The organism is Vreelandella alkaliphila, assembly GCF_016107625.1.
GTDB lineage: Bacteria > Pseudomonadota > Gammaproteobacteria > Pseudomonadales > Halomonadaceae > Vreelandella > Vreelandella alkaliphila.
Window position 1 is genome coordinate 1 of the sequence record NZ_JABASV010000018.1, and the last position, 45,640, is coordinate 45,640.

At 51.3% G+C, this 45,640-nt stretch carries 44 protein-coding genes; 37 read left to right on the forward strand and 7 right to left on the reverse strand.

The genetic code is table 11. The features are described 5' to 3' along the window. The first annotated feature begins 308 nt into the window (after positions 1–308). From rnr to JFC11_RS17865, 9 genes are all read left to right on the forward strand, one after another. Entirely contained in the window at positions 309–2,711 is a 2,403-nt protein-coding gene (rnr, locus tag JFC11_RS17825; protein ID WP_198350189.1) for a ribonuclease R, read from the forward strand. 2 nt (positions 2,712–2,713) lie between these two features. Beyond that, on the forward strand, positions 2,714–3,508 hold the full coding sequence (gene rlmB / locus JFC11_RS17830) for a 23S rRNA (guanosine(2251)-2'-O)-methyltransferase RlmB (RefSeq protein WP_038476977.1): 795 nt from the start codon (positions 2,714–2,716) through the stop codon (positions 3,506–3,508). Between the two features lie 212 nt (positions 3,509–3,720). Next, positions 3,721–4,104 carry a 30S ribosomal protein S6 gene (rpsF, locus tag JFC11_RS17835; RefSeq protein WP_009721681.1) on the forward strand — a complete coding sequence of 128 codons (384 nt, stop codon included), beginning with the start codon at positions 3,721–3,723 and terminating at the stop codon, positions 4,102–4,104. Positions 4,105–4,137: 33 nt separating this feature from the next. Then, entirely contained in the window at positions 4,138–4,365 is a 228-nt protein-coding gene (gene rpsR / locus JFC11_RS17840) for a 30S ribosomal protein S18 (protein ID WP_009097135.1), read from the forward strand. Between the two features lie 12 nt (positions 4,366–4,377). Beyond that, entirely contained in the window at positions 4,378–5,229 is an 852-nt protein-coding gene (locus JFC11_RS17845) for a hypothetical protein (protein ID WP_038476971.1), read from the forward strand. 15 nt (positions 5,230–5,244) lie between these two features. Then, on the forward strand, positions 5,245–5,691 hold the full coding sequence (gene rplI, locus JFC11_RS17850) for a 50S ribosomal protein L9 (RefSeq protein ID WP_038476968.1): 447 nt from the start codon (positions 5,245–5,247) through the stop codon (positions 5,689–5,691). Between the two features lie 219 nt (positions 5,692–5,910). Then, positions 5,911–7,299 carry a replicative DNA helicase gene (gene dnaB / locus JFC11_RS17855; RefSeq protein ID WP_009721684.1) on the forward strand — a complete coding sequence of 463 codons (1,389 nt, stop codon included), beginning with the start codon at positions 5,911–5,913 and terminating at the stop codon, positions 7,297–7,299. Between the two features lie 66 nt (positions 7,300–7,365). Next, positions 7,366–7,659 carry a hypothetical protein gene (locus tag JFC11_RS17860; protein ID WP_009721685.1) on the forward strand — a complete coding sequence of 98 codons (294 nt, stop codon included), beginning with the start codon at positions 7,366–7,368 and terminating at the stop codon, positions 7,657–7,659. Between the two features lie 140 nt (positions 7,660–7,799). After that, positions 7,800–8,102, forward strand: coding sequence for a DUF6482 family protein (locus JFC11_RS17865; RefSeq protein ID WP_038476962.1), 303 nt, complete (start codon positions 7,800–7,802; stop codon positions 8,100–8,102). Positions 8,103–8,134: 32 nt separating this feature from the next. On the opposite strand, the gene JFC11_RS17870 is transcribed toward JFC11_RS17865, so the two are convergent. Both JFC11_RS17870 and JFC11_RS17875 read right to left on the reverse strand, forming a co-directional pair. Beyond that, positions 8,135–8,533, reverse strand: a complete 399-nt coding sequence (locus JFC11_RS17870; protein WP_038476959.1) for a thiol-disulfide oxidoreductase DCC family protein — start codon at positions 8,531–8,533, stop codon at positions 8,135–8,137. Then, positions 8,530–10,110 carry a cryptochrome/photolyase family protein gene (locus JFC11_RS17875; protein WP_038476956.1) on the reverse strand — a complete coding sequence of 527 codons (1,581 nt, stop codon included), beginning with the start codon at positions 10,108–10,110 and terminating at the stop codon, positions 8,530–8,532. The genes JFC11_RS17870 and JFC11_RS17875 overlap by 4 nt, the downstream gene beginning before the upstream one ends. Positions 10,111–10,222: 112 nt before the next feature. Between JFC11_RS17875 and hemH the strand changes: the two genes are divergently transcribed. The 13 genes from hemH (at position 10,223) to rloA3 (ending at position 21,734) form a co-directional block, all read left to right on the forward strand. Continuing rightward, on the forward strand, positions 10,223–11,302 hold the full coding sequence (gene hemH, locus JFC11_RS17880) for a ferrochelatase (RefSeq protein WP_038476953.1): 1,080 nt from the start codon (positions 10,223–10,225) through the stop codon (positions 11,300–11,302). A gap of 216 nt (positions 11,303–11,518) precedes the next feature. Further along, positions 11,519–13,876, forward strand: a complete 2,358-nt coding sequence (locus JFC11_RS17885; protein WP_198350190.1) for a putative monovalent cation/H+ antiporter subunit A — start codon at positions 11,519–11,521, stop codon at positions 13,874–13,876. After that, entirely contained in the window at positions 13,869–14,300 is a 432-nt protein-coding gene (locus JFC11_RS17890; protein ID WP_038476947.1) for a Na+/H+ antiporter subunit B, read from the forward strand. The genes JFC11_RS17885 and JFC11_RS17890 overlap by 8 nt, the downstream gene beginning before the upstream one ends. Before the next feature lie 18 nt (positions 14,301–14,318). Continuing rightward, on the forward strand, positions 14,319–14,666 hold the full coding sequence (locus tag JFC11_RS17895; RefSeq protein WP_009721692.1) for a Na+/H+ antiporter subunit C: 348 nt from the start codon (positions 14,319–14,321) through the stop codon (positions 14,664–14,666). After that, on the forward strand, positions 14,663–16,264 hold the full coding sequence (locus JFC11_RS17900; RefSeq protein ID WP_198350191.1) for a Na+/H+ antiporter subunit D: 1,602 nt from the start codon (positions 14,663–14,665) through the stop codon (positions 16,262–16,264). Before JFC11_RS17895 ends, JFC11_RS17900 begins: the two co-directional genes overlap by 4 nt. Continuing rightward, the gene (locus JFC11_RS17905) at positions 16,261–16,734 is read left to right on the forward strand and encodes a Na+/H+ antiporter subunit E (RefSeq protein WP_038476938.1); all 474 of its coding nucleotides are present in this window, start codon (positions 16,261–16,263) and stop codon (positions 16,732–16,734) included. The genes JFC11_RS17900 and JFC11_RS17905 overlap by 4 nt, the downstream gene beginning before the upstream one ends. Then, positions 16,734–17,003, forward strand: a complete 270-nt coding sequence (locus tag JFC11_RS17910) for an MrpF/PhaF family protein (protein ID WP_120386609.1) — start codon at positions 16,734–16,736, stop codon at positions 17,001–17,003. The genes JFC11_RS17905 and JFC11_RS17910 overlap by 1 nt, the downstream gene beginning before the upstream one ends. Then, on the forward strand, positions 16,996–17,400 hold the full coding sequence (mnhG, locus tag JFC11_RS17915) for a monovalent cation/H(+) antiporter subunit G (protein WP_038476932.1): 405 nt from the start codon (positions 16,996–16,998) through the stop codon (positions 17,398–17,400). The genes JFC11_RS17910 and mnhG overlap by 8 nt, the downstream gene beginning before the upstream one ends. Positions 17,401–17,700: 300 nt before the next feature. Continuing rightward, positions 17,701–17,877: a DUF2256 domain-containing protein gene (locus JFC11_RS17920; protein WP_198350192.1), complete on the forward strand. Its 177-nt coding sequence runs from the start codon at positions 17,701–17,703 to the stop codon at positions 17,875–17,877. Next, a complete protein-coding gene (locus JFC11_RS17925) occupies positions 17,861–19,282 on the forward strand; it encodes a DASH family cryptochrome (protein ID WP_120386611.1) in 1,422 nt (473 codons plus the stop codon). Before JFC11_RS17920 ends, JFC11_RS17925 begins: the two co-directional genes overlap by 17 nt. A gap of 49 nt (positions 19,283–19,331) precedes the next feature. Further along, positions 19,332–19,778 (forward strand): DUF3429 domain-containing protein, encoded by a 447-nt coding sequence (locus JFC11_RS17930; RefSeq protein WP_198350193.1) that lies wholly within the window; start codon positions 19,332–19,334, stop codon positions 19,776–19,778. 68 nt (positions 19,779–19,846) lie between these two features. Further along, positions 19,847–21,103: a lytic murein transglycosylase gene (locus tag JFC11_RS17935; RefSeq protein WP_038476924.1), complete on the forward strand. Its 1,257-nt coding sequence runs from the start codon at positions 19,847–19,849 to the stop codon at positions 21,101–21,103. Positions 21,104–21,179: 76 nt separating this feature from the next. Further along, positions 21,180–21,734, forward strand: a complete 555-nt coding sequence (gene rloA3 / locus JFC11_RS17940) for a retropepsin-like aspartic peptidase RloA3 (protein ID WP_198350194.1) — start codon at positions 21,180–21,182, stop codon at positions 21,732–21,734. Positions 21,735–21,790: 56 nt separating this feature from the next. Here the strand turns inward: rloA3 and JFC11_RS17945 are convergent, their stop codons facing one another. After that, the gene (locus JFC11_RS17945; RefSeq protein WP_038476918.1) at positions 21,791–22,501 is read right to left on the reverse strand and encodes a 16S rRNA (uracil(1498)-N(3))-methyltransferase; all 711 of its coding nucleotides are present in this window, start codon (positions 22,499–22,501) and stop codon (positions 21,791–21,793) included. 134 nt (positions 22,502–22,635) lie between these two features. Between JFC11_RS17945 and phaR the strand changes: the two genes are divergently transcribed. The 5 genes from phaR (at position 22,636) to JFC11_RS17970 (ending at position 26,253) form a co-directional block, all read left to right on the forward strand. Further along, entirely contained in the window at positions 22,636–23,100 is a 465-nt protein-coding gene (gene phaR, locus JFC11_RS17950) for a polyhydroxyalkanoate synthesis repressor PhaR (protein ID WP_038476915.1), read from the forward strand. A 96-nt stretch (positions 23,101–23,196) separates the two neighbouring features. After that, positions 23,197–24,483: a phosphoribosylamine--glycine ligase gene (gene purD, locus JFC11_RS17955; RefSeq protein ID WP_089039368.1), complete on the forward strand. Its 1,287-nt coding sequence runs from the start codon at positions 23,197–23,199 to the stop codon at positions 24,481–24,483. A gap of 52 nt (positions 24,484–24,535) precedes the next feature. Continuing rightward, positions 24,536–24,988 (forward strand): acyl-CoA thioesterase, encoded by a 453-nt coding sequence (locus tag JFC11_RS17960; protein ID WP_038476909.1) that lies wholly within the window; start codon positions 24,536–24,538, stop codon positions 24,986–24,988. Next, positions 24,988–25,860: a phosphoribulokinase gene (locus tag JFC11_RS17965; RefSeq protein ID WP_038476906.1), complete on the forward strand. Its 873-nt coding sequence runs from the start codon at positions 24,988–24,990 to the stop codon at positions 25,858–25,860. The genes JFC11_RS17960 and JFC11_RS17965 overlap by 1 nt, the downstream gene beginning before the upstream one ends. A 51-nt stretch (positions 25,861–25,911) precedes the next feature. Then, positions 25,912–26,253, forward strand: coding sequence for a histidine triad nucleotide-binding protein (locus tag JFC11_RS17970; RefSeq protein WP_038476902.1), 342 nt, complete (start codon positions 25,912–25,914; stop codon positions 26,251–26,253). Between the two features lie 102 nt (positions 26,254–26,355). Here the strand turns inward: JFC11_RS17970 and ettA are convergent, their stop codons facing one another. The 4 genes from ettA to JFC11_RS17990 all read right to left on the reverse strand — a co-directional run bounded on the left by ettA (position 26,356) and on the right by JFC11_RS17990 (position 30,538). Then, complete coding sequence (gene ettA, locus JFC11_RS17975) at positions 26,356–28,017, reverse strand: energy-dependent translational throttle protein EttA (protein ID WP_038476899.1); 1,662 nt, start codon at positions 28,015–28,017, stop codon at positions 26,356–26,358. A gap of 220 nt (positions 28,018–28,237) precedes the next feature. After that, a complete protein-coding gene (locus JFC11_RS17980) occupies positions 28,238–28,450 on the reverse strand; it encodes a PA3496 family putative envelope integrity protein (protein WP_038476896.1) in 213 nt (70 codons plus the stop codon). Between the two features lie 164 nt (positions 28,451–28,614). Further along, positions 28,615–29,052: a PAS domain S-box protein gene (locus JFC11_RS17985; RefSeq protein ID WP_038476893.1), complete on the reverse strand. Its 438-nt coding sequence runs from the start codon at positions 29,050–29,052 to the stop codon at positions 28,615–28,617. 172 nt (positions 29,053–29,224) lie between these two features. Continuing rightward, positions 29,225–30,538 carry an MFS transporter gene (locus tag JFC11_RS17990; RefSeq protein WP_198350195.1) on the reverse strand — a complete coding sequence of 438 codons (1,314 nt, stop codon included), beginning with the start codon at positions 30,536–30,538 and terminating at the stop codon, positions 29,225–29,227. Between the two features lie 81 nt (positions 30,539–30,619). Here JFC11_RS17990 and JFC11_RS17995 point away from each other — a divergent pair, with 81 nt between their 5' ends. The 10 genes from JFC11_RS17995 to JFC11_RS18040 form a co-directional block, all read left to right on the forward strand. After that, entirely contained in the window at positions 30,620–30,889 is a 270-nt protein-coding gene (locus JFC11_RS17995) for an Rdx family protein (RefSeq protein WP_198350196.1), read from the forward strand. Further along, positions 30,886–31,761, forward strand: coding sequence for a DMT family transporter (locus JFC11_RS18000; protein WP_038476884.1), 876 nt, complete (start codon positions 30,886–30,888; stop codon positions 31,759–31,761). The genes JFC11_RS17995 and JFC11_RS18000 overlap by 4 nt, the downstream gene beginning before the upstream one ends. Positions 31,762–32,106: 345 nt before the next feature. Further along, a complete protein-coding gene (locus JFC11_RS18005; protein WP_198350197.1) occupies positions 32,107–33,573 on the forward strand; it encodes a TolC family outer membrane protein in 1,467 nt (488 codons plus the stop codon). A 103-nt stretch (positions 33,574–33,676) separates the two neighbouring features. After that, positions 33,677–35,854 (forward strand): type I secretion system permease/ATPase, encoded by a 2,178-nt coding sequence (locus JFC11_RS18010; RefSeq protein ID WP_120386616.1) that lies wholly within the window; start codon positions 33,677–33,679, stop codon positions 35,852–35,854. Next, complete coding sequence (locus tag JFC11_RS18015; protein WP_198350198.1) at positions 35,854–37,284, forward strand: HlyD family type I secretion periplasmic adaptor subunit; 1,431 nt, start codon at positions 35,854–35,856, stop codon at positions 37,282–37,284. The genes JFC11_RS18010 and JFC11_RS18015 overlap by 1 nt, the downstream gene beginning before the upstream one ends. Beyond that, on the forward strand, positions 37,284–37,916 hold the full coding sequence (locus tag JFC11_RS18020; RefSeq protein ID WP_038476872.1) for a helix-turn-helix transcriptional regulator: 633 nt from the start codon (positions 37,284–37,286) through the stop codon (positions 37,914–37,916). Before JFC11_RS18015 ends, JFC11_RS18020 begins: the two co-directional genes overlap by 1 nt. Before the next feature lie 96 nt (positions 37,917–38,012). After that, positions 38,013–41,213 carry a UDP-N-acetylmuramoyl-tripeptide--D-alanyl-D-alanine ligase gene (locus tag JFC11_RS18025; protein WP_198350199.1) on the forward strand — a complete coding sequence of 1,067 codons (3,201 nt, stop codon included), beginning with the start codon at positions 38,013–38,015 and terminating at the stop codon, positions 41,211–41,213. Between the two features lie 52 nt (positions 41,214–41,265). Continuing rightward, on the forward strand, positions 41,266–42,231 hold the full coding sequence (locus tag JFC11_RS18030; protein WP_232482970.1) for a hypothetical protein: 966 nt from the start codon (positions 41,266–41,268) through the stop codon (positions 42,229–42,231). A gap of 185 nt (positions 42,232–42,416) precedes the next feature. Continuing rightward, positions 42,417–44,048: an ABC transporter ATP-binding protein gene (locus JFC11_RS18035; RefSeq protein WP_332838110.1), complete on the forward strand. Its 1,632-nt coding sequence runs from the start codon at positions 42,417–42,419 to the stop codon at positions 44,046–44,048. A 192-nt stretch (positions 44,049–44,240) separates the two neighbouring features. After that, a partial coding sequence (locus tag JFC11_RS18040; protein WP_198350202.1) for a retention module-containing protein occupies positions 44,241–45,640 on the forward strand: 1,400 nt, incomplete at its 3' end.

The window sequence follows — 45,640 nt, forward strand, 5'->3', positions numbered from 1 at the left end:
TCCACGTCCATACGGACACTAGCACCTGAAGCTAGCGCGTCTACCAATTCCGCCATCTGGGCAAGTGGCGCGTATGATACCGAGGCCACGCTTAAATGCAAGACCCGGTAACTGTTTTTTATCATTAAAATCGTACAATTGCCGTGCTAGGTGGTTGGGTGATTGAGCGGGCAGCGCTATAATGCAGTTATGACCAAACCAAACATGATGTTTTTCAGTCGATCAATGGCTGAATCCCCCCGCCCGCAGCGCACTGCGCCTGCGCAAACTGTCTGCCTCCCGCAAACGCAATCAAGGATGTTGATCGCATGAAGTACTGGACGTTGAGTGATGATCCGCACGCCGAGCGCGAGGCGCAAAAGTATGATAATCCTGCGCCCAGCCGCGAGTATTTATTAGCTGCCCTGGAAACGTACGGCAAGCCAATAACCCACGAAAATATGAGCCGCATGCTCGGCATTGAAGATGAAGATCATCTTGAAGCTATTCGCCGTCGTATGGCTGCCATGGAGCGTGATGGTCAGGTGCTGCGCGATCGTCGCGGCGCTTATGCACTAATTGATAAACTTGACCTTATTAAAGGGAAGGTACTGGGCCACCGAGATGGTTTTGGCTTCCTACTGCGTGATGATGGTAAAAAGCCAGACTTAGTATTGCCCCCTCGTCAGATGCGCCGTGTTTTCCACGGCGATTATGTGCTGGCGCGTGTTAGTGGCCGCGACCGCCGCGGTCGTGATGAGGCGACTATTGCCGATGTGATTGCGAGAAATACCCAAACGATTGTGGGTGTATACCGTAGTAATTCACCTGAGTTTGGTGTGCTGATTCCTGAGAATCCCCGCATTACCCAGGAAGTTATCATTCCTCATACTGCAAGCGCTGGCGCGAAAGATGGGCAGGTGATATCAGCGAAAATCGTTCAGCAGCCGGCTACGCGAGTTCAGCCAGTTGGTGAAGTTATCGAAGTGCTGGGTGAACGGATGGATCCTGGCATGGAAATAGATATCGCGATTCGTAGCTACGATATACCCGCTGAGTTTCCGCCAGAAGTGCTTGACCAAACCAGCGGTATTTCAGCAGAAGTATTAGAGGAAGATAAGCAACACCGTGTCGATCTGCGTGAGATTCCGTTGGTCACCATTGACGATGAGTCCGCCAAAGACTTTGACGATGCGGTATGCGCTTGGAAGACCAAGTCGGGCAGTTGGAAGCTGCTGGTAGCGATTGCTGATGTATCGCACTACGTGCGCCCGGGGACTGCGCTTGATGATGAGGCGCGTACGCGGGGGAACTCGGTGTACTTCCCAGGCCAGGTTGTGCCGATGCTGCCTGAGCTGCTCTCAAATGGCTTGTGTTCGTTAAATCCCCAAGTAGATCGCCTTGTGATGGTTTGCGAGATGAATATCTCCAAGACGGGCGCTATTAGCCGCTACTCATTCTATGAGGCGGTAATGAACTCCCACGCTCGCCTGACCTACAATAAAGTGGCGGCCATCCTCGATAAAGAGAGTGATGAAGGGGAAGCGCTGCGCAATGAGCACAAGGCGCTAGTGAAGCCGTTGCAAAATTTGCACGAGCTTTATGGCCTGCTGCGTAGTGCCCGAGAAGAGCGTGGTGCGATTGATTTTGACACCACCGAAACAGCGATTATCTTCAATGATGAGCGCAAGATTGAAAAAATTGTCCCGCGTACTCGCAACGATGCTCATAAGCTAATTGAGGAGTGTATGCTGGCGGCCAATGTGGCTACCGCGCGCTTCCTGGATAAGCATGACTTGCCCGCTCTTTACCGTATTCACGAGCGCCCGACCCCGGAACGTCTTGATAAACTGCGTCTGTTCTTGAGCGAGCTGGGGCTTTCCGTTGGTGGTGGCGACATGCCGACGCCTCAAGACTATCAAGCGTTACGTGAGGCGATTATTGATCGCCCAGATGCTGACATCATCCAAACTGTCATGCTGCGCTCAATGAACCAGGCGGTTTATTCGCCCCAGAATGAGGGCCATTTTGGCTTGGCTTACCAGGCCTATGCGCACTTCACTTCACCGATTCGTCGTTACCCTGATCTATTGGTGCATCGCGCCATTCGCTCAGTCATTCGCGGGCCACGGCAAACCAATACGGTTGTTCGGGTAGAAGGCGCACCGGTTGATCCGCCAAGCAAGTGGTGCCCTTATACCTTCGAGCAAATGCTTGAGTTGGGTGAGCACTGCTCAATGACCGAGCGGCGGGCTGATGAAGCAACCCGTGATGTTGAAAGTTGGCTTAAGTGTGAGTTTATGTCCGATAAGCTGGGCGAAACGTTCGAAGGTACTATCGCCTCAGTGACTCAGTTTGGCTTGTTTGTGCGACTGGATGACTTCTATGTCGAAGGGTTGGTGCATGTCACCTCGCTGCCCTCTGACTACTACCACTATGAGGCAGAGAAGCATCGCCTCAAAGGTGAGCGCACAGGCACGACCTACCGCTTGGGTGACGGGCTTACGGTTCAGGTTGCGCGGGTAGATATGGATGATCGTAAGATCGACTTTGGTTTAGCTGACGAGAAACCCCGGCCACGCCGCCAGCCGCGCAAACGCCGCGGTGGAGAAGCTGGTGCTGGAGTAGAAGGGGGAGCTAGCAAAGCAGCATCAGCTGATAAGCAGCCGACGCGCCGTGGGCCAAGACGCACGCGTAATGGCCCGCGTAAACCATCACCGAATAAGGGTTGAGCATGAAATCGTCGTCTCGACGTAGCTCGCGTCCGGCTGTTCGTACTCCGGATGGGCTAGACCAAGTGTATGGCGTTCACGCCCTGGAAAGTCTGCTGGAGCGGGGCGAAACGCCCCTTGAGTTGTGGGTGCAGCAAGGAGCGGGTAACCGCTTGAAGGAAGTGGTTGCGAGTGCTCAGGCTCGTGGTGCGCGGATTAAAGAGCAGTCTCGCGACTTGCTGGATCAGCTTACGCAGGGTGCGGCCCACCAAGGAGTTGTGGCATTTTGCCCGCCGCTGGTTCCCGAAGGGGAAGAGTCGTTGTGGTTGAAGCTACGCGCATGGCAAGCGTCTGCACCGCCGCTATTGTTAGTGCTGGATGGTGTTACCGATGTCCATAACTTTGGTGCGTGCCTGCGCAGCGCGGATGCCGCCGGTGCTCACGGTGTGATTGTGGCTAAGGATAAAGCCGCGCCGCTGAACGCGACGGTGCGGAAAGTGGCTTGCGGCGCAGCCGAGGTGGTGCCTGTTTATCAGGTTACTAACCTATCGCGTACATTGGCTAAGCTAAAAGATGCCGGTGTATGGATTACTGGTACTGCTGGTGAAGCTGAGGCTAGCCTGTTTGAGATTGATATGACTGGCCCGACTGCATTAGTGATGGGCGCTGAAGGGAAGGGCATGCGCCGGTTAACCAGGGAAGCCTGCGATAACTTGGCAAAGTTGCCTATGGCCGGACAGGTGTCCAGCCTGAACGTATCGGTCGCGACAGGCATTTGTTTGTTTGAAGCTGTTCGGCAGAGGCGGCTTGCAAGTTAAGCACTAGCCCACTAGAATGCTTTCGCCCGTTTAACTTTAAGCGGGCGCTCGTATTGGTTAACAGTTAATACGAAAAACAGTTCTGCTTGATGCCCCAAATGACATCGTTCGCGGTGAGCAACGGGCATTTCAGTTAACTCCTTGCTTCCCTGTCGTCATTGATACAGCTGTGTCAATACACACCGGAAGCTGTCAAACCGCAAGGAGATTCCATGCGTCATTATGAAATCGTGTTTATGGTCCACCCGGATCAGAGCGAGCAAGTGCCGGCTATGGTCGAGCGCTACACCAGCATTGTTACCGAAAACGGTGGCACTGTGCATCGCTTGGAAGATTGGGGCCGTCGTCACCTGGCTTACCCGATCAACAAGATCCACAAAGCCCACTACGTGCTGATGAACGTTGAGTGCACCGGCGAGACTCTCGAAGAAATCGAGAACATCTTCCGTTTCAACGATGCCATCATCCGCAGCTTGGTTGTTCGCTGTAAAGAAGCGATCACCGAAGCTTCTCCGATGATGAAGCCGGCAGAAGAAAAGCGTCCGCGTCGCGAAGACAAACCGCGCGCAGAAGAAGCTGAAGAAGAAACTGCCTAATTTCATCCACCGCACGTTTTAAGGAGCTAGTCCATGGCACGTTTTTTCCGTCGCCGTAAGTTTTGCCGCTTCACTGCTGAAGGCGTCAAGCAGATCGACTACAAAGATCTCGATACGCTGAAGGCTTACATCACCGAAACCGGCAAGATCGTTCCGAGCCGTATTACCGGCACCAAAGCACGCTATCAGCGTCAGTTGGCGACTGCTATCAAGCGTTCGCGTTACCTGGCACTGCTGCCCTACTCCGATAGCCATCAGTAAGCGTTTAACGTGATGCTGGCACTGGCGAGATGGCTCATGCGGAGCACGCCCTATGCCATTGGCGGGGCGGCGTTAGCGACGCTAGTGCCTTGGCTGTTCTGGTTAGGGGCAGCCATCGCCGCGCTAGTTACCTTGCGCAAAGGTTTTGCACCTGCGCTTCCGGTAATTATCGCTGCTGCACTACCTGCGGGTTTCTGGTGGTCTCAAGGTGACGTCATTCCACTTGCTAGCGTACTGCTAGTAACGCTGATGGCAGTCATTTTGCGTGAGAGGATGCGTTGGAGTGAAGCGTTAATCGTTGGCACATTGGCGGCAGCGGTTATGGTTCAACTCGGCATCTTTATACCGCCAGGTGGAACAGAGTTGATGCTGGAGCAACTGCGAGCAAGCTCTACTGAGATTGATCGCATGCTGACAGAGTTTGCTAACCAAGGTATTGATGCACCCACGCTCGCCGCTATGGTGATCGGTGGTGTAACAGGCTTGGTGGTATTGTTGGCCGCTATTGCGTGTTTGGCTTTGGCGCGAAGCTGGCAAGCTGGGCTTTATAACCCAGGCGGCTTCCGCGAAGAGTTTCACGCACTGCGCCTATCGCCCAAAGAGCTGGCTGTTTTAGTCGTGCTTGGTGTGGGGGGTATGGTGTTGGGAGCGCACGCTCTGGCAATGCTTGGTTGGATTCCACTGCTGGTAGCTGGCATTGCGCTAGTGCATGGGTTTATTGGAATAAAGGGGATGAACGGGCTGTGGCTGGTGGCATTTTATGTGCTACTGATCACGACCTGGCCCACGATTCTCATTGTGCTGCTGTTGGGGCTGATTGATACATTCGCGAACGTTCGCGCACGCCTTGCCCGCAGCAACTGACAAGAGGTTTACGAGATGGAAGTCATTCTGCTCGACAACATTGGTAAGCTGGGCGGCCTGGGTGACAAAGTCACTGTAAAGCCCGGTTATGGTCGTAACTATTTGGTTCCTTACGGCCTAGCCGTGCCGGCAACCAAAGATAACGTTGAAGCATTCAAAGCCCAGCGTGCTGAGCTTGAAGCCCAAGCCGCTGAGCGTAAAGCAGAAGCTGAAGCGCGTGCTGAGCAGCTTAACGACATCGAATTGTCGTTGGTTTCTAAAGCAGGCGATGAAGGCAAACTGTTCGGTTCTATCGGTCCTCGTGACTTGGCCGACGCTATTTCCTCTGCTGGCATCGAAGTTGCCAAGAGCGAAGTACGTATGCCGCAAGGTCCGATTCGCCAAACTGGCGAATACGACATCGCTCTACACCTGCATGCAGAAGTAGATGCTGTTGTTCGCGTGGTTGTTGTCGCAGAGTAAACGCTCTCGCCAACGCTGACGCCTCAAAGGGCGCGGGTCTTCCCGCGCCCTTTGTCTTTTTAATCTAAACCGTTCTAAGCGCGGTCAAAAACGTTTGAGGTGTGGGTCGAATTTTTTTGAACGTCGCTTGGCGTAGATAGGTCGCTTATGGTGGGTTTGAGATTGTCCCGCTAAGATAGTCATCGTTATTGGCTACGCTTTATGATTAAGGAGCTCACTATGCAGGACCAGCCTTCTGCTGATCAGGAAACGGCAGCGATAAAGCTGCCGCCGCACTCTCTTGAGGCGGAGCAGTCGGTGCTAGGTGGGCTAATGTTGGATAACCAAGCCTGGGACAATGTTTCGGAACGGTTGGTGGCGGATGATTTTTACCGCTATGAGCATCGCTTGGTATTCAATGTGATGATTCATTTGGCCGAATCCGGGCAGCCGCTTGACGTTATAACGCTGTCAGAGGCATTAGAAGCGCGTGATCAGTTGGATACGGTGGGTGGTTTGGCATTCTTAGCTGAGCTGGCCCGCAACACGCCTTCTGCCAGTAATATTCGTGCTTATGCGGATATCGTTCGCGAGCGGGCAACGCTGCGCAAATTAATCCGTGCGGCCAATCAAATTGCTGACGGGGCGTTTTCCCCGCAGGGCCGTCCTGCTGATGAGCTGCTTAACGAAGCTGAGCGACTAGTCTTTCAGATTGCCGAAGAGCGGCCGAAAACGGGCGGTCCTATCGGCATGAGTGAACTGCTAACCAAAGCCGTTGATCGCATTGATGAGCTGTTCAACCTAAAGGGTGAAATGACAGGTCTCTCCTCGGGGTTTCGTGACCTCGATGAGATGACTTCAGGCTTACAGCCCTCAGATTTGGTGATTATCGCGGGCCGCCCGTCAATGGGTAAAACCACTTTTGCCATGAATTTGGTGGAGCATGCGGTTATTGCTAGCGATAAGCCGGTGATGGTGTTCTCCATGGAGATGCCCGCGGAATCTCTGATGCTGCGTATGCTCTCTTCGTTGGGTCGGATTGATCAAACCCGTGTGCGTTCGGGGCAGTTGGAAGATGAAGATTGGCCGCGGCTGACATCAGCGGTCAACCTGCTCAAAGACAAGCAGTTATTTATTGATGATACTGCGGCGCTTTCGCCTAATGAAATGCGCTCACGCCTGCGTAGAGTGGTGCGGGAGCACGGCAATATGGCGCTGATCATGATTGACTATCTGCAGCTAATGCAGATTCCTGGCTTCTCTGAAAACCGTACCGGTGAGATATCGGAGATTTCCCGCTCGCTAAAAGGGCTGGCAAAAGAGTTTCAATGCCCTGTTGTAGCACTTTCACAGCTTAACCGTTCGTTGGAGCAGCGCCCCAACAAGCGTCCTGTCATGTCGGATCTGCGTGAATCCGGCGCGATTGAGCAGGATGCCGACGTCATTGCGTTTGTTTACCGAGATGAGGTGTATAACCCTGACAATCCTGACAACCAAGGGATTGCCGAGCTGATTATTGGTAAACAGCGTAACGGGCCTATCGGTACGGTACATATGGCCTTTATTGGTAAATACACACGCTTCGAAGACCTTGCGCCCGATAGCTATGGCGAAGCGTTCGGTGATTAACTTGAGCGTTAGGGGGGAGAACGTATAATGCTCCTCCCCGACCAAGCAGATAGACAGGAGTAGCAAATGGCAGGTGGTTTTAGACGTGGTAACCGTAAGCGTCTTCCTAAGCTGGAAGGCCGTGGGGAACTGCAGTCACTAGAGCGAGAAGGGCCATTTAAAGAGTGGTTGGGAATGCCTGACCTCTACCGTTACTTCCTGGTAGTGGAAGGGGAAAAATATAGCTACCAAACTGAAGATTCAGAACTACCGGTAACGGTAGGCGATAAAGTAGTTTTCCGTTACAAGGAAACTAAAGGCGGTAACTGGATAGATCGCAATTCGTTAGGTAAAGCAATCGACCCCTCTGAGTATCAATAATTCGACGAATAAGTTGACGTTTTGGTCAGGAACTCTTTTGTGATGTTGCCGTCATAGGCAGTTAGTGCCAAGGTAATAAAATTGTCATGGGGTATCGTCATGCTATGCCCCATGATGATGAACAATCACAGGAGGGAACCATGGAACTTAAAGAACTGAAGCAATTTGTTGCGGGTCACGATAATTTTGAAATACGCGTTATCACGCATTCGGGCAGCCGCTTTTATCAACTAGAGCTTGAAGATGTAGAGGGCGAGCGGCATATGTTGACCCAGCGCGGTAAGCCAATGCTGTTTCGCTCGCTAGATGATGTTTATCTTGAGCTAAAGCGTGCTGGGATTCACCGTGCTTACTTAGTGCAGCATGTACCCCAGGATGAAGTGATTGGACGCGATGCTCATTACAGTTCGCCGTTAACATCACGTATGCCGCTAGTGTTTTAACACTACAAGCATTGCAACATCCTATGGCGTCCTCACTTGTTTGCGTGACGCTTCTCCCACCATCGCCCTAGCCGTACACGGCGACGGGCAAAAAAACGATAGCCTGCATCCATTACTCCTCGCAGGCCTGGTAAGCAAGAAAGCCATACTAGCCACCGGTAGCCCAGTACCGCATAGAGGGCCCGGCTGGCATCCATCCCGATATACCAATTTCCTTGGCTATCTTTAACATGCAGCAGCCCCATCATGTCGTCAAATCTGCGTCCTACATCGGCTGCATTGAAATCACTGCTCTGAATATCCACTAGCGTGACACGTTCTTGATGGCGATGCTTTGCAAGCCAGGCGACTTCCACGCGGCAAAAAGGGCAGTGACCATCGTGATATAGCGTGACAGGTGACGTTGCGTGAAGCGTAGAGAAACGGCTCATTGAGTGCCCTTTGATAGATAGCCTTGTGTGTGGGAGGTCTGGCCGTAGCCTGGACTGGTGGGTAGTGAAGCAAGAAACTGTTCAGCCTGCTGACGCATCGCGTCACGCTTTTCGTCTTTCATGCGAGAGAGTGAGCCATAGATCAACTTCATGCGCGGATTGCGGTTCAGCTGTTCAGCGTTGGTTTCCAGAAAATGCCAGTAAAGGCTGTTAAACGGACACGCCTTTGGGCCTGTTACCTGTTTTGGAGAGTAGCGGCAGTGCTGGCAGTGGTCAGACATTTTGTCGATATATTTACCTGAAGCGCAGTAAGGTTTGGAGCCCATTAAGCCGCCGTCAGCGTGCAGTACCATGCCTAAGGTGTTGGGCAGCTCTACCCATTCGCAGGCATCGGCATACACCGCTAGATACCAGTCACAGAGTGCTTCAGGCTTAACACCGCACAGTAGGGCAAAGTTGCCGGTTACCATCAAACGCTGAATATGGTGGGCGTAGCTGTTATCGATGGTCATTTGAATGGCGCGCTGTAAACAGCGCATATCGGTATTGCCATCCCAGTAAAATGCTGGTAATTCTCGCTCAAAGCCAAGTCGATTCTCTCGCTTGTAAGTCGGCATTTGTGTCCAATAAAGCCCTCGAACATACTCTCGCCAACCCAGTATTTGACGAATGAATCCTTCGACTGCATTGATAGGCGCATGACCTGTTAGGTAGCGCTGCTCAGCGGCTTCACAGACTTCATGAGGTGTAAGCAGGCCGATATTGAGCGCCGCCGATAGTCTGGAGTGAAAAAGGAACGGTTCTTTATCGCTAATCGCATCTTGGTAGCGCCCAAAGTCGGCCAACCCATGGTCAAGGAAGTGGTTTAAATCCACCAGCGCCTGTCGGCGGGTGACGGGGAGGTTGAAGTTATCCAGGGATCCCATGTGTTCGCTAAAATGCTGCTTGGCATCATTGAGCGCTTCCTGGGTCAGTGCATCTTGGCGATGGGTGGGAGGCGATGGAAAGCTGAGCGTTGCTTGAATCGGCTCACGGTTGTCGTGATCAAAGTTCCATTTTCCTCCAGCAGGTGTATCGCCCTCCATCAGTAGCCCAGTTCGTTTGCGCTGCTCCCGATAGAAATACTCCAGACGCAGCTGTTTACGTCCTTTAGCCCAGTTGGCAAAGTCATCAGGCGAGCTGAAAAAGCGATCATCTTCGATCACTTTCCAGGGTAGGGCGGCTGCTTGGCGCTGTTGCATGGCATCCCAAAGTCGCCATTCACCAGGTCTTGCTACACGCACTTCATGGCAACCGTACTGAGTGGCAATACGTTCAGCTTCCGTGATGAGTGACTGGGTATTGTCAGCATCATCAATGCGGCTGTAGTGAACGTTGTAGCCTTTATCGCGCAGCGCTTGAGCAAAGTGCCGCATGGCGGCCATAAACAAGCCGACTTTATGTATATGGTGAGGCACATAGCGCGCTTCTTCGGCGACCTCGCAAAGAGCGATGACTGCGTCAGTTGGCGCATTGCGCAGGGTTGCCAATGAAAGCGAAAGCTGATCACCAAGGACTAACAGTAAAGGCTTCGACATGAGTTGGCCTGCAGTTATACAAATAATGTTGATAGTATAACTTTATGCCGCAACTTTGCCGAAAAGTGTTAAGATTTTGCCAACTATTTAAAGTATCCGAGGAGTTAGCGACATGGTCGATAGCGTTGTGAAAGATCAGCCGGGAGAAGGGCGCTTGGTCCATGCGCCAAGTGATCATCCTGCCGTTCCCCCTGCAAAAGTCGGCGTGGTGTTGGCTAACTTGGGCACCCCGGACGCAACCGACTATTGGTCTATGCGGCGCTACCTTAGTGAGTTTTTGTCCGATAAGCGTGTTGTTGATTACGCTAATTGGAAGTGGCAGCCGCTTTTACAACTAATTATTTTGACCAAACGTCCTTTTTCTTCTGGTAACGCTTATAAAAGTATTTGGAACAACGAGAAGAACGAGAGTCCGTTGTTAACGACGACGCGTGCCCAAACTGAAAAAATGGCTGCACGTTTGAAAGCGCTCTACGGCGATAGCGTCGAAGTTGATTTCTGTATGCGCTATGGCAATCCGTCGACTGAAAGTGTTCTCAACCGCATGAAAGAGAAGGGGTGTGAGCGGATTGTTTTCTTCCCGCTTTATCCCCAGTACGGCTCGCCTACGACCGCAACGGCAAATGATCAGGCATTTCGTACGTTGATGAAAATGAAATGGCAGCCCTATATTCGTACGGTGCCCGCTTATTTTGAGCATCCCGCCTATATTCAGGCGCTGGCGAATTCAGTTCAGGAAGCTTATGAAGGTTTTGAAACGCGTCCGACGAAACTGGTAGCAAGCTACCACGGCGTCCCCGAACGTTACTTATTAGAAGGTGACCCCTACCATTGCCAATGTCAGAAAACGACGCGTTTGATGCGTGAAAAACTGGGGCTAAGCAAAGAGGAAGTAGACACCGCCTTTCAGTCTCAGTTTGGCCCAGAAAAGTGGGTTGGCCCGCAAACCGTCGATCATGTGGCTGAACTTGCCAAGCAAGGGCACAAGCATATTGCGATTATGTCGCCTGCTTTCTCTTCCGATTGTGTTGAAACGCTGGAAGAGATCAAAGAAGAGATTCACGATAGCTTTATGGAAGCAGGAGGGGAGACGTTTAGTTATATTCCTTGCCTGAATGATCGAGACGATCACATTGATGCCCTGCTAGCGGTTGTTAACAACGAGTTGGCGGGGTGGCTGTCCGCTTCTTAATAGCGCGTTTTGTCAAAAGCCGCCAAAGTGAACTGCACCCCAAAAGTGCTCAACTAAGGCGGCTTTTTTTATGGGTGACTAGTTTTATAGAAACGTAATCAACCTTGGTATAAGGTTTGTGCATTAATAATCACATTTATTCAACGCTTAGGGCCGTTTTGGTCTTGCTACTGCCTTGGGGTTAACTGACACGTTCTTATAGGGAGAAACCACCGGATGCAATTCGCTGTATTAATGGGCTTTGTGCTGGCAGCGTCGTCGCCTATGCTCAACCGCTGGTTTGGAGAACGGACGAGCCTCGTACTGGCGCTGTTTCCTGCCTTAATGGCTATCTGGCTGTTCAGTCAGGCACCTATTGTTATGAGTGAAGGGTCACTTCTGTTGGAGTGGTCTTGGGTGCCATCCTTAGGCATTAGCCTGAGCTTCCTGCTTGATGGGCTGTCACTGTTATTTGGGCTGTTGATTACCGTTATCGGCACTTTCGTGTTGATCTATGCTGGTGGTTATCTCAAAGGCCATACGGATATTGCACGCTTTCATTTAGCGCTTGTTGCGTTTATGGCCTCTATGTTGGGGCTAGTGCTTGCCGATGGATTGCTTACGCTTTTCGTATTCTGGGAACTTACCAGCATCACCTCTTATTTGCTGATTGGCTTTAACCATACCGATATGGAGGCAAGAAAATCCGCACGTCAGGGGCTTTTTGTAACGGTTGCCGGTGGTTTGGCGCTGATGGCAGGTCTGGTGCTGTTAGGGGGGGCAAGCGGAAGCTGGTCGTTTTATGAGATTGGCCAAATGGAAAGCGATCTGCGTGAACATTCGCTTTATACCCCGATGCTCATTTGCTTGCTGCTGGGGGCATTCACAAAATCAGCCCAGTTTCCTTTTCATTTTTGGTTACCCAGCGCCATGGCGGCGCCAACGCCAGTGTCGGCATACCTCCACTCGGCCACCATGGTCAAAGCGGGTATTTACTTGCTGGCGCGCTTACACCCTGAATTGGGTGGCACAGCGCTATGGATCGGAATACTGTCGGTCGTCGGTGCGATTACCATGCTGACAGGCGCCTTCTTAGCGATTCATCACACCAATATTAAAAAGCTGTTGGCTTATTCCACCATTATGGCGCTTGGCACGCTAACTATGTTGCTGGGCATTGGTTCTGAGTACGCCATGACGGCATTTGTAACGTTCTTGCTTGCCCACTCAATGTACAAAGGGGCACTGTTTATGGTCGCCGGTATTCTGGACCATGAGACAGGCACCAAAGATGTCACCGCAATGGGCGGCTTGAGGTCTGCCATGCCAATCACTGCGGTGATTGCTTTTGTCGCGGCACTGTCGTTGGCAGGCGTGCCACCGCTATTTGGCTTCATTGGTAAAGAGCTAATGCTAGAGGCAGCGCTGGGGGCGGAGCGCTTCGATATGTTGTTAGTCCTGTTTGCTTTCCTGGCCGCTATTTTGACGATTGCAGTGGCTGCCATTATCGCCTTCCGCCCCTTCTATGGTCGGCAAATTGAAACACCCAAAACACCCCATGAAGCGCCTTTTAGTATGTTGATTGGGCCCGCTGTATTGGCGCTTGGTTCACTTGTGTTAGGGCTGGCGCCAGCCATGCTTGGTGCTGATGCGCTGCTTACGTCAGCGGCGACAGCGGTGGTAGGTGAGCCGCTGCAAGTGTCATTATCGCTTTGGTATGGCATCAATATGGCGCTGATCATGTCGATTGCCAGTCTTGGGCTAGGCTTTTTACTGTTTAAGCGCTGGGATGGTGTGCGTAGCAAGCTGGCAATGCTGGCACCAGCGATGCGGCATGGCCCCGAAGCGGGTTACGAAGGTTTAATGAACGGTATTGTGCGCTTTTCTGAATGGCAAACACGCCTGCTGCAAAACGGCTATATGCGCAACTATATTCTCGTCATGCTGGTGGTGCTGATTGCCTTGATTGGCAACTCAATACTTGTGCGCCATGCGCCTCAACTGGCGCTGACGCTGGACGTGCGCTTCCATGAGGTAATTGTCGCTGGCACCATGGTGATGGGGGCTTTGTTTGCCACTATTTCTCGTTCACGCCTTGGTGCTCTGGTATCGGTCGGCATTATGGGGTTCTCGATTGCGCTGATTTTTATTCTCTTTAGTGCACCTGATTTAGGCATTACCCAACTGTTGGTTGAGACCATGACCGTTATCTTGTTGGTCTTAGTGCTCTTCAGGCTGCCGCGTTTTTCAAACCTTTCCACAACCTTGGAGCGTATTCGTGACGGCGCAGTGGCCGCAATGATGGGAATATTGATTTTTCTACTGATTATGACCGCTTGGAGTATTAATCAGTTTGAGCCTATTTCAATGTACATGGTAGAGAACAGTGCGCCCCTGGCTTATGGTCGCAACATCGTTAACGTCATTTTGGTGGACTATCGAGCACTCGACACGTTAGGCGAGATGTTTGTGCTTGCACTTGCCGCTATAGGGGTTATCGCCATGCTTAAACTGCGCCACGGCGAAAATGAAAGCAAATCAGTAGAAGGCGAAAACGGCGAGAAAGCCAGTGTTAAGGAGCCGTACGATGGTTAAATCCGGCACCATTATTCTCAACACTGCGGCGCGGTTTTTGATGCCGCTACAACTGATGTTTTCAATTTTCCTATTGCTGCGTGGGCACGATGAGCCCGGTGGTGGATTTATTGCTGGGCTAGTAGCAGCAGGGGCTTTCACTCTCTATCTGTTTGCCTTTGGTGTCAGTGCCACCAAAGAGGTGCTGCGTATGGTCGACCCACGCGACTTAATTGGGGCAGGGCTATTGTTGGGGATGATTTCGGTGGTGCCTGCTTGGTTCATGGGCCAGCCGTTTTTAACCGCTCAGTGGTGGACTATCCCCGTGATCGATTTTAAAGCATCTACACCGCTCATTTTCGATGTAGGGGTGTACTTTGCCGTTCTTGGCTCGGTGATGGGCATGGTGATGGCGCTGATGGAGGTGGATAAGGATGAACCCTAATGCATCAGGAGGCTCCGTATGGAACCGCTAATGGCACTAGCAATTGGGCTACTCTACGCTGCCGCAATCTTTATGATGTTACGTCGCTCTATTGTGAAATTGGTGATTGGTCTACTGCTGCTGTCGAACGCTGCTAATTTGCTGATTTTCACTACCGCAGGCATGACGCGCGGCGCCCCACCATTAATACCGGAAGGTATGCTACAGCCGTTAGGTGAAGTAGCCGACCCGCTGCCTCAAGCTGTTGTATTGACGGCGATTGTCATTGCATTTGGGGTGCTGGCATTTGCTGTTGTGTTAATTCGCCGCGCCTACGAAATTGTAAAAGCAGATGATCTGGACAAAATGAAGGATACCGACACGTGAGGCCTGAAGTTGCACTGCCCGTCCTATTGCCACTGCTTTCTGGCGCACTTTCATTACTTTTTTGGCGTTCTCGACCCGTTCAACGTTTCATTGCGGTAGCAGGTAATGTCGCGCTGCTACTGGTGAGTGTATGGCTGTTTGTCGCCGTGCTAGCTGATGGTTACATCACTATGCAGATGGGCAGCTGGCCAGCTCCGTTTGGGATTACGCTCATTGCCGATATGTTGAGTGCCGTTATGATTTTAATGACGGGGATCATTGGTTTGGCAATGGGGATTTATTCGCTGGCCACCACAGGGCGGGGGCATGAAAAATTTGGCTATTACCCGCTGATGCATTTGTTGTTAGCAGGTGTGGCAGGGGCCTTTTTAACCGGTGATATCTTCAATTTATATGTTTGGTTTGAGGTTATGCTGGTTGCTTCGTTTGCGCTATTGATTCTGGGCGGTGAACGGGCGCAGATGGAAGGCGCAATTAAATACGTCACGTTGAACCTGTTGGCTTCGGTGATTTTTTTAACGGCTGTGGGGCTATTGTATGGCACGGTAGGCACGCTAAACATGGCCGACATTGCGCTGCGTATGGACGAGGCTGAGCACAGCGGAATGGTCGAAGTGCTTGCCGTTATGTTTATGGTAGCTTTTGGTATTAAAGCAGCCGCTTTTCCGCTCTTTTTCTGGCTGCCTGCTTCTTATCACACGCCGCCAGTAGCGGTATCGGCGTTGTTTGCTGGTCTGCTGACAAAGGTGGGGGTGTATTCGTTGTTCCGCGTGTTCACTCTTATTTTTGACCAAACGATGGGGTATCTGCAGGACATTATGCTTTGGGGCGCTGTGTTGACGATGGTTACAGGCGTGCTTGGCGCTGCCGCTCAGTATGAGTTCCGACGGATCCTCTCATTTCACATTGTGAGCCAGATTGGCTACATGATCCTTGGTTTGGCGCTGTATACACCGCTGGCGATTGCAGGCGGTGTATTTGCTATCGTGCATAACATTATTGTTAAAACGAACCTGTTCCTAATCAGCGGTATTACCCACCGTTTGCAAGGCACTTATCAGCTTAAGAAGATGGGGGGGCTTTACCGAGAACGCCCTTGGTTAGCCGTGGCGTTTTTTATCTCAGCATTTTCGCTGGCGGGCATTCCTCCACTATCAGGTTTCTTTGCCAAGTTTGTGCTGGTTCGTGCTGGCCTGGAGGCGGAGGCGTATGTAGCAACAGGTTTTGCGTTGGCAGTAGGGCTCATGACACTTTATTCCATGGTGAAAATTTGGAATGACGTGTTTTGGAAAGCGTTGCCAGAAGAAAATAAAGTGCCCGCCTCACAAACCTCCGTCGGTGATGATGGTCGATTACTAAAACCAAGCCTGTGGATGATGTATACACCCGTCGCTGTGCTGGCCATGATGTCGTTGTTAATCGGTGTTTTCGCAGAAGCTATCATGCAGGTGATGATGCTTATTGGTGATCAGCTAATGTCCCCATCAGGTTATATTGAAGCTGTGCTGGGAGGCTCTGCTAGTGCTGAAGATGCGCTGCTTGACCGGGGTGAGTTGCAGGCGGAGATTATAGGTGACCGTGCGGAGGGTGCCCCATGACTGGTGCGATTTGGAACCTTCTGCTCGGGTTAGCCTGGGTACTACTAAGTGGCGATTTTTCCGGACTTAATCTGCTGGTCGGAATGATTTTTGGCTATATTGCGTTGCTGTTAATCGAACCTCAAGTCGACGCGTTAAAAGGCTACCCCGCTCGTGTGCCACGAATTATTGGTTTTATTGGTTTTTTTATTAAGGAGTTGGTGCGGGCAAATCTGCGCGTCGCCTTCGATATATTGACCCCTCCCTGGCACATGAAGCCCGGTGTTATTGCGCTGCCTCTCTCGGCGCGCACGGAAATGGAAATTACTATCGTCGCTAACCTGATTTCGCTAACGCCTGGCACGTTGAGCCTTGATGTCTCTGACGATCGAAAGGTGCTCTATATTCACGCGATGTTTTTAGATGATGAAGAAGAGCTTCGAAATAACTTAAAAGAGATGGAGCACCGTGCATTGGAGTTATTTCGTTAATGGATACCGTTATTCTGATAAGCCAGATAATTATGGGGCTGACGCTTGTACTTACTTTCGTACGTGTCGTTCGTGGCCCTAGTTTACCTGATCGTGTTGTTGCGCTTGAATTGTTTTCCACTACCGTGGTGGGGCTGGTGGGTGTTTATGCTATTCAATCGGGTGTGGCGAGTTTCCTAGATGCGGCAATCGTGATCGCTCTGATGGGTTTTTTAGCCGCGATTGGGTTTGCACGCTTTCTGGAACGTGGAGGACCGCGAGATGATTGAATTTATCAAAGGCGCGCTATTGATAACGGGGTCAAGCTTTATGTTGCTGGCGGCTATCGGTTTGTTGCGGCTGCCGGATCTGCTGACCCGCATGCACGCGACCACTAAGGCTGCAGCGCTTGGCGTTATTTTAATTATGCTGGCATCGGCCATGCATTTTGCCGAAGTTGGTGTGGTTGCGCGCTCGTTCGCGATTATTGTGTTTATTTTAATAACGGCACCGATTGCTGCCCATGTGATTGGCAGGGCTGGTTACTTTGTTGGCTCGCGCCTCTGGAGCGGTACCGTTAAGGATGAGCTGAGACCCAATTATGACCCGCTTACTCATGAGCTTAAAAGTGGCCTAGAAACCCATGAAAATGCCAAACGGCATCCTCGCGCCACAGACCCTGATTGACCAGGACTTGCGGTGCTTTATCTCGTATCACACTCTTTTTCATAGTTATTAATTGCTGCTCCAGTACCTGTTCGAAAAGCCATCCAGCCAGGATGGCTTTTTTTATTTGCAGTGCTTTGGGGAAAAGTTGCAGAGATAAGCGTGAAAAAAATCGGGTAAACATTAGGAAAGGGGGCTCAGGAAAAAACATGACGTTAAAAACACGCATGTTTATCTATGTACAATAGTTATACCGTGAAGGATAATGTGTCTATGTTTTTGATGCGTGCCGTGTAAGTGTTAGGCAGCGAGATGGAGTGTATGCGACGTAAGCAGGATTTACCGCAAAAATACTGTGTGCAATGCCAGCGTCCTTTTACTTGGCGGAAAAAGTGGGCGCGATGCTGGGATGAAGTGCGCCATTGCAGTGAACGCTGCCGTCGCGAAGCTAAGCAGTCCAACGCACCAAGGAGGCAAATGCATGAGCAGCACAACTGATATTGTATGGCTTCAGGATAATTTGCGGATAGCTGATAATCCCTTGTTGAATTTTGACTCCCCTCCTGAGCAGATGCTTTGTCTCTATGTGCTAGACCAGAGATGGTTTGAAAGTTCGATTGCAGGTGATGCTTCTCCCAGGCTGGGGCCTGCTCGGATACGCTTTTTATGGCAAAGTTTGATGGAGTTACGTGGCGAGCTGCTGCAGCGTGGCAGTGATTTGCTAGTCCGCATCGGTGATCCTGCCAGCATCGTGCTAGAGACTGCTGCCATGCTTGGTGCAAGAGAAGTACGTGTGGCAGCGCATTCTGGGTATGAAGAGTCACAGCATATTGCGCGGGTCGCTGACCAGCTCCCGCCGGCCTGTCAGTTATTTTGTGCTGATAGCGGTTATTTAATTGACGAAGACGAGCTTCCCTTTGCATTGAATGAGTTGCCGCCCAGCTTTTCGGCATTTCGGCGACGTGTTGAAAAGCATTGTACGTTTTTAGCGCCCTTGCCAGCGCCAGTGACACTACCACCCTGGCCAGAATCTGCTCCCCGAGGGTTTCCCCCGCTCAAGGCAGTATGCGAAGAGAGTGCTGTCTGGCAGCCTGATAATCGCCAGGGCTTTGTATTTGTGGGAGGTGAGTCGGCGGCTAGTGATCGTTTACAACAGTATCTCTGGCGGCAAAACGGCGCGGAATCTTACAAGAAAACCCGCAATGGCTTATTGGGGGCTAATTTTTCCACACGTTTTTCACCGTGGCTGGCGCGAGGTTGTTTATCCGCTCGCCAAGCGTACCAAGAAGTAAAAAACTGGGAGGCCGTTCACGGAAGCTGTGAATCAAGTTATTGGATTATTTTTGAATTAATGTGGCGAGATTATTTCCATCGAGCGGCTCAACTGGAAGGTGCTGCATTATTTGGTCATGAAGAGTTACCGCCCGCTAACAGTGCTTTTGATGCGTGGCGCAACGCTACAACCGGCGTGCCATTTATAGACGCTGCCATGCTAGAACTGAAAGTTACCGGGTGGATATCTAATCGAGCACGCCAAAATGTCGCCAGTTTTCTAGTGAAAGATCTAAACGTCGATTGGCGCCTTGGTGCATCGTGGTTTGAGCGCTGCCTGATTGATTACGATGTGGCGAGTAACTGGGGCAACTGGCGTTATATTGCCGGTGTTGGTCGTGATCCCCGCCAAGACCGTTACTTTAATGTGCTGAAGCAAGCAGGGCATTATGATCCAAACGGGCTTTACGTTGCCTATTGGCTGCCTGAGCTGGATTCGCTTCCGTTAGGAATGGAGCGACACCAACCCTGGCGAGTAGCGTCTTCTAAGTTTGATGCACCTTGCGTAGAGCCCGCTGAGTGGGAGCGTTGGCTAGTGGCTAAAACAGAGCTTCAAGAAACGGATGAGTAAGATTTCACTCAAACACGGACGATAGAGCCCAAAAGATAGGTTGTGCAATATGAGTGAGATAAGTAGTGACCGCCGCGTTGCTTGGTTTCTAGGCCTTGCGGGTTTAGTACCCTTTATTGCTGGAGGGCTCCTAGCCTGGTGGGCACCTCCTGTATGGCAGGTAACGGCGGTATACGCGTTTAGCTATTACAGTGCAGTTATTCTGTCTTTTTTGGGTGGCGTTCATTGGGGGAGTGCTCTTCAAGTGCCTCGCCCAGGTAATACCCGACGTTTGATCATTGCAATGGTGCCCAGCTTAATCGCTTGGCCTGCGTTAATGTTCAACGTCATGACTGGGCTATGGGTATTACTGGCAGGATTTGTTCTAATCGGTGGCTATGATCTCAGTCGTGATGGCCGAGAAGGATTTCCACGTTGGTATCTTAAGCTTCGTTGTGTACTGACTTGCGTCGTGGTGGTGTTTCATCTGATTGTTTTGCTGCGGCTAGGTAGGTAGGGCTAGTATCTAAGCTATTTCTGAGCCATTATCGGACGCACGCCAAGGATTGCCAAGAGATTAATGCTATGTCTTTGAAAGTTAAAGGTTCAGTGAGTATTCGCCCTGCATTGTATTTATCGTTTGCACTCGCAGCAGGCAGTGGGGCATTAAGCACTAATGCAGTCGCTAATCAGCAACTGATGAGCGAGGTGGATGCACAGGCGGCAGAACAAGTTAGCTATGCCAACTTTAACCAGTGGTTGGCTGATTTTCGTCGCTATGCTGCTCAGCAGGGTATCAGTGAGGCAACCCTTGCCTCTGCTTTCGATGGTCTTCGCTATCGTGAACGCGTCATTGAGCTTGATCAGTATCAGCCAGAGTTTGTTCGTCCCATTTGGCAATACCTAGATACAGCGGTTTCCAGCACACGGATTAATAACGGTCTAGAGAAGCTTGCGGCTCACCGCGATACCGCGCAACAAATGCAGCAACGTTATGGTGTTCCCGCGGAAGTCATCGTCGCTATTTGGGGTATCGAAAGTAACTACGGCAGTAATTTTGGCGATTTCTCGACACTTGAGTCACTGGCAACACTTGCCTACGACGGTCGTCGGCGTGATTTCGCACGAGGTGAGCTGTTAGCTGCGTTACGTATTATCGACCAAGGTGATATTGCTGCCGATCAAATGAAAGGCTCTTGGGCTGGTGCCATGGGGCACACGCAGTTTATACCTAGCAGTTTTGAAGCCTATGCCGTGGATGGCGACAATGACGGCCGCCGAGACATTTGGGGCAGTATTCCTGATGTTATGGCTTCTACGGCTAACTACCTTGCGAGGGCAGGGTGGCAAGCTGGTCAGCCTTGGGGCGTTGAAGTGAACTTGCCTGACTCCTTCGATTACTCACAAACGCAACGTCGTAGCAGTGCTGAATGGGCAGCACAAGGCGTTCGCGCATTGAGTGGTGAGCTGCCCGCGTTCGATAGCGCTGCGGTCATTGTCCCAGCAGGAGCAAATGGCCCAGCATTTTTAGTAGGGCCTAATTTTCGGGCAATTTTGCGCTATAACAACGCAACTAGTTATGCGTTAGCCGTGTCTACCTTGGCGGATGCTATTGCGGGGCGTGACGGCATAGCCCAGTCCTGGCCCAGAGATCAGGCACCACTGACACGTGATGATGTGCGTACCCTACAGCAACGCCTAAATAGTGCTGGATATTCGGTGGGTACTGCGGACGGCATCATGGGGCCTAATACGCGTGAGGGCCTACGTGCTTTTCAGCGTGACCAAGGGCTTACGCCCGATGGTTTTGCCACTCAGGCGCTGTTAGAACGGCTGCGTTAATGTTTCGTTTCGATGAGTCTCTTTAGCGAGTCAAATGTCTCACGCTAGGCAAACTTCTCACCAAGGACGAAAGCTAATGGGAAAAACTTTTTTAGGTGTGCTGGCTGCCAGTGTAATGGTCAGTACATTGTCAGTGAGCACAGCCATCCAAGCAGAAGATAAAGTGTTTGGTTGGGTTGAAAATGCCTCAATTGAACCGTGGGGTATCGCTGTAAAAGCGAAGCTAGACAGTGGCGCGCTAACCTCTTCGTTAGACGCGCGTAATATTGAGATGTTCGAGAAAGACGGGGAGGAGTGGGTTCGCTTCCGCCTGAAGCTCGAAGATCAGGAAAGCGGTGAAACGTTTAGCGATCGAATTGAGCGTCCCCTCTATCGAGAGTTAGCGGTGCGTGGCGCAGGTGGCCGTGATGAACGTCCAGTGGTGCTAATGGATGTTTGCATGGGCAATACGGTATATGAAGAGCAGTTTAGTCTGCGAGATCGTGAAGAGATGATCTACCCACTGCTCTTGGGGCGTCGCACAATTAGCCACCTAGGGTTATTAGATGTGCGCGATACCTTCCTTCAAGACCCTGAATGTGGGGACGATGCGACCTATGTTCCCCACGACCCAGAAGATGAGCAGTCCTGATCAGGGCTCTCTGAGCATATCAGTCTCGTTATGCTGCATACGGGGCTAATCAGCGATTAAAAAAGTCGTGATAAAAGCGCGGTCACGGCAGTTTCTACCCGTAAGATGCGAGGGCCTAGGTGCATGCCCTCGCAGCCTGCCTCAAGTAGTTTTTCAACTTCCCATGGTATAAAGCCGCCTTCCGGCCCAACGAAAAGCAGTACTTTTCCATCAATATTTCGTGGGCAGGCATTCGGCATGCCAGGGTGTGCCACCAGCCCGCGTCGATCTTTGAGTAGCTCGGACAGTTGTTCTTCTAAAAAGGGGCGAAAGCCTTTGCACAACGTCACATTAGGCAACTGTGTGTCTCGCGCTTGTTCCAGGCCAAGCACTAAGTGGTGATGAATTTTTTCTGTACGGAGTTCTGGGGACTGCCAGTAGCTTTTTTCCACCCGTTTACTGTGTAGCAGTGTAATATTTTTTACGCCAAGAGCCGTGACATGCTCTAAGGTACGTGCCAGCATTCTGGGGCGAGGAAGCGCTAATACTAAGTGTACTGGTAGGGGCGGCGGGGGAGGCTCATTCAGGTTGTCCAGCGTAAAGGTTGCCTGAGTATCGAGCAGTTCAGTTAACTGCGCTTTCCCCATCTTGCCACCCTGTAGGCCGACTGTGTAGTAGTCCCCTACACAAGCGCGGTGCACCTCGCGCAAATGGGTGATACGTCGTGTGTCAGTAAGGTAAGCATAAGCTCCCTTCACTTCGCTCGGATCAAGCAGAATAAGATTCATGATTGTCGTCTATTGGTCATAAGGAAGACACGCCTAACGGTACTAATCCGTTAAGCTGGCTTGCATAGGCGCATGTTGCAGGCACAATAGCAGCAACGGCGACAAAGCCTCTACCGCGTTTAAGGAGATGCGCTGTGCGCGTAATTCGCAAATATGCCAACCGTAGGTTGTACGATACTCAACAAAGTCGTTACGTGACGCTTGAGGATCTGCGGCGTTTGATTATTGAAGAAGAACCCTTCCGCGTCGAGGATGCAAAAAGCGGTGAAGACCTGACGCGGACCATTTTGCTGTCGATCATTATCGAGCAAGAGCAGGCTGATAGTGAAGCCGAAGTTTTCTCAAATGACCTGCTGGCTCAATTGATCCGTGTGTACGATATGTCATCGCCTTTACCTCTAGCACGTTATTTAGAGCAGGGCACCCAGCTCATGCTGGAGCAACAAAAGCGGATGCAGAGTCAGTGGCAACAAGCAATACGCCACTCTCCTATGGAGTTCATGCGTGAGCTGGCCGAAGAAAATATGCGTTTTTGGCAAAAAACGCTTAATCAGCCTAATCAAACAGACGATGACGATACGCCGGATAAAAGCTCCTGACGCCGCTGGTTGAGTCGTTGTGGCATAATATGCCGATTAACGTAGTTACGCTTTCAGCTAATCTCAGCTAGGCACTCCCGTTTGAGAAGGATGATAATGAACGTTTTAATGATAGGTGGCGGTGGTCGCGAGCATGCACTGGCGTGGAAACTAGCGCAGTCTAGTGACGTCGAACAGGTGTTCGTAGCGCCAGGCAATGCAGGTACTGCCACTGAGCCTAAATTGACCAACGTAGCTATTGAAGCAACAGATTTAGACGCGTTGGTGGCGTTTGCCCAGCGCGAGCAGGTAGCGCTAACAGTCGTAGGGCCAGAAGCGCCGTTAGTTGAAGGGGTGGTTGATCGTTTTCAGGCGGCTGGCCTGACAATTTTTGGGCCTTCACAACGCGCCGCACAGTTGGAAGGCTCTAAGTCGTTTACTAAAGATTTTCTGGCACGCCACCAGATTCCCTCTGCCGCGTATCAAACCTTTACAGCGGTAGAGCCAGCCTTGGCTTACTTAGCTGAGATGGGCGCGCCTATTGTCATCAAAGCTGATGGCTTGGCGGCGGGTAAGGGTGTCATTGTAGCGATGAGTGAAGCCGAAGCTGAAGCGGCTATTCGCGATATGTTAGAGGCGAATGCATTTGGCGATGCGGGTGCGCGCGTTGTTATCGAAGAATTTCTGGAAGGCGAAGAAGCCAGCTTTATCGTCATGGTTGATGGTGAGAATGTGGTGCCGATGGCCACTAGCCAAGACCATAAGCGTGCCTATGACGGCGATACCGGCCCCAATACAGGCGGCATGGGAGCTTACTCTCCGGCGCCGGTGGTAACCCCAGAGATCGACGAGCGCATCATGGAGCAGGTTATACTTCCCACCGTGCGGGGCATGGCGGAAGAGGGGAATGCATATACCGGCTTCTTATATGCGGGCCTAATGATTGATGCTGAAGGCAACCCAAAAGTAATCGAATATAACTGCCGTTTTGGTGACCCCGAAACTCAGCCAATCATGATGCGGTTAACGTCAGATTTAGCCGCGCTTTGCTTGGCTGGCGCTAAGGGCGAGCTTGCCGATAAGCAGTGTGAGTGGGACTCCCGCGCAGCCGTGGGTGTTGTGATAGCGGCAGGTGGCTATCCCGGCAGTTACCGCAAAGGCGATGTCATTCATGGCTTGGAGCAGGCAGGCCAGGCGCAGTGCAAAGTATTCCATGCAGGCACTACTCAGGCTGCTGACGGCAGTATCGTAACCGCAGGCGGGCGAGTGCTATGCGTAACCGCATTAGGCAACACAGTATCTGCTGCTCAACAGCAAGCTTACCAGGGGGTTAAAGCGATTCACTGGGAGGGTGCTGAATTCCGCCGTGATATCGCATTCCGTGCTATCGCCCGAGAAAAATAGCGATCAGCGATGATCTCGCCGGAGCTAAACCACCACTGACAAGGAGCTAAGCATGGAGCGTGTCACGCTAGATTTCCCCACGGCAGCGATTATTCATCGGCATCCTTTAACGGTGCGCGTCACGGATATGAATTACGGTCGCCACTTGGGGCATGACGCTTTAGTATCGCTGCTACATGAAGCTCGCGTGCATGCGTTCGCTGCGCTAGGTTTGCCTGAGTGGGATATGAAAGGCTACCCGAGCATTGTTGCTGACCTAGCCGTTCAGTACCAGAGTGAGGCGCGCTGGCCAGATGCTTTGGTAATTGAAACCGCTGTCCCTGAACCACAAGGCAAAGCGTTGACGGTTTATCAGCGCATTTGTCATGCAGAAACCGATAAGGTGGTGGCAACTGCTCGGATTAACCAGCTTCTTTTAGACCTTTCTTCTGGGCGGCCTGTCAAAGTGCCTGATGAAGTTGCGCAGGCGATTGCTCGCGCGACTGCTCAGGAGAGAGGTGCTTAATGTCGCGGGAATATCCAATCATTGCCATCACGGGCTCTTCAGGCGCGGGTACTACGACGGTGCGTCGCAGCTTTGAGCGCATGTTCCTGCGTGAAGATGTGCACGCTGCCATGGTGGACGGCGATGCCTTTCACCGCTATACCCGTGATGATCTCCAGCGGATTTTTCGTGACGAGCCCGAACGCAAAGATGAGCTTTCTCACTTTGCAGTAGAAGCTAATCTGCTTGATCGGCTTGAAGGGCTTTTTGTTGAGTACGGTGAGCATGGAGCGGGTACGTTCCGTCACTACATTCATGCAGAAGATAAGCAAAAAATTGAGGCAGGTTATAGGGTAGGGACGTTCACTGAGTGGCAGTCACTGCCTTGTGGTACTGATCTGCTCTTTTACGAAGGACTGCATGGCGGCTTGGTGACACAAGAGTATGATATTGCTCGTCACGTAGATTTGTTAGTCGGCGTTGCACCGACCATGAATCTTGAATGGATTCAAAAAATTGATCGTGATACCAAGCTGCGCGGTTATTCCCAGGAAGCGGTCATCGATACCATATTAGGGCGCATGGATGATTACGTGCGCTACATTCAGCCGCAGTTCTCGCGTACCCATATTAATTTCCAGCGTGTGCCCACTGTCGATACGTCGAACCCCTTTGAGGTTCAGGATATTCCGACCGATGCAGAATCGTTTGTGGTGATTCGCTTTAGGGATCCCTCAACGGTGGATTTTCCTTGGCTATTGGCGATGATCAAAGATTCATTTATGACACGCCCGCACACGTTAGTGGTGCCTGGGGCGCGTATGTCGTTAGCGATGGAGCTGATTTTAGCGCCGCTGGTTCGCCATTTGCTGTCTCAGCGCCGTTTTCGCTAAGGCTGTTTTCGCTCGTTAGTTTTCGGCACTTACAAAAATGAAGGAGGCCGTATGGATTGCCTGTTTTGCAAAATCATAAACCGCGAAATTCCCGCAGATATCGTGTTTGAAGATGAGCATGTGCTAGCGTTCAATGACATTAGTCCTCAGGCGCCAACGCATCAGTTGATTATTCCTAAAAAGCATATTGCTACGCTTAACGATATTGCCCCTGAAGACCTAGCCTTGGTTGGGCGTTTGCAGCACACTGCCGCACAGCTGGCCAAGCAACAAGGCTTCGCGGAAGATGGATATCGTGTTGTGATGAATTGCAATGAAATGGGTGGTCAGACGGTTTACCACATCCATATGCATTTATTGGGAGGTCGGCAGTTTACTTGGCCGGCAGGCTGATAGCAGGTTCTGTTTATTTTATAGCCCAACAAAAGTAAAAAGCCCCTGTGCGTTTTAGCGTACAAGGGGCTTTTTACGTACTAGCGGTATAGCAACAAATCGTTAGGCGTCGATGCGCTTATACTTCATCCGCTTAGGTGTGTCGTTACCCACGCGCTTCTTGTGGTCTTCTTCATATTCGGTGTAGTTACCATCGAAGAAGACGACTTCAGAATCGCCTTCAAAGGCGAGGATGTGCGTAGCGATACGGTCTAAGAACCAACGATCGTGAGAGATCACCATCGCGCAGCCTGGGAACGCCAGCAGCGCTTCTTCCAGGGCGCGTAGGGTCTCGATGTCCAGATCGTTTGAAGGTTCATCTAACAGCAGTACGTTCGCGCCTTGTTTGAGCGTTTGGGCAAGCTGAAGGCGACCGCGTTCACCACCAGAAAGCTCATCTAGACGCTTCTGCTGATCGTTGCCCTTAAAGTTAAAGCGGCCAACGTAGGCGCGCGAAGAAACTTCATAGCCGTTAATGTTTAGAATATCCTGTCCGTCAGAGACGGCTTCCCAAACAGTTTGCTTGTCGTCTAGCGCGTCACGCAACTGCTCAACGTACGCAATATCAACAGTCTCACCAATCACTACTTCGCCAGCATCCGGCTGTTCTTGGCCGGTGACTAGCTTGAACAGTGTTGATTTACCGGCCCCGTTACCACCTACAATCCCGACAATCGCCCCTTGAGGGATGGTAAAAGAGAGATCCTGGTAGAGCAGTTTGTCATCAAACCGCTTGGTCACGTTATGGAACTCGATGACCTTATCACCCAGGCGCGGGCCAGGCGGAATATAGATCTCATTTGTTTCATTACGCTTTTGAAAGTCGCCAGACTGCATCTCTTCAAAGCGATTAAGGCGTGCCTTACTCTTCGCTTGGCGTCCTTTAGTGTTGCTGCGCACCCACTCAAGCTCTTGCTTGATAGCTTTCTGGCGCGATACTTCCTGTTTGGCTTCTTGGTTCAGGCGCTGCTCTTTCTGCTCCAGCCACTGAGAGTAGTTGCCTTCAAAAGGAATGCCCTGGCCGCGGTCAAGTTCCAGAATCCATCCGGCAACGTTGTCCAGGAAGTAACGGTCGTGGGTGATGGCCACGACAGTGCCGTTATAGTCGTGCAAGAAGCGCTCTAACCAAGCAACGGATTCAGCATCCAAGTGGTTGGTAGGCTCGTCGAGTAAGAGCATGTCGGGGCTGGAAAGCAGCAGGCGGCACAGTGCTACACGGCGGCGCTCGCCGCCAGAAAGATTGCCTACTTTGGCATCCCAAGGTGGCAGGCGCAGCGCTTCAGCTGCAACTTCCAGCTTACGCTCAAGGTTATGCGCATCGGCGGCTTCGATAATATTTTCAAGGCGTGCTTGTTCGCTCGCTAGGGCATCAAAATCTGCATCAGGCTCAGCATACGCAGCATACACCGCATCTAGTTTTTCCTGTGCTTCTTTAATGGCGCCTAACGCCTCTTCTACCGTATCGCGGACGTTCTTTTCGTCATCAAGCTGTGGCTCCTGGGGAAGGTAGCCCACATTAATACCAGGCATCGGACGAGCTTCACCTTCAAACTCTTTATCGACACCGGCCATAATGCGTAGCAGTGTGGATTTACCGGAACCGTTCAAGCCAAGTACGCCAATTTTGGCGCCAGGGAAGAACGATAGCGAAATATCCTTGAGAATTTGCTTTTTGGGCGGCACAACTTTGCCAACCCGGTTCATGGTGAATACGTATTGCGCCATGGAAATCCGTTAGGTTGTTGGAGAAAAGAGTCGCAGCTGTGTGCTGGCGTAGGGCTAAGATGATAGTGCTCCGCGCGGGCAAAGGCCAGAAGCACAGAAGATAAGTCGTTTTGATACGTTGATCAGCAGCCTAGTGAAGGCTCCGTGCGCGACAATTACGGTGAGTAACTAGACATCGTAACTAAGCTGCCAATCAATGAAAGTGATTGAGGCGATCAGGTTATTCCTCTTCATCCCAATCATCTTCAATAGCGCGCTGCAAACGGCGCTCTTCAAGCCATGCTTCTACTTGGCGGCGGGCGCGAAGCGTATCTGCTTTGCTGGGTTTGCTTTTGCCGTAATGGTCATCGTTCACAGCGTCTAAGTTATCGAACTCATCGGCATCGATTGCATCACTGGTATAAGATTCACGATTTAAGGGGTCACGGCTCATGGTATGCCCTCCAACCCAAGCCGGCGCACCGGCATCACAACGGCTTCTTCTTTCAATCGATAGATGAAACAAGAAGCGCCTAGCGCTTTTATGCGCTTAGCCGCTATATACCGCCACTTAGGTTGAAGTTCAAGCCCCTGAGGCTACTTTATTGTCGTTTTTATTTATTCTGTCAGTTCTTGGCGCTTCTGAAGGGCGGCCAATGCTTGCTGTGCTTCTACGCGCTCCGTCACGTCTTTCTGTACGCCGATGTAGTACATCAAGTTATCAGCTTCGTCAAAAACGGGTGTAATGGAGAGCTCGTTCCAGAACATGGTGCCGTCTTTGCGATAATTGCGCAGTACTTCACGAGAAGGGCGACCCTCTTTCAGCGCTTCTCGGATAGAGGTCAGTGCATCTTGGTCACGGTCTTCGTTTTGCAAAAAACGGCAGTCGCGATAAAGAATTTCATCTGCACTGTAGCCGGTGAGGCGTTCGAAGCCTTGGTTGACGTAAATGAGAATGTTTTCATCGCCTTCTTGCTCTGCAACGACGATGCCATCCTCGGAAGCGTCAATAATGCGTTCGAGTAACTCAGGGCTGATCAAAGGAGATCGTTTCATCAATGGGTTCCTGTTGCTGCTCTCGTTCTTCCGAAGCTATGCGCTGTCCATCAACGCGGAGCTAAGCGGCATTTCATATTGCTTAATAAAGGTAGAATAGCAAAAACCCAGCTAATCACCGCTAATTACCTACTATCATGGCGAGCGTTGTGATGCATTGCAATCGGCAGCGCTATTCTGCCTCAGGTAATTGTTGGGCTGATAACATGGCACCGAATGCTGTCCCAGCGAGTATTAACAACAGCGGAGCGCTACCAAGCCACTGAGCCAACCCACCGATTATCCCGCCTACCACCAGCATCAACACCCCAGTCAAGGTGTTAGATAGTGCCACATATAGCGCGCGATTCTCCTGGGTAGCAATGTCGACTAAGTAGGTTTTACGGCCTAGTCGTACGCCGTGATGAACGATAACTAGAAAGGCGTAAATAATCGCATAAGGCCAAACGCTTTCACTCCACTGGCTGGGGAGCCATGCCAGGCTTGCGCCCAGCAGACAGCAAATGGCAGTGCCGATGGCTGCATCTCTCATCACACGGCGACTCGATTGGTCTGCTCGCTTTCCCCATACAGGGCTTGCCACCATCGCTGCAATGCCTGATACCACTACCAGCAGGCCAAGGCCACCTAAGTTAGTACCGCTTTGTTGTTGGCCGAGTAGGGCTAAGTAGGGGAGTGCCAGTGCGCTGGAGAGGAGTAGAGCACGAGCCAGATTGAAGTTTAGAAAATTGCGATCTTCTTTGAGTAAAGAAAACCCTAGCTTAATGCTGTCCCATGCATTTTCCCCGCCTTCCACAGCGCCGGGCACTTCCGCTATGCGCGCCGCACTCACGGCATTTAGTAGCCATCCTGCGGCGGCAACAACCAGTAAAATAGCGAGTGCTACGTTGCCGGGTTGATCACCAAACCACATCAGAACGCCGCCAGCTACCAGGGTTGCGGCGCCTGCTACGCTGCCACTCCACCCCATTAAGGTTCCACGGCGTCGCTTAGCGATGGTTTTACCCAACACATCTTTCGTTGCTATGGATGAGAGTCCTCTGGCCAGCGATAGCAACACTAGTGCTCCTAGCACCATCGCCCCCCCTAAAGATCCGCTGCCCACGAGTGCTAGCAGTGCTAACGCTAATGCCGCCAATGCCTGTATCAACGCGCCTGCTACCCATGCCCACTTACGCGTTGGTTTTAAGCGAATAAAGCCAGCCACAAACAGCTGTGGTAACAGGGCGCCTGCTTCGCGTATAGGTACCAGTAGACCAACCATCCATACCGGAGCACCAATAATGCCCATTAACCAAGGCAATACCAAGCGGGCGCTGGAGAGCTCGTCAGCGAGTTTATTGCCTAACGAGGCGCAAAGATGCAGAAAAAAGTTATGCGGTTGCTCATGGCATGCCTCATCGGGAATGTCATCGCACATTCGGCTGTCATCATCACCTGTTAGCCACTCGTACACTCGGGTTTGAGAAACATGTTGCTTGTTCATTACGTTTCCTTGGCAGTTGCTAATGTAAGGTGACAGAATGAAAAACAAGGATGCCACATTAAAACGTTTAGGAACCTCTGTATGTCACGCATTCAAATACGTTACTGCACGCAGTGCCAGTGGTTGTTGCGCAGTGCTTGGTATGCCCAAGAGCTGCTTTCAACCTTTGGCGAAAGTCTTGCAGAGGTTGCATTGTCTCCCTCTCATGGTGGGACCTTTGAGGTATGGTGCGACGAGGCGTTGCTATGGGAAAGAAAACGCGATGGTGGCTTTCCAGATATCAAGGTCCTAAAGCAACGCGTGCGGGATAAGATCGAGCCAGCCCGGGTTTTGGGGCATATCGACCGATGAATCAAGATCGTCAAGCGATACTGTATGGTCTTGGAGCGGTGGCGCTATGGTCGACAGTTGCTACGGCTTTTAAGGTCGCTCTTGCCTGGATGAGTCCGCTAGAATTGATGTGGCTCGCGGCCCTTGTATCTTGGGCGTTTATGTTTGTGTTGGTAGTAAAGCAAGGGCATTTAACAGAAGCCCTTCGCTATGGTTGGCGAACCGCTGCATGGGCTGGGTTGATGAATCCTGTTGCCTACTATCTAGTGCTGTTTGCTGCTTACGATAGGCTGCCTGGGCAAGAGGCAATGGCGCTCAATTATACCTGGGCGCTGGCAATGGCGCTTCTGGCGGTACCGATCTTAGGGCAACGGCTCACGCGTATGGATGTGGTTGCGGGGCTTATTGCCTACGCGGGTGTCTGGGTGATAGCAACCCGCGGTAATGTTTTCAATGTTGATTTCGCAGACCCTCTTGGTGTCGTGTTTGCACTTGTGTCGACGCTGTTATGGGCTCTCTACTGGTTACTCAACGCGCGGGATCAAAGAGCGCCCTTAGTCGCACAATGGCAGAACTTCAGCGTCGGCTTGCCTGTTTTAACGCTGCTATTGATTGTGGGGCCGGGGTTCAGTTGGCATGGCTGGCAAGCCTTAGGCGCGGGTGTCTACGTCGGCCTTTTCGAAATGGGAGTCGCTTTTATTCTTTGGCAGATGGCGGTGCGCAAGGTCTCGCGTACGGCCAAGGTGTCTAATCTGATCTTTCTATCCCCCCCCGTTTCGCTGCTGCTGCTCTACCTGGTTGTCAATGAGCCATTGTTGGCATCCACGTTGGTAGGATTGATGCTGATCCTTTCAGGGTTGGCGCTGCAGCAGCTGCAATCTTCGAAAGCCTAGCTCTTAGGGCTTGGTGTTGAAGTTCAGTTCTTAAAACCAGGTTCTTAAAACCTAGTTCTTAAAATCCAGCACGTTAAACAAAGCAAAAAACTGCTTTGTAATGTTTTTTTAGGATTTTTATTGTAAAATTTTGTGACTCTTGGCTTCATAGCATCGGCCTAGCGGCTAATGCTATTAAATTAAGCTAAGTAAATGCGCTAATTCGTATCACTGAGTCGTATCAATACTAATTAGTATGAGGTGTTGACCAGAGGGCGAAGCAAGAGAGTCAAGGGTGCCCCAGGGTGGGTGGCGTTTAGCAGCTATTTCTTCAGCAGCGTAAATATTCATTAGGGATCTATGGCGATGAAAGACGGTATTAAAACGACACTAAAAACTTTGTTTTTACAGCGCGCTATTCGACCGCTTACGGTGACTACTCTGGCTTGTCTTCCCCTCTCTGTTTTGGCTCAGTCGTTACCAGCGACGCTTTACGCGCCGGGTACCACCGATCTATCGAGCACCATTCAGCAGGCTATCGTTACCAATCCTCAGGTAAATGCATCTTGGGCCAATTTTAGCGCCTCTGGAAGTGATATCCGGGTTGCTCAAGGTGGTTATTTGCCTACGATTGATGTCAGCGCGGGTATCGGTAGGCAAGACCAGCAAAATGATGGGCGTGGCAGCTACGATAGCGATTTTGCTGAGCTGACCTTAACCCAAATGGTTTTTGATGGTTTTGCAACGCGCAGTGAGGTTGAGCGCTTGGATCGTGCTCGGTTAGTCGCCTATTTCGAACTTTTGGGTGTCAGCGAAGAAGTTGCACTTGAGGCTTTTCGTAGTTACCTCGATGTATTGCGCTATCGCGAGTTGGTGCGTTTAGCGCAGGATAACTATCGTGAACACCAGCGAGTATTTGCTCAGATTGAAGAGCGTGCGCTTTCTGGTGCAGGGCGGGGTGTTGACCTTGAACAGATCAGTGGCCGCTTAGCTTTAGCCGAATCAAACCTAATGTCGGAAGCGTCAAACCTTCACGATGTTACTGCTCGCTTCCAACGAATTGTTGGTGCGCTGCCGGCACAAAATATGACGCCCGCGCCGTCTCTTGCCACTGAACTTCCCGCAGATGTCAGCCAAGCCATTGAGCTGGCGTTTCAGGGGAATCCTGAGTTTCATGCGGCAATTGAGAATATCGCGGTGCAACGCGCTGAGCGTGAAGGTGCCCGCGCTGCCTTTATGCCTCGTCTAGATATTCAAGGGCGTACAGGCACTAACAACCAAGATGATGCCATTGGTGGCCGCCGTGATGAGCACAGTATTCAACTTGTCGCGAGCATGAATCTTTACCGGGGTGGTTCTGACTATGCTGCCTTCAATGCGGCAACCACACGAATTGAAGAAGCCGATAGCCAGCGAAAAACAGCATGTACCAATGTTAGACAAACGACACAAATCGCTTATAACGACACGCAGCGTCTCAACGAACAGTTGGAGTATTTAAACGAACATCGGCAGTCAATTGACCGTGTTCGTGGTGCTTATCAACAGCAGTTCGATATTGGCCAGCGCACGCTTTTAGACGTGCTGGATAGTGAGAACGAGTTTTTTGAAGCGAGTCGTGCCTATGCGAACGCACAGTTCGACTTAACGCTGGCCCAAGCACGAACCCTGGCGGCGATGGGGCAGCTAATGCAAACCCTACAAGTAGCCCGTGATGATATTCCTAGCCTTGACGAGCTTGGCTATGAGGATGCTGCGTCTCGTGCAGAGATGGCGTGCGCCGTCGATGGGCCGCGTGGCTTCACGCTTGAAGATTTCACCAGTGGCATTTAATTGCTGATGAGTGGCGGCTATTAAGTCGCCGCCTTAGGCATGCCCACTGGTGAAACTTCAGTGAATGGTTTTCCGACGAATTCATTAGGATAATGAGGTCTCAGTGACGCAACGTAAGCTGGAAGTATCTCGGACTGACCGTAGCAACGGCCAGGAAGAACACGATGAGCTACTGGAGTGTTTAAAGGCAGTTGCTTCATATTATCAGCACGAAGTGTCATCCGAGGCCTTAAAAGCGGGCCTGCCTTTAGAGCAAGGAAAACTGATTCCTTCTGTCTTCGGGCGGGCAGCCTCGCGAGCTGGGCTTACTGCGCATATTGTGAAAAGTAAGCTTTCGGCGCTAAATCCTGCACTGTTTCCGGCAATTTTATTGCTGGAACCAGGGCGTGCTTGTGTGTTGCTCGGGCTTGATCTCAAGCAGCAAAAAGCAAAAGTAATTTTTCCTGAGCTGTCAGAGGCTGATACGGAAATATCGCTAGACGAGCTTCACGCGGGGTACAGCGGTGAAGCCATTTATGTGCGGCCAAAGTTTAGAGCCGACAGCACCTCTGAACCTGGTGTGAAAAAACGCCGGGATCAGCACTGGTTTTGGGGCGTTATTCGTGAAAATCGACGCCTCTATCGCGACATCGTTCTTGGTTCAGTAGCGATCAACTTATTCGCGCTGGCGATGCCGCTGTTTGTGTTGAACGTTTATGACCGTGTTGTCCCTAATCAGGCCACTGAAACGCTTTGGGTGCTGGCAATCGGTATTTTCATCGTGCTGTGTTTTGACTTGGCGCTGCGTTTAATGCGTAGCAGCTTTGTTGATTTAGCAGCCAGCCGGGCAGACGTAAAGCTTTCATCGTCTATTATGGCGAAAACGTTAGGGTTGCGTTTAGAGGAGCGGCCAGTATCGACAGGGTCTTTTACCTCAACGCTTCAATCTTTCGAATCGGTGCGAGCGTTTATTGGCTCTGCAACCATTCTTGGTATCGTCGATTTACCCTTTGTACTGCTTTTCGCGGCCATCATTGCGTTGATCAATCCTTGGCTTGTGTTACCTGTGCTCGTTGGTATCGTTTTCGTGCTGTTATATGCCCTTGCAGCACAAGGGAAACTGCATGAGCTTTCACAAACGACTTGGGAGGTAGGTGCGCAGCGTAACGCTTTACTGGTGGAGTCTGTCTCCCAATTAGAAAACGTCAAGGCATTGCGGGCGGAAAGCCGTATTCAACGTCACTGGGAAAAAGCATCTGCCTTTTTATCGAGAACCGGTGCTCAGCTCAAAATGGTGAGTTCATCGGTCTCAAGCGTTGCTCAGTGGGCTCAGCATAGCGTAGCTGTATGCGTCATTATCATTGGTGTCTATCAAATTATCGAAGGTAACTTGACTCAGGGCGGTTTGATTGCCGCCTATATGCTCTCTTCTCGAGCGATGGCGCCTATTAGCCAAGCGGCTGCTTTGCTGGCTCAGTACCATCAGTCCTCAACGGCTCTGGAGTCGTTAAATGATGTAATGGCTAAGAGTGTGGAGCGTCATGAAGGTAAAGCCTATGTAGAAAAGCCCAGTTTTACCGGTAGCATTCGCTTAGAGAAAGTTACCTTGCGCTATCCTCATGAAGAAAGAGAGGCATTGCGTGATGTCTCGATTTCTATCAAAGCTGGTGAAAAAGTCGCGTTACTCGGCCGTGTTGGCTGCGGAAAATCATCGCTGAATAAGCTGGTACTTGGTTTTTATCAGCCCACATCCGGCGCGGTGCTGGTGGATGGCGTTGATATTCGTCAGTTAGATCCTCTGCAACTTCGTCGTCATATTGGTTATGTGCCTCAGGACGTCAGCCTATTCGCTGGCACGCTACGGGATAATATTGTTGCTGGTGGTGGAAACGACCGAGTTGATGATGAGGCGTTACTCCGAGCAATCGAAATTGCTGGTCTTGATTCACTGGTTAATAGCCACCCTAAAGGCGTTGATCTTGAAGTAGGTGAACGAGGGCAGGCGCTTTCAGGCGGGCAAAAACAAGCCGTAGCCATCGCAAGGGCCGTTGTCCAAGATCCACCAATATTGCTGCTTGATGAGCCAACCAGCTCAATGGATAACGCCAGTGAGGAAACGTTTAAAGCGAATCTAACGAGTGTTGCGCCAGGAAAAACCATCTTGGTTGTTACTCATCGTACATCGCTGCTATCCCTCGTTGACCGCATTATCGTTATGGATGCTGGAAAAGTGGTGGCAGATGGTCCTCGCGATACGGTTGTAGAGGCATTGCGTAAAGGCCAGATCGGGAGGGCGTCATAATGGCGAAAAAAAACACCTCCACGAGTGAGCAAAAAGGCTTTGAGGCCATTGGCCGATTTTCTGAGAAAGGGAAGAAGCCGTTTCGTCCTTTTATGGATCGACTCTTTGCTCGCCGTGTCACCTCTGCGCATCTTAATCGTGACTGGGCAAGCGACACTGATTGGGCGCGTATGCAGCAAGAGCCGATTCGTGCGCGTCTATTTCTCTACACTGTTTTATTAACCATCATCGTGCTGGTGGTTTGGGCATCAGTTGCTGCCATCGACGAAGTAACCCGTGGCGCGGGACGCGTTATTCCGGCAAGCCAATTGCAGCGCATTCAATCGTTTGACGGCGGTGCGATAGAACAGATCATGGTGCGAGAAGGGCAGGTGGTCAGTGCTGGTGAAGTGTTAATGCAAATTGACCCAACGCGGTTCGTTTCTGATTTTCGCGAAAACCGTGCACAGCGTTTTGCACTTGAAGCGCGCGCTGAGCGGCTACGGGCGTTGGCCACTGGCACTACTTTTGAGCCTTCTGAAGAGTTGCGTCAAGAAGTGCCCGATATCGTAATGCAGGAACGAGAAGTGTACGAAAGTCGCCGTGAAGAGCTGCGCGAGCAGGAAAATGTGCTCAACGATCGTATCCGACAGCGTCAAGAAGAACTCCGAGAAGCGCAGTCTCGACTTGATACTGCCCAACGCGAAGCAAGTATGGCAGGGCAAGAGCTTAATTTGACGCGCCCGCTACTTGCCTCAGGTGCTGTTTCAGAAGTTGAGGTATTGCGCTTACAGCGTGAAGTATCGCGTGCCACAGGTGAGCGCAACCAAGCTGCTGCTGCTGTCTCACGTCTGGAAGCGGGAGTAGAAGAAGCAGAGGGGCAGCTACTAGAGTTAGGTGCCGAACGTAGAAGTGAGTGGCGAAATGAGCTTGCTCAGACGTTAGGCGACTTAAATGCGCTTCAGCAGTCAGGTACGGGCCTTCAAGATAGAGTGCGACTTACCGAAATACGCTCGCCTGTCGATGGTGTGATTCAGCGTCTTCATGTTAATACGATTGGCGGAGTACTCCAGCCAGGACAAGAAGTGTTGGATATCGTGCCCAGCGATGACCAACTACTGGTTGAAGCGCGCATTGCTCCCCAGGATATTGCTTTTCTCCACCCCGGTCAGCCCGCGACGATTAAGCTCACTGCCTACGACTATGCCATTTATGGTGGCTTGCAGGCTGAGCTTGATCACATCAGCGCAGATACGATTACTGATGATGATGGCAATACGTTTTATTTGGTTCGGGTTCGCAGTTTACAAGATGAAAGTATTGCTGAGCGCCTTCAGGTGATTCCAGGGATGACAGCACAGGTAGATATTGTGACAGGCAAAAGAACGGTCATGCAGTTCTTACTAAAACCTGTTTTAAGGGCGTGGCGAGATTCCATGGGGGAGCGCTAATGAAACATTGGTTTGTAACAACGGATGGTAGCCTAAAGGCGCGCTGGGAAAGTGCTTTTCCTGCAAGTGTAGCCACCACGCCAGATAGCGTATTAGGTAAGGCGGAGCCAGGGGATGTGGTTTGGCTAACGACCATGGTTGAAAACTGGAAGGAGTTAGTTCCAGCGGCAACCGCAAGAAATGCAATTGTGGTAATGCTCAGCTATGCGCCTAATGATCGCGAGGCGCTAAGGGCGCTTGACCTTGGAGCGCGTGGCTACGTGCACACACTGGCGGCACCTGATGTACTTAACCAAGTTGCCCTTGTGGTGACCAATCAAGGCGTGTGGGTAGGTCAAGAGCTGCTTGCCAAAGTGATGGGTGGAACATTTAAGGCCCTACAAAATCGCCAGAACGGTGAAAGTCATCAGCACAGAGAATATTTGAACCTGCTCACGGAGCGCGAGCGAGGCGTGGCGTTAGCCGTTGCCCGCGGTGCAACCAACAAAGAAGTTGCTCGCCAATTAGATATTACTGAGCGCACGGTAAAAGCTCATCTAAGCGCGATATTTAAGAAGTTATCCGTTCGTGACCGCCTGCAGTTAATTCTGAAGTTAGCGCCCGTTGCTGAGAGTTTTTCAGAACGACTCTAATGACCATGCCTGAATGTGAGCGATGTATCGAAAGGTGTTAGCACGAAAACGCTAAACTTCAGGCTTTTGCATTAGCCCATATTTTTGAGCATTTGAATGCCCGATAATAAACGTTATTCACTGCCTGGCCAGCTTATACAAAGTCAGCAGGGGGCTGGGAAAGATATACAGGCTGCCCGACAAGTTGACTTAGTGCATGCTTTAGATGGTATCGGCGAAACGGTGATGCCTATGTGGTTGAACCGGCATGCGCAGCCAGCAGAGTTTGCTCAGCTAATGCTTATCTCGGCAAGCGATGGCTATGAGCGCGCTCAAGTCACCTCTGTGCAGCTTGATTTAGACAACTTGCAGGCAGGCAACTGGGCCGCAATAATCCCCACGCTTAAGCAGGCACTAGAACGGCTTGAGCGAAAGTTCCCGCATCCTTTGGTGTGGTGGCGGTTGGAGTGGCCTTTTGCAGTGCGTGAATGGCATTGGAAAGCCCTAAAACAGGAGGTTAAGCGTTATAAGCGCAACTATTTCCGTAGTGGCTTAGCCTTTGTGGGCAAGAAGCTTCCTCGACTCTTGCTAACAGAGATGGAACTTAACGCTAATGCCTGTTTGTATGCAGGCAATCAGGTGGCGCATGCCGATGTTAATCAGGCTCACTTAGAGCGCTATATAAAAGCGCGTCATGGCTCAAGTCAGATGCCAGACTTTGCCGATAATATGCCAGCTTGGAGCTTTTCCACCGCTGGAGTATTTGTGGATGTTGGCGGCGAAAATGCTAACGTTCATGCTCTGGATACTCGGCCGAGATGCTGGGGCAGGCGAGAAGCTCCTCCTCTAACAGCGGTATCCACAGGAGAGTTAATCGCACGTTCCACCCGCTTTTTAGGCAGACAAGTAAATGAAGATGGCCGCTATGTGTATGGCTATTTTCCCTGTTTTGACCGTCGTATTAACACCTACAACGTATTACGCCACGCTAGTAGTACCTATGCCTTATTGGAAGGCTATGAAGTCTGCGCGGAGCAAGGGCTTTTAAGTAATGAGCAGCTAGACGTTTTACGCCAGCAGATTACTAGCGCGCTTTCTGGTTTATGTTCCAGGTTCGTTATTCATCGCCAAGGCGCAGCCTATGTGGTGGATGCAGGCGACATTATCAAGCTGGGAGCCAATGCGGTCGCTATTCTTGCACTAGTGAAATATCACCAAGTCACGGGGGATGGTCGCTATGCTAATTTGGCGGATGCGCTGGCGCTGGGGATTTCGAGAATGCAGGAAGCCGACGGTAGCTTTGTGCACGTGCTCAATGCTGCGGATTTATCGGTTAAGGAAAAGACACGGATCATTTATTACGATGGCGAAGCTGCTTTTGCCTTAATGCGGCTTTACGACCATACCCGAAATAACCGTTGGCTGGAGTGTGTGGTCAAAGCGTTTGACCACTTTATTGCTAGTGGTCACGAAAATGCTCACGACCATTGGCTTGCGTATTGCTCTAATGAACTGGTGACGCATCTTCCAGAGCGCAAGTATTTTGCGTTTGCGGTGCGCAATATCACTGGTTATGTCGACTTTATTCACAAGCGGGCCACGACGTTTCCAACGTTGCTTGAACTATCAATGGCGTTTCACAAAACGCTGCTCAAACTGGAGGCACGCCCTGATTTAGCCGATGTGCTGAACGGCTTTGATATCAATGCGTTTTACCGTGCGCTTCACGCCAGGGCGAATTATCTACTCAACGGTTTCTTCTGGCCGGAAGTCGCTATGTACTTTAAGGCGCCGGCGACCATCGTGGATGGCTTTTTTATTCGTCATCACAGTTTTCGCGTCAGGATAGACGATGTAGAGCACTACTTATCAGGGCTGGTGGCGTACCAGCAGATGCTGCGTGAGGCAAGCTATGCCAGTGTAAAGCCACGAGTAGGGAGTCGGCTGGATGCCAAGGCCATCGCCTCAGCAACTGAGGGAGTATGGGCATCAGTGCCGCCTGATGATTGGCAGGCGATAGGACTATGCTGCTGGCCAAAATCTTTTCAACCGGGGCAGGTTGTTGTCGCTCGCAGCAAGGAAATGGATAAAGGTTTTTTGCCATTCGCCGCAGTCAAGTCTCTGGTAAGTAAAGGTGCTTCCGCTGTCATTTGCGATAATCGCGAGACGTATCGTGATATCGGCGTGCCCGTGCTGTACGTAGCTGATGTGCGTGCAGCGACGCTGGCGATAGGTCAGTGGCAGCGCCGTAATTACGCTGGGCGTGTCATCGGTGTTACCGGCAGTGCCGGTAAAACAACGGCAGTAGCGATGCTAGCCCATGTGCTGAACTACACCGGTGCTGTCGGACAAACGCAAGGCAGTGCCAATTTACCGATTGGCATTGCTTGGAACATGGCTTCGATGCTACAAGAAGCACCGTACTGGGTGGTTGAAATGGCCATCGGCTCCATGGCCCAGAATACCGATCTTGCTCGCCCTGACATCGCCATTATTACTAATATTGCTGCATCGCATCTGGTGTATCACCGATCTCTGGACGAAATTGCTCGAAAGAAAGCGCTTATTTTTCAGGGTATGCCACCCAATGGGAGCGCTATTCTCTACCGCGATATGCCTCAATATATTTATCTGGCTGAGCAGGCGAGGCGCTATCACCTACAGGTGGTCAGTTTCGGTGAACATCCTGACGCAGACATACGCATGCTTGAATTTGCAGGGAATAGCGGTCGCATTATGTGTGATGGCGTTGTGTATGAACTTGGCTTGAGTGCTGCTGGGCGACATATGCTGCTGAATGCGATGGCAGTATTAGCCGTGGCTAGACAAGATAATTTACCTTTAGACATCATCATATCCCGTTTGGCATCTTTTCAAGCGGTGGCAGGGCGGGGCGAGGTGCGGGCTATAGACTGCTATGGGATCCCAATCACTCTGTACGATGAAACGTACAATGCCAATCCTCTATCTATGCGTATGGCGTTAGAGGCCTTCTCCTCACTCCCTGTGGACGCCAATAAAAAGCTGTTGATTATTGGCGATATGCTAGAGCTAGGGGCAGAGTCAGAACGTTTCCACCAGGAGCTTGCCCCAATCCTTGCTGCGCAATCAGCTAGGAGCATACTGCTCTGTGGTCAGCACTGCCAAGCGTTGTTGCCGTTGCTGGGTGGAGAGGCTTCTGGCGTCTTTCACTTCGCCGATGTTGAGGCTCTTGAAGCTGCATTGCCTGACCATTTAGTGCCTCAAGATAGCGTGCTTGTTAAGGCATCTCATGGCATCGGACTGCACGCGCTTTTTTCTCAGTTACCTCATGATTAAACATCTATCGCCATACCAGCGTGGGTGGGTTGCACTGATAATACTTTGCGCCATGATCGGCAAGCTAACGCCAGTGATTGCCCAGCCGACCCCGGAAGCAGGTGAGTGCCATTATCTACAGCGCGACAGATTGCTTGAGGTAGTGGCAAGTGAGCCGAACCAAGCCGAGGGGATAGAGAAGCATATTCACTTCTTTGTCGAGGCAACTGATCAGGGCGTGCCGCTAAGCGCGACAAGACTTAATGACTTGAAAATACAGCTTGAAGCCGCCGATGTACTCTATCGTGAAGTATTGGGGCTCACACCACCTTTACATATGCCACGCTATCAGCGTGCAAATTTTATTATGGTGATGTTGCGTGCTGACCAAGTGCGCGGCGGGCAAGCGTATGATGAAGTGGTACGCAGCCCCGCAGTGTCTGATTGCCATATTCGCATGGCTCTAGGTAGTCAAGTGAATGCAGCAGAAAACTTAACCCCTGCACATGAGCTATTTCATCTGTATCAAAATGCACACATGATGTTCAAGCAAGGTTGGGTGCATGAAGGGTTAGCCCGCTGGTCAGAATCGCTACTTAGAGGGGATATACAAAAAGGGGATCCCTTGCCTACTAATGCCGAAGCGCTGGAAGTGGTGATGCAAGATAGCTATGGCGCCGCAATCTTTTGGCAGAGACTGTTTTATCTGCTTGATCCTCAAGGCGACAGCTCTATCCCGAAGGTACTAAGAGAGATGCGCTATCACGATGGCAGCCAAGTAGTGGCAGTGAGTGAGCGCTATGGCAGCGCATTTCTACCGTTACTTTTCTCCTCGCTAAATGAAGCGGGGGAGGCACTGGCCCATCAAGAACAATGGCCCGTGTATGGTTGGGCAGAAGCAGAACAGCGTGACCTGCGGCACAATAGAGCCATCCTATCCGCAGTGCACCATGCTGTTTCCCTATATATGCCGATAGCCGATCAACCGGACGAATTACGTACATTCATGCAACTTATTGAACCCATGATTGATCGATGAGCGACCAGATGACTAACAGTGAGAGAGACGAGATTCACGGAGATCAAGTTCTCGACCTGATGGCTGCGTTAGCTCGTGCGGTGTTGTGGCCATTTCGTTGGCGCGTATTGACTATCTTGCTAATACAAATTGTAAGTCAGGTCATGCTGTTGGCAAGCCTAGTGCTACCCTGGCAACTGCTTCAAGTGTTGATCACCGGCCATAGCCGTATAGATGGTTGGGTTCCTAGGGTGGATAACCACGGTGACAAGATAGCGGTATTAATCGCATTGGCAGTGCTCTGCTTTTGCACCTACGCCTTACTTCAATGGCTAGTCAAAAAAGCCATTGCGCATCTTTCGACCCTAATTCTTGGTCATTTGAATAAAACCCGTTTAGTTGCCAACCACCGATTACTTGGCAAACGCGTGTTAGGCATTGTGATAGGTGCTTTGTCATCAACGGTGATTGCACTGCTTTTCTGTCTTTTAATCGCTCTTCTACATCCTCTGCTAGCGCTATTAGCAGTTACTTGTGTGTTGGGGCTGGTGATGATCGTTGGCTTTTACTATCGCTTTGAGCGGGTGACGAAAATTCAGAATATGTTGCAAGGCAACGTTCTGACAGTCATCAATATCAGCTTTGCGTTAGGGTTTTTAATTATTGTCCTAGATTATTTCAATGGGACGATGCGTCCACTCCTGACACTGTTCATATTGCTGCTGGGAATGCGCCAATTAATGGCGGCCAGTGTTAATGGATTGGTCAATTTCTTGAGTATCATCAAGTATTTTCAGCAGATTAATATGCTGCTTTTGCCTCGCTCCCAGCAGATATCTCTCTTTTCAACCACGGATTTTGTACAACGTTTTGAACAAGTAACTCTTCAGCGTTGGCTATTACCATGGTTAGTTGAGTGTAATTATTGCCACCGCGATCCTGAGATTTTGCAGTGTCGCCTGCTTTCTGGGCGAGCTATCGCACACGTATTGGTTCGGGATGTGGATAGCAATAGCTTCCCTCGCTATAGGTTGTTGAAGTGCTACGTCCCTGCTCGGGAAAACGAAGCGCTTCATGAAATATCGCTATTGAGTGAAGTCGGTGGCTATTGTTACGGAGTCATCCCTACTGTGCCTGTGTTACGAGCCAGTGGTCGTTTGCCCTGGTGCTCCTTTTTGTTATTGGAAGTGGGGGGCAAACCTCCTCAGTGGAAGAACTCTGAAGAACGTAAGCCTTGGATGAGTGAGCTACGTCAAGGCTTGCGACATGTTCCTGTGCCAAACAATATCATTGCCCGGTACGCTGCAACGTTTGCCTCATTACCTGAGCGCATGAGAAATATTGAGGCATCGCATTTTTCCTATCTGACGCAAGAAGACAATCAGACCTTTCAAGTTGAGCGTTTCATGAAGTTATGGCCGCTTATGATCGTTGAGATAGAAAGGCTCCCCAAATGCTTGACGGTGCAAAATGCGAGTAGCGCGCGTATGGCAACCATAGGCAAGTATATGCTTCTGCTGGACTGGCATGGTTGGGTGTATGACACGCTGGGGGCCCACTGGCCGCTATCTGCAAAGCTAAATGCGGAAGTACTTGAGCTAATCAGCACTCAATGGGAAAGCCCTAATAATCAGCAAGGTTGGTCGGAGTTCGCTTCACCCACCATGGCGGCGAACTGTGTCGCACTCGCTGCGCGCGCTCATGAATTCTGCCAACGCTGTCATCTTAATAATGATTCAGGCGCACTCAATATGATGTCCGGGCTTATAAAAGCCTATGAAACCATTGGGCTGGTTGATGAACAAAAAGCCGTAGTAGAACGCTCCGTTCAGTATTAAAAAATCATCATAATTTTCAGCATATCCGTCAGGCCCCTCCTATCACTGTGCTAGTACTGTCCACCGGTACAATATGAATTCGCCGTCATCAAGATTAGCCTTGCTGCAAAATGCCGTTAATGAATATTTACTTTCATTGGTTTTTACAAAAGCGGCAAACTCTTTAATGAAACGGCGGGTGGGATACAGCACATGGCGACAGTTATCGCGATTTCAGGTCAGGCTTGGGCACGTGATGAAGATGGCAACCTGCGAGAGCTCCGTATTGGCGATGTTCTTCAGGAAGGTGAAACGATCATCACGTCTGCGGATGGTCGTGTAGATTTAGACTTTGCCGACGGAACAGGTGTTAACGTTGTTGAAGGCGGCCAAGAAGTTGCTGTCACTCCCGAGCTTGATCTTGATGCGATTGTAGCCACCGATGCCAGCGCCCAAGACGACGATTTAGAAGCACTGCTCGCCGCTCTTGATGATGAAGATGGCGATTTACTTGAACTGCTAGATGCTACCGCAGCCGGCGGCGCTGGCGGCGGTGGTGGTGGCGGTAACAGCTTTGTGCGCCTTGCCCGTATCGCCGAAGAAACCGACCCGCTTAGTTTTAGCACTGAAGGAGGCCTTGAAGGGGCTGAGTTCGTCGAATTTGATGGTGGCGTAGCCGCTGCTGCAGCACTAGATGACACTGATGCGGACGCAGATTCTGACGCCGATGCCGATGCCGATGCCGATGCCGATGCCGATGCTGACGCGGACGCCGACGCCGATGCTGACGCGGATGCGGATGCTGATGCTGATGCTGATGCGGACGCCGACGCCGACGCTGATGCCGATGCTGACGCGGATGCCGATGCCGATGCCGATGCCGATGCTGACGCAGATGCTGACGCTGACGCAGATGCCGATGCAGATGCAGATGCAGATGCAGATGCAGATGCAGATGCAGATGCGGACGCCGACGCTGATGCCGATGCCGATGCCGATGCTGACGCGGACGCCGACGCCGACGCCGATGCTGACGCGGATGCTGATGCTGATGCTGATGCGGACGCCGACGCCGACGCCGACGCTGATGCCGATGCTGACGCGGATGCCGATGCCGATGCTGACGCAGATGCTGACGCTGACGCAGATGCCGATGCAGATGCAGATGCGGACGCCGACGCTGATGCCGATGCCGATGCCGATGCCGATGCCGATGCTGACGCTGACGCTGATGCAGATGCTGACGCTGATGCAGATGCGGATGCTGATTCAGATGCCGACGCTGATGCTGATGCCGATGCCGATGCCGATGCTGATGCTGATGCTGACGCTGACGCTGACGCTGACGCTGACGCAGATGCCGATGCCGATGCGGACGCCGATGCCGATGCCGATGCTGACGCTGATGCAGATGCAGATGCAGATGCAGATGCAGATGCAGATGCAGATGCTGACGCAGATGCTGACGCAGATACTGACGCTGATGCAGATGCAGATGCAGATGCAGATGCCGATGCTGATTCAGATGCCGACGCTGATGCGGACGCTGATGCCGACGCCGATGCTGATTCAGATGCAGACGCTGATGCGGATGCTGACGCAGATTCTGACGC

Bases quoted from the DNA above. Each gene is read 5' to 3' on its own strand.
- rpsR (WP_009097135.1), top strand. From the start codon at position 4,138: ATGGCACGTTTTTTCCGTCGCCGTAAGTTTTGCCGCTTCACTGCTGAA.
- JFC11_RS17920 (WP_198350192.1), top strand. From the start codon at position 17,701: ATGCGACGTAAGCAGGATTTACCGCAAAAATACTGTGTGCAATGCCAG.
- rplI (WP_038476968.1), top strand. From the start codon at position 5,245: ATGGAAGTCATTCTGCTCGACAACATTGGTAAGCTGGGCGGCCTGGGT.
- JFC11_RS18015 (WP_198350198.1), top strand. From the start codon at position 35,854: ATGGCGAAAAAAAACACCTCCACGAGTGAGCAAAAAGGCTTTGAGGCC.
- JFC11_RS17995 (WP_198350196.1), top strand. From the start codon at position 30,620: ATGTCACGCATTCAAATACGTTACTGCACGCAGTGCCAGTGGTTGTTG.
- JFC11_RS17970 (WP_038476902.1), top strand. From the start codon at position 25,912: ATGGATTGCCTGTTTTGCAAAATCATAAACCGCGAAATTCCCGCAGAT.
- dnaB (WP_009721684.1), top strand. From the start codon at position 5,911: ATGCAGGACCAGCCTTCTGCTGATCAGGAAACGGCAGCGATAAAGCTG.
- JFC11_RS17865 (WP_038476962.1), top strand. From the start codon at position 7,800: ATGGAACTTAAAGAACTGAAGCAATTTGTTGCGGGTCACGATAATTTT.
- hemH (WP_038476953.1), top strand. From the start codon at position 10,223: ATGGTCGATAGCGTTGTGAAAGATCAGCCGGGAGAAGGGCGCTTGGTC.
- JFC11_RS17930 (WP_198350193.1), top strand. From the start codon at position 19,332: ATGAGTGAGATAAGTAGTGACCGCCGCGTTGCTTGGTTTCTAGGCCTT.
- JFC11_RS17985 (WP_038476893.1), bottom strand. From the start codon at position 29,052: ATGAAACGATCTCCTTTGATCAGCCCTGAGTTACTCGAACGCATTATT.
- JFC11_RS17980 (WP_038476896.1), bottom strand. From the start codon at position 28,450: ATGAGCCGTGACCCCTTAAATCGTGAATCTTATACCAGTGATGCAATC.
- rlmB (WP_038476977.1), top strand. From the start codon at position 2,714: ATGAAATCGTCGTCTCGACGTAGCTCGCGTCCGGCTGTTCGTACTCCG.
- JFC11_RS18020 (WP_038476872.1), top strand. From the start codon at position 37,284: ATGAAACATTGGTTTGTAACAACGGATGGTAGCCTAAAGGCGCGCTGG.
- JFC11_RS17910 (WP_120386609.1), top strand. From the start codon at position 16,734: ATGGATACCGTTATTCTGATAAGCCAGATAATTATGGGGCTGACGCTT.
- rnr (WP_198350189.1), top strand. From the start codon at position 309: ATGAAGTACTGGACGTTGAGTGATGATCCGCACGCCGAGCGCGAGGCG.
- JFC11_RS18025 (WP_198350199.1), top strand. From the start codon at position 38,013: ATGCCCGATAATAAACGTTATTCACTGCCTGGCCAGCTTATACAAAGT.
- JFC11_RS17860 (WP_009721685.1), top strand. From the start codon at position 7,366: ATGGCAGGTGGTTTTAGACGTGGTAACCGTAAGCGTCTTCCTAAGCTG.
- ettA (WP_038476899.1), bottom strand. From the start codon at position 28,017: ATGGCGCAATACGTATTCACCATGAACCGGGTTGGCAAAGTTGTGCCG.
- JFC11_RS18005 (WP_198350197.1), top strand. From the start codon at position 32,107: ATGAAAGACGGTATTAAAACGACACTAAAAACTTTGTTTTTACAGCGC.
- JFC11_RS17875 (WP_038476956.1), bottom strand. From the start codon at position 10,110: ATGTCGAAGCCTTTACTGTTAGTCCTTGGTGATCAGCTTTCGCTTTCA.
- JFC11_RS17890 (WP_038476947.1), top strand. From the start codon at position 13,869: ATGGTTAAATCCGGCACCATTATTCTCAACACTGCGGCGCGGTTTTTG.
- JFC11_RS17965 (WP_038476906.1), top strand. From the start codon at position 24,988: ATGTCGCGGGAATATCCAATCATTGCCATCACGGGCTCTTCAGGCGCG.
- JFC11_RS17845 (WP_038476971.1), top strand. From the start codon at position 4,378: ATGCTGGCACTGGCGAGATGGCTCATGCGGAGCACGCCCTATGCCATT.
- JFC11_RS17895 (WP_009721692.1), top strand. From the start codon at position 14,319: ATGGAACCGCTAATGGCACTAGCAATTGGGCTACTCTACGCTGCCGCA.
- JFC11_RS17935 (WP_038476924.1), top strand. From the start codon at position 19,847: ATGTCTTTGAAAGTTAAAGGTTCAGTGAGTATTCGCCCTGCATTGTAT.
- JFC11_RS17925 (WP_120386611.1), top strand. From the start codon at position 17,861: ATGAGCAGCACAACTGATATTGTATGGCTTCAGGATAATTTGCGGATA.
- JFC11_RS18030 (WP_232482970.1), top strand. From the start codon at position 41,266: ATGATCGGCAAGCTAACGCCAGTGATTGCCCAGCCGACCCCGGAAGCA.
- rpsF (WP_009721681.1), top strand. From the start codon at position 3,721: ATGCGTCATTATGAAATCGTGTTTATGGTCCACCCGGATCAGAGCGAG.
- JFC11_RS17990 (WP_198350195.1), bottom strand. From the start codon at position 30,538: ATGAACAAGCAACATGTTTCTCAAACCCGAGTGTACGAGTGGCTAACA.
- rloA3 (WP_198350194.1), top strand. From the start codon at position 21,180: ATGGGAAAAACTTTTTTAGGTGTGCTGGCTGCCAGTGTAATGGTCAGT.
- purD (WP_089039368.1), top strand. From the start codon at position 23,197: ATGAACGTTTTAATGATAGGTGGCGGTGGTCGCGAGCATGCACTGGCG.
- JFC11_RS17945 (WP_038476918.1), bottom strand. From the start codon at position 22,501: ATGAATCTTATTCTGCTTGATCCGAGCGAAGTGAAGGGAGCTTATGCT.
- JFC11_RS17960 (WP_038476909.1), top strand. From the start codon at position 24,536: ATGGAGCGTGTCACGCTAGATTTCCCCACGGCAGCGATTATTCATCGG.
- JFC11_RS17885 (WP_198350190.1), top strand. From the start codon at position 11,519: ATGCAATTCGCTGTATTAATGGGCTTTGTGCTGGCAGCGTCGTCGCCT.
- JFC11_RS18000 (WP_038476884.1), top strand. From the start codon at position 30,886: ATGAATCAAGATCGTCAAGCGATACTGTATGGTCTTGGAGCGGTGGCG.
- JFC11_RS17870 (WP_038476959.1), bottom strand. From the start codon at position 8,533: ATGAGCCGTTTCTCTACGCTTCACGCAACGTCACCTGTCACGCTATAT.
- JFC11_RS17905 (WP_038476938.1), top strand. From the start codon at position 16,261: ATGACTGGTGCGATTTGGAACCTTCTGCTCGGGTTAGCCTGGGTACTA.
- mnhG (WP_038476932.1), top strand. From the start codon at position 16,996: ATGATTGAATTTATCAAAGGCGCGCTATTGATAACGGGGTCAAGCTTT.